The sequence below is a fragment of the Phytohabitans rumicis genome, from assembly GCF_011764445.1.
GTDB lineage: Bacteria > Actinomycetota > Actinomycetes > Mycobacteriales > Micromonosporaceae > Phytohabitans > Phytohabitans rumicis.
The window spans coordinates 454,846-511,588 of sequence record NZ_BLPG01000001.1 but is presented as its reverse complement, the minus strand read 5'-3'; the positions used below and the strand labels follow the sequence as shown (position 1 = coordinate 511,588).

Annotated in this window: 54 protein-coding genes and 2 pseudogenes (2 of these 56 running past the window's edge); 32 read left to right on the top strand and 24 right to left on the bottom strand. The window is 71.4% G+C overall.

Annotated features, from left to right (window positions below; all coding sequences use genetic code 11):
- From Prum_RS02265 to Prum_RS02255, 3 genes are all read left to right on the top strand, one after another.
- Positions 1 to 1,696: the 3' end of a PxKF domain-containing protein gene (locus tag Prum_RS02265; protein WP_173073537.1), read on the top strand. The gene continues 4,820 nt to the left of window position 1, outside the view; the window shows 1,696 of its 6,516 coding nt (coding positions 4,821–6,516); its start codon lies beyond the left edge, outside the window; the stop codon is at positions 1,694 to 1,696.
- Between the two features lie 188 nt (positions 1,697 to 1,884).
- Positions 1,885 to 3,306: a pectate lyase family protein gene (locus Prum_RS02260; RefSeq protein WP_173073535.1), complete on the top strand. Its 1,422-nt coding sequence runs from the start codon at positions 1,885 to 1,887 to the stop codon at positions 3,304 to 3,306.
- A 100-nt stretch (positions 3,307 to 3,406) separates the two neighbouring features.
- Positions 3,407 to 3,895: a hypothetical protein gene (locus tag Prum_RS02255; protein ID WP_173073533.1), complete on the top strand. Its 489-nt coding sequence runs from the start codon at positions 3,407 to 3,409 to the stop codon at positions 3,893 to 3,895.
- A gap of 17 nt (positions 3,896 to 3,912) precedes the next feature.
- Here Prum_RS02255 and Prum_RS02250 read toward each other — a convergent pair whose 3' ends face one another.
- Together Prum_RS02250 and Prum_RS02245 are read right to left on the bottom strand one after the other, a co-directional pair.
- Complete coding sequence (locus tag Prum_RS02250; RefSeq protein WP_178132632.1) at positions 3,913 to 5,595, bottom strand: glycoside hydrolase domain-containing protein; 1,683 nt, start codon at positions 5,593 to 5,595, stop codon at positions 3,913 to 3,915.
- Between the two features lie 122 nt (positions 5,596 to 5,717).
- Positions 5,718 to 5,876 (bottom strand): hypothetical protein, encoded by a 159-nt coding sequence (locus Prum_RS02245; protein WP_173073531.1) that lies wholly within the window; start codon positions 5,874 to 5,876, stop codon positions 5,718 to 5,720.
- Positions 5,877 to 6,481: 605 nt separating this feature from the next.
- Between Prum_RS02245 and Prum_RS02240 the strand changes: the two genes are divergently transcribed.
- Genes Prum_RS02240 through Prum_RS02230 form a run of 3 tightly spaced genes read left to right on the top strand, consistent with a single transcriptional unit; the run spans position 6,482 to position 9,024 of the window.
- Complete coding sequence (locus tag Prum_RS02240; RefSeq protein WP_173073529.1) at positions 6,482 to 7,558, top strand: DNA glycosylase AlkZ-like family protein; 1,077 nt, start codon at positions 6,482 to 6,484, stop codon at positions 7,556 to 7,558.
- A 33-nt stretch (positions 7,559 to 7,591) separates the two neighbouring features.
- Complete coding sequence (locus tag Prum_RS02235) at positions 7,592 to 8,335, top strand: ATP-binding cassette domain-containing protein (protein WP_173073527.1); 744 nt, start codon at positions 7,592 to 7,594, stop codon at positions 8,333 to 8,335.
- The gene (locus Prum_RS02230; RefSeq protein WP_173073525.1) at positions 8,332 to 9,024 is read left to right on the top strand and encodes a hypothetical protein; all 693 of its coding nucleotides are present in this window, start codon (positions 8,332 to 8,334) and stop codon (positions 9,022 to 9,024) included. Before Prum_RS02235 ends, Prum_RS02230 begins: the two co-directional genes overlap by 4 nt.
- A gap of 21 nt (positions 9,025 to 9,045) precedes the next feature.
- On the opposite strand, the gene Prum_RS02225 is transcribed toward Prum_RS02230, so the two are convergent.
- Entirely contained in the window at positions 9,046 to 9,456 is a 411-nt protein-coding gene (locus tag Prum_RS02225; protein ID WP_218576961.1) for an HIT family protein, read from the bottom strand.
- A gap of 54 nt (positions 9,457 to 9,510) precedes the next feature.
- Here Prum_RS02225 and Prum_RS02220 point away from each other — a divergent pair, with 54 nt between their 5' ends.
- On the top strand, positions 9,511 to 11,154 hold the full coding sequence (locus Prum_RS02220; RefSeq protein ID WP_173073521.1) for an Hsp70 family protein: 1,644 nt from the start codon (positions 9,511 to 9,513) through the stop codon (positions 11,152 to 11,154).
- Between the two features lie 2 nt (positions 11,155 to 11,156).
- Here the strand turns inward: Prum_RS02220 and Prum_RS02215 are convergent, their stop codons facing one another.
- Entirely contained in the window at positions 11,157 to 11,831 is a 675-nt protein-coding gene (locus Prum_RS02215; protein WP_246277594.1) for a TOPRIM nucleotidyl transferase/hydrolase domain-containing protein, read from the bottom strand.
- 93 nt (positions 11,832 to 11,924) lie between these two features.
- Here Prum_RS02215 and Prum_RS02210 point away from each other — a divergent pair, with 93 nt between their 5' ends.
- Both Prum_RS02210 and Prum_RS02205 read left to right on the top strand, forming a co-directional pair.
- Positions 11,925 to 13,592: a Na+/H+ antiporter gene (locus tag Prum_RS02210; protein WP_173073519.1), complete on the top strand. Its 1,668-nt coding sequence runs from the start codon at positions 11,925 to 11,927 to the stop codon at positions 13,590 to 13,592.
- Between the two features lie 10 nt (positions 13,593 to 13,602).
- On the top strand, positions 13,603 to 14,439 hold the full coding sequence (locus Prum_RS02205; RefSeq protein WP_218576960.1) for a transglutaminase-like domain-containing protein: 837 nt from the start codon (positions 13,603 to 13,605) through the stop codon (positions 14,437 to 14,439).
- Between the two features lie 4 nt (positions 14,440 to 14,443).
- On the opposite strand, the gene Prum_RS02200 is transcribed toward Prum_RS02205, so the two are convergent.
- From Prum_RS02200 to Prum_RS02190, 5 genes are all read right to left on the bottom strand, one after another.
- A complete protein-coding gene (locus Prum_RS02200; RefSeq protein WP_218576959.1) occupies positions 14,444 to 15,916 on the bottom strand; it encodes a glycoside hydrolase family 130 protein in 1,473 nt (490 codons plus the stop codon).
- A complete protein-coding gene (locus tag Prum_RS49090) occupies positions 15,913 to 16,950 on the bottom strand; it encodes a glycosyltransferase (RefSeq protein WP_218576958.1) in 1,038 nt (345 codons plus the stop codon). Before Prum_RS49090 ends, Prum_RS02200 begins: the two co-directional genes overlap by 4 nt.
- Complete coding sequence (locus Prum_RS02195) at positions 16,947 to 18,110, bottom strand: glycosyltransferase (RefSeq protein WP_173083315.1); 1,164 nt, start codon at positions 18,108 to 18,110, stop codon at positions 16,947 to 16,949. The genes Prum_RS49090 and Prum_RS02195 overlap by 4 nt, the downstream gene beginning before the upstream one ends.
- Before the next feature lie 199 nt (positions 18,111 to 18,309).
- On the bottom strand, positions 18,310 to 18,471 hold the full coding sequence (locus tag Prum_RS54360) for a hypothetical protein (RefSeq protein ID WP_308785325.1): 162 nt from the start codon (positions 18,469 to 18,471) through the stop codon (positions 18,310 to 18,312).
- A complete protein-coding gene (locus Prum_RS02190; protein ID WP_308785324.1) occupies positions 18,468 to 19,319 on the bottom strand; it encodes a glycosyltransferase family 4 protein in 852 nt (283 codons plus the stop codon). Before Prum_RS02190 ends, Prum_RS54360 begins: the two co-directional genes overlap by 4 nt.
- A 168-nt stretch (positions 19,320 to 19,487) precedes the next feature.
- Between Prum_RS02190 and Prum_RS02185 the strand changes: the two genes are divergently transcribed.
- On the top strand, positions 19,488 to 19,679 hold the full coding sequence (locus Prum_RS02185; protein ID WP_173073513.1) for a hypothetical protein: 192 nt from the start codon (positions 19,488 to 19,490) through the stop codon (positions 19,677 to 19,679).
- 623 nt (positions 19,680 to 20,302) lie between these two features.
- On the opposite strand, the gene Prum_RS02180 is transcribed toward Prum_RS02185, so the two are convergent.
- Together Prum_RS02180 and Prum_RS02175 are read right to left on the bottom strand one after the other, a co-directional pair.
- Complete coding sequence (locus Prum_RS02180) at positions 20,303 to 20,626, bottom strand: hypothetical protein (RefSeq protein ID WP_173073511.1); 324 nt, start codon at positions 20,624 to 20,626, stop codon at positions 20,303 to 20,305.
- Between the two features lie 27 nt (positions 20,627 to 20,653).
- A complete protein-coding gene (locus tag Prum_RS02175) occupies positions 20,654 to 21,619 on the bottom strand; it encodes a helix-turn-helix transcriptional regulator (RefSeq protein ID WP_173073509.1) in 966 nt (321 codons plus the stop codon).
- 72 nt (positions 21,620 to 21,691) lie between these two features.
- Between Prum_RS02175 and Prum_RS02170 the strand changes: the two genes are divergently transcribed.
- The 3 genes and pseudogenes from Prum_RS02170 to Prum_RS50720 form a co-directional block, all read left to right on the top strand.
- The gene (locus Prum_RS02170; protein ID WP_173073507.1) at positions 21,692 to 22,381 is read left to right on the top strand and encodes an alpha/beta fold hydrolase; all 690 of its coding nucleotides are present in this window, start codon (positions 21,692 to 21,694) and stop codon (positions 22,379 to 22,381) included.
- Positions 22,382 to 22,452: 71 nt separating this feature from the next.
- On the top strand, positions 22,453 to 23,529 hold the full coding sequence (locus tag Prum_RS02165) for a cellulose binding domain-containing protein (protein WP_178132631.1): 1,077 nt from the start codon (positions 22,453 to 22,455) through the stop codon (positions 23,527 to 23,529).
- 79 nt (positions 23,530 to 23,608) lie between these two features.
- Positions 23,609 to 24,472, top strand: a pseudogene (locus Prum_RS50720) (lysylphosphatidylglycerol synthase transmembrane domain-containing protein); the annotation flags it as partial.
- Positions 24,473 to 24,505: 33 nt separating this feature from the next.
- On the opposite strand, the gene Prum_RS02160 reads toward Prum_RS50720, so the two are convergent.
- Entirely contained in the window at positions 24,506 to 25,150 is a 645-nt protein-coding gene (locus Prum_RS02160) for a response regulator (RefSeq protein WP_173083313.1), read from the bottom strand.
- Position 25,151: 1 nt separating this feature from the next.
- Positions 25,152 to 26,324, bottom strand: coding sequence for a sensor histidine kinase (locus Prum_RS02155; protein WP_173073505.1), 1,173 nt, complete (start codon positions 26,322 to 26,324; stop codon positions 25,152 to 25,154).
- 210 nt (positions 26,325 to 26,534) lie between these two features.
- Here Prum_RS02155 and Prum_RS02150 point away from each other — a divergent pair, with 210 nt between their 5' ends.
- The 4 genes from Prum_RS02150 (at position 26,535) to Prum_RS02135 (ending at position 29,988) form a co-directional block, all read left to right on the top strand.
- Positions 26,535 to 26,975 (top strand): VOC family protein, encoded by a 441-nt coding sequence (locus Prum_RS02150; protein ID WP_246277592.1) that lies wholly within the window; start codon positions 26,535 to 26,537, stop codon positions 26,973 to 26,975.
- Between the two features lie 329 nt (positions 26,976 to 27,304).
- Complete coding sequence (locus Prum_RS02145) at positions 27,305 to 28,393, top strand: helix-turn-helix transcriptional regulator (protein WP_173073501.1); 1,089 nt, start codon at positions 27,305 to 27,307, stop codon at positions 28,391 to 28,393.
- A complete protein-coding gene (locus Prum_RS02140; protein ID WP_173073499.1) occupies positions 28,356 to 28,703 on the top strand; it encodes a hypothetical protein in 348 nt (115 codons plus the stop codon). Before Prum_RS02145 ends, Prum_RS02140 begins: the two co-directional genes overlap by 38 nt.
- Positions 28,704 to 29,217: 514 nt before the next feature.
- Positions 29,218 to 29,988 (top strand): alpha/beta fold hydrolase, encoded by a 771-nt coding sequence (locus Prum_RS02135; protein ID WP_173073497.1) that lies wholly within the window; start codon positions 29,218 to 29,220, stop codon positions 29,986 to 29,988.
- On the opposite strand, the gene Prum_RS02130 is transcribed toward Prum_RS02135, so the two are convergent.
- A complete protein-coding gene (locus Prum_RS02130) occupies positions 29,985 to 30,422 on the bottom strand; it encodes a VOC family protein (RefSeq protein ID WP_173073495.1) in 438 nt (145 codons plus the stop codon). The two genes, Prum_RS02135 and Prum_RS02130, sit on opposite strands and share 4 nt — an antisense overlap.
- Before the next feature lie 22 nt (positions 30,423 to 30,444).
- Positions 30,445 to 30,894, bottom strand: a complete 450-nt coding sequence (locus Prum_RS02125) for a MarR family winged helix-turn-helix transcriptional regulator (protein ID WP_173073492.1) — start codon at positions 30,892 to 30,894, stop codon at positions 30,445 to 30,447.
- 101 nt (positions 30,895 to 30,995) lie between these two features.
- On the opposite strand from Prum_RS02125, the gene Prum_RS02120 reads away from it, so the two are divergent.
- The 4 genes from Prum_RS02120 (at position 30,996) to Prum_RS02105 (ending at position 35,782) form a co-directional block, all read left to right on the top strand.
- Positions 30,996 to 31,859, top strand: coding sequence for an NmrA/HSCARG family protein (locus Prum_RS02120; RefSeq protein ID WP_173073490.1), 864 nt, complete (start codon positions 30,996 to 30,998; stop codon positions 31,857 to 31,859).
- A gap of 229 nt (positions 31,860 to 32,088) precedes the next feature.
- Positions 32,089 to 32,934: a DUF1028 domain-containing protein gene (locus Prum_RS02115; protein WP_173073488.1), complete on the top strand. Its 846-nt coding sequence runs from the start codon at positions 32,089 to 32,091 to the stop codon at positions 32,932 to 32,934.
- A gap of 383 nt (positions 32,935 to 33,317) precedes the next feature.
- The gene (locus tag Prum_RS02110) at positions 33,318 to 34,610 is read left to right on the top strand and encodes a putative acyl-CoA thioester hydrolase (protein ID WP_173073486.1); all 1,293 of its coding nucleotides are present in this window, start codon (positions 33,318 to 33,320) and stop codon (positions 34,608 to 34,610) included.
- On the top strand, positions 34,607 to 35,782 hold the full coding sequence (locus tag Prum_RS02105) for a dienelactone hydrolase family protein (RefSeq protein ID WP_173073484.1): 1,176 nt from the start codon (positions 34,607 to 34,609) through the stop codon (positions 35,780 to 35,782). The genes Prum_RS02110 and Prum_RS02105 overlap by 4 nt, the downstream gene beginning before the upstream one ends.
- Positions 35,783 to 35,903: 121 nt before the next feature.
- Here the strand turns inward: Prum_RS02105 and Prum_RS02100 are convergent, their stop codons facing one another.
- A complete protein-coding gene (locus Prum_RS02100; RefSeq protein WP_246277591.1) occupies positions 35,904 to 36,659 on the bottom strand; it encodes a glycoside hydrolase family 16 protein in 756 nt (251 codons plus the stop codon).
- Between the two features lie 50 nt (positions 36,660 to 36,709).
- Here Prum_RS02100 and Prum_RS02095 point away from each other — a divergent pair, with 50 nt between their 5' ends.
- Complete coding sequence (locus tag Prum_RS02095; protein WP_173073480.1) at positions 36,710 to 37,165, top strand: pyridoxamine 5'-phosphate oxidase family protein; 456 nt, start codon at positions 36,710 to 36,712, stop codon at positions 37,163 to 37,165.
- 8 nt (positions 37,166 to 37,173) lie between these two features.
- Here Prum_RS02095 and Prum_RS02090 read toward each other — a convergent pair whose 3' ends face one another.
- Positions 37,174 to 37,938, bottom strand: a complete 765-nt coding sequence (locus Prum_RS02090) for an IclR family transcriptional regulator (protein ID WP_173073478.1) — start codon at positions 37,936 to 37,938, stop codon at positions 37,174 to 37,176.
- Positions 37,939 to 38,013: 75 nt separating this feature from the next.
- Between Prum_RS02090 and Prum_RS50715 the strand changes: the two genes are divergently transcribed.
- From Prum_RS50715 to Prum_RS02050, 9 genes and pseudogenes are all read left to right on the top strand, one after another.
- Positions 38,014 to 38,961 (top strand): MBL fold metallo-hydrolase, encoded by a 948-nt coding sequence (locus Prum_RS50715; RefSeq protein ID WP_246277590.1) that lies wholly within the window; start codon positions 38,014 to 38,016, stop codon positions 38,959 to 38,961.
- Positions 38,871 to 39,773, top strand: a complete 903-nt coding sequence (locus Prum_RS02080; RefSeq protein ID WP_246278513.1) for a zinc-dependent alcohol dehydrogenase — start codon at positions 38,871 to 38,873, stop codon at positions 39,771 to 39,773. The genes Prum_RS50715 and Prum_RS02080 overlap by 91 nt, the downstream gene beginning before the upstream one ends.
- A 113-nt stretch (positions 39,774 to 39,886) precedes the next feature.
- Positions 39,887 to 40,210: pseudogene (locus Prum_RS50710) on the top strand (hypothetical protein); the annotation flags it as partial.
- 164 nt (positions 40,211 to 40,374) lie between these two features.
- Positions 40,375 to 40,953: an enolase C-terminal domain-like protein gene (locus Prum_RS49085; protein WP_246277589.1), complete on the top strand. Its 579-nt coding sequence runs from the start codon at positions 40,375 to 40,377 to the stop codon at positions 40,951 to 40,953.
- Positions 40,954 to 40,963: 10 nt separating this feature from the next.
- Positions 40,964 to 41,749, top strand: coding sequence for an L-rhamnose 1-dehydrogenase Lra1 (gene lra1, locus Prum_RS02070; RefSeq protein ID WP_281368829.1), 786 nt, complete (start codon positions 40,964 to 40,966; stop codon positions 41,747 to 41,749).
- A 169-nt stretch (positions 41,750 to 41,918) separates the two neighbouring features.
- Entirely contained in the window at positions 41,919 to 43,211 is a 1,293-nt protein-coding gene (locus Prum_RS02065) for an ABC transporter substrate-binding protein (RefSeq protein WP_246277588.1), read from the top strand.
- The gene (locus Prum_RS02060; RefSeq protein WP_173073474.1) at positions 43,208 to 44,092 is read left to right on the top strand and encodes a carbohydrate ABC transporter permease; all 885 of its coding nucleotides are present in this window, start codon (positions 43,208 to 43,210) and stop codon (positions 44,090 to 44,092) included. Before Prum_RS02065 ends, Prum_RS02060 begins: the two co-directional genes overlap by 4 nt.
- A complete protein-coding gene (locus Prum_RS02055) occupies positions 44,089 to 44,913 on the top strand; it encodes a carbohydrate ABC transporter permease (RefSeq protein ID WP_218576955.1) in 825 nt (274 codons plus the stop codon). The genes Prum_RS02060 and Prum_RS02055 overlap by 4 nt, the downstream gene beginning before the upstream one ends.
- Positions 44,910 to 48,062, top strand: a complete 3,153-nt coding sequence (locus tag Prum_RS02050; protein WP_218576954.1) for a glycosyl hydrolase — start codon at positions 44,910 to 44,912, stop codon at positions 48,060 to 48,062. The genes Prum_RS02055 and Prum_RS02050 overlap by 4 nt, the downstream gene beginning before the upstream one ends.
- Before the next feature lie 489 nt (positions 48,063 to 48,551).
- Here the strand turns inward: Prum_RS02050 and Prum_RS49080 are convergent, their stop codons facing one another.
- From Prum_RS49080 to Prum_RS02025, 6 genes are read right to left on the bottom strand one after another with little or no spacing between them, the layout of a single operon-like run.
- Positions 48,552 to 49,193 (bottom strand): NAD(P)-dependent oxidoreductase, encoded by a 642-nt coding sequence (locus Prum_RS49080; RefSeq protein WP_218576953.1) that lies wholly within the window; start codon positions 49,191 to 49,193, stop codon positions 48,552 to 48,554.
- Between the two features lie 11 nt (positions 49,194 to 49,204).
- Complete coding sequence (locus Prum_RS49075) at positions 49,205 to 49,579, bottom strand: Rossmann-fold NAD(P)-binding domain-containing protein (protein WP_218576952.1); 375 nt, start codon at positions 49,577 to 49,579, stop codon at positions 49,205 to 49,207.
- Positions 49,576 to 51,006 carry an FGGY family carbohydrate kinase gene (locus tag Prum_RS02040; RefSeq protein ID WP_173073472.1) on the bottom strand — a complete coding sequence of 477 codons (1,431 nt, stop codon included), beginning with the start codon at positions 51,004 to 51,006 and terminating at the stop codon, positions 49,576 to 49,578. The genes Prum_RS49075 and Prum_RS02040 overlap by 4 nt, the downstream gene beginning before the upstream one ends.
- Positions 51,003 to 51,791, bottom strand: a complete 789-nt coding sequence (locus tag Prum_RS02035; RefSeq protein ID WP_246277587.1) for a DeoR/GlpR family DNA-binding transcription regulator — start codon at positions 51,789 to 51,791, stop codon at positions 51,003 to 51,005. Before Prum_RS02035 ends, Prum_RS02040 begins: the two co-directional genes overlap by 4 nt.
- On the bottom strand, positions 51,788 to 52,411 hold the full coding sequence (locus tag Prum_RS02030; RefSeq protein WP_173073468.1) for a histidine phosphatase family protein: 624 nt from the start codon (positions 52,409 to 52,411) through the stop codon (positions 51,788 to 51,790). Before Prum_RS02030 ends, Prum_RS02035 begins: the two co-directional genes overlap by 4 nt.
- Entirely contained in the window at positions 52,408 to 53,907 is a 1,500-nt protein-coding gene (locus Prum_RS02025; RefSeq protein ID WP_173073466.1) for an FGGY-family carbohydrate kinase, read from the bottom strand. The genes Prum_RS02030 and Prum_RS02025 overlap by 4 nt, the downstream gene beginning before the upstream one ends.
- Positions 53,908 to 54,287: 380 nt before the next feature.
- On the opposite strand from Prum_RS02025, the gene Prum_RS49070 reads away from it, so the two are divergent.
- Positions 54,288 to 54,536 carry a hypothetical protein gene (locus Prum_RS49070; RefSeq protein WP_218576951.1) on the top strand — a complete coding sequence of 83 codons (249 nt, stop codon included), beginning with the start codon at positions 54,288 to 54,290 and terminating at the stop codon, positions 54,534 to 54,536.
- Positions 54,537 to 54,589: 53 nt separating this feature from the next.
- Here Prum_RS49070 and Prum_RS02015 read toward each other — a convergent pair whose 3' ends face one another.
- Positions 54,590 to 56,743, bottom strand: the 3' portion of a protein-coding gene (locus Prum_RS02015) for a S8 family serine peptidase (RefSeq protein ID WP_173073464.1). Its footprint extends 1,518 nt past the window's final position; only the last 2,154 of its 3,672 coding nucleotides appear in the window; its start codon lies beyond the right edge, outside the window; it ends in the stop codon at positions 54,590 to 54,592.

Genomic DNA, 56,743 nt, shown 5'->3' with positions numbered 1-56,743 from the left:
TGTCGGGTTCACCTGGGCGTTCAACGGCGTGACCAACGTGGAGCAGGCATGGTCGGCCATCGCCGAGAAGGTCGTCGGCGGCAAGTACGGCACGGTCGAAAAGCTCCAGAAGATGGCGCTGGAATGCCACGACAGCGCCATGAGCGAGGCGTTCCAGAACTCCGTGCAGAGCCTGATGAACCAGGCCCTGGCGATGGACGCCTTCAACGCCGGGGCCAATCTGGCCGCCGTGCTGGTCGCTCCGGCGAGCGTGGGCATCCTGAGCGTGGCGATCTGGGGGGTGAGCTGGGGAGCCGGAAAGATCTTCGAGTACATGTTCGACAAGCGTGCCGAGGAGTTGCGCCGGCAGATGCTCGCCGAACCGCTCTGCCGGCGGCCCGAGCTGCCGGACACGGTGCCGGACCGGGGCGTCCGCCGCCACGGCATCGACGTCGATGACGCGGTCGATCCGGACGCCCAACCGATCTGGATCTACGACCCCTCGGGCGTGGTCTACGAGGGCACCTTCGACCGCCCGGTCACCGGTGCCACCGCCACGCTCCTGCACGCGCCGACCCCGGACGGTCCCTGGACCGTGTGGGACGCCGAAGAATTCGGCCAGACCAACCCGCTGCGCACCGACGACGCCGGGCGCTACGCCTGGGACGTGCCGGAGGGCTGGTGGAAGGTGGCGTACACAAAGGACGGGTACCTGCCGGCCGAGTCGAGGGTGCTCAAGGTCCTGCCCCCGCACACCGACGTACACGCCAATCTGGTCCGCGCGGGACTTGCCACTGTGGACCGGGTCGAGGCCGACCGGGACGGTCTGACCGTCACGTTCAACCAGCCGATGCGGGCCGACCAGGCGTTGGGTGGACTGCTCGCCGTGACGGCCGGCGACACACCCGTCGGCGGCCGGTGGACGGCGGTGTCACCCATGCCCGCACCGGCCGGACACCCGTACGCGGGTGAGCCGCTGGCGACCGCGTTCCGGTTCACCGGGGAGCGGCACACCGGCCAGGTCAGCGTCGGGGTCGACCCGTCGCTGCAGGACCACGCCGGCCGGGCGGTGGCGCAGGGCGACCAGCGCACCGTTTCCGTCGACTGGTCCGGCCCCGACCGCGTGCCACCGCAGGTGACCGTCACCGGGGTGACCCATGGCGCCACGTACTCGCTGGGCACCGTTCCACATGCTAGTTGCTCCACTGTGGACGACGGCTCCGGGGTGGCGACCGAGGCGGCGCTGTCCGTCACGGGCGGCACGCCGGCCGGGGTGGGGCAGTTCACCGCGACCTGTGCCGGCGCGGTCGACAAGGCGGGTAACCACGCCGCGCCGGTATCGGTGACCTACACGGTCGGGTACGTCTTCACCGGCTTCGCCGCGCCGGTGGACAACGCCGGCGTACTCAACAAGGCCACGGCGGGCCGGGCGATCCCCATCGTCTGGCGGGTCACCACGGGTACCGGCGCCCCGGTCACCGGCCTGACCACGGCCACGCTCACGGCCACCGCGCTGGACTGCCCGACCGGCGGCCGGACCGACACCATCGAGACGTACGCCAACAGCGGCTCGGGGCTGCAGAACCTCGGCAACGGGTACTACCGGATCAACTGGAAGTCCCCGAGGTCGTACGCCGGTAGCTGCAAGACGCTCCGCCTCGACCTGGGCGAGGGCCCGTCCACCGCACACACTGCACTGTTCCGGTTCGTTCGCTGAGCCGGCTCGGTCGATAACCCCGACCGGTGCCCCGCCCGCCGTCGCGGCAGGCGGGGCACTTGAAACAATCGAAGCAGTTCGATAATCTCTGCGACACCTGAGGTAAGCGCTTTCCAGTCATCAACGGCTCCGCCGCGCGGGCGACAGCCGGCAGTCGTCCGCGCCCCATCCCCACGGAAGGTCCGAAAATGACCAGAACCAACAGACGCGGCAGACCCCTACGGGCGGCTCTCATAGCGGTCATCACGCTGGCCGCGGCCGGCGTGGCCGCTGTCGTCGGCGCCACCAACGCGTCGGCCGCGACGATCGACACGAGCGCCTGGTACCAGCTCGTCTCCCGGCACAGCGGCAAGGCCATCGACGTCTGTAGCCAGTCCACCGCCGACCTCGCCTGCATCCAGCAATGGGCGCGCGCCAACCAAACCAACCAGCAGTTCCAGTTCGTCTCCTCCGGCAGCGGCTACTACCGGCTCAAGGCCCGCCACTCGGGCAAGGTCATCGACGTGCTCAACTGGTCGACCGCCGACGGCGCCAGCCTCGTCCAGTGGCCGGACACCAACGGCGCCAACCAGCAGTGGCAGGTGCTGGACACCGACAGCGGCTACGTCAAGCTGATCAACCGGAACAGCGGCAAGGCCCTCGACGTCTGGGAGTGGTCGACCGCGGACGGCGGACGGCTTTCGCAGTACACCGACACCAACGGCTGGAACCAGCACTGGCAGCTCGTCAACGTCGGCGGCGGCACCACCACGCCGCAGACCGGCCTCGCCGGCTGGGGCACCCAGGGCGGCGGCACCACCGGCGGCGGCAGCGCGGCCACCACGACCGTCAGCAGCGCCTCGGCGCTCACCAGCGCGCTGAACGCCAGCGGCGCGTCAGTGATCCGCGTCTCCGGCACCATCTCCTGCTCCGGCATGCTGGCCGTGTCGTCGAACAAGACCATCCTGGGCAACTCCGGTGCCACCATCTCCGGCTGCGGATTCAACATCTCCGAAGACAGCAACGTCATCGTGCGGAACCTGAACTTCACAGGCTGGAACGACGACGCCATCAACGTCCAGTACTCCACCCGGGTCTGGATCGACCACAACAGCTTCTCCAACGGGTACGACGGCGCGGTCGACATCAAGCGCGCCTCCGACTACGTGACGGTGTCCTGGAACCGGGTCTTCAGCCACGACAAGAGCATGCTGCTCGGGCACGACGACGGGAACGGCTCCGAAGACCGCGGCCACCTGCGCGTGACATACCACCACAACTGGTTCGACGGCACCAACCAGCGCCACCCCCGGGTGCGCTTCGGCAACCCGGTGCACGTCTACAACAACTACTACGGCAACGTCGGCTCGTACGGTGTGGCCTCCACCATGGAGGGTTGCGTCATCGTCGAAGGCAACTACTTCGAGAACACCGACGACCCGTACCACCGCGGTGAGGGCGACTCGCCCGCCGGGTCGCTGGTCGCCCGCAACAACCACTTCGTCAACTCCGGCAGCGGGGACGCCGGTGGCAGCTGCGGCAGCATCCCGTACTCGTACACAGTGGACACCGCCAGTGGCGTCAAGGCCAGCGTGACCGGCGGCGCCGGCGCCGGCCGGATCAGCGTGTAGCCCCCAGAAAGCCCAGTGTTCCGGGCGTTCCTCAAGCAGACTCGCTCTCTCTGAGGAACGCCCGGGACGGTACGCTCCGCCCTGTGATCCACATGAGGCCGTGTCTGGTGGCCGCGACGGCGGCCCTGCTCATGCTCGTCACCGGCTGTGGCGACCCGGTCCGGCCGTCCGGTGCGACGCCCTGGAGTCCTCCGGCCACCCGGATCCGGGCGACGCCACGTGGCCGGACCACGTCGCGCTGGACAACGAAACCGGCGCGTTGGCGGCCCCCGGGTTCAACGCCCTGGTCGACACCGCCGCCCCCGGCTGGGCGGAGTCGCCCGAGACCACCGCGGCCGAACTGCTGGACCTGAATACGCCGTTCGACGGCCCGATCGAGATCTACCTGCAGCAGCAGACCGAAGAGAGCGATTCGGTCGTGACCGTGACCCTCACCAGGTTGGGCGACGACTCGGTCGAGGCGAGGCGTTTCCGCGTCGTGCTCACCCGGGGCGACGACGGGCGGTACCGGTTCGTCTCGGGTGAGTGGAGCCAGCGCTGCCACTCCGGGCGGGGACACCGCAGCTTCGCGGCCAGCAACTGCTCCTGAGGACGACCGAGCGGCCGCTAGACGCGGGTGATGCGGATCGCGTCCGCGATGACGTAGCCGGTGCCGGCGGTCCAGCGGCTCACGCCGACCCGGTCGCCGTCCCCGGCGGGGAGCGTGAACACGCCCAGCGACACCCACTGGCCGCCGTTGAGCCTTTGGTTGACCCGGACGCTTTGGTTGCCGTCCGGTGTGACGATGAGGTACGGGGTGGAGTCGTTGTAGCCCGGGTCGGCCGGATACCACACGGACACCTCGTAGCTGGCGGTCGCGGGGATGTTCGCCCGGTACCAGGCGGTGTCGCTGGCGGCGATCGGTTCGGCGAAGCGGTAGTCCGGGCCGGAGCGCTCGGCCGAGTAGCTTGACGTGCCCCAGTTGGTGCTCGCCGTGAACTGGCCGGCGGTGGTGTTGTCCACGATGACGCTGAAGGCGGGCGGCTGTGGCTCGGTGCCGCCGGCCACGTCCAGGTAGTTGCGGTCGATGCTCATCTGCACGCCGTTCCAGGTCTCGGTGACGTCGCCGGCGTACTGGTGCAGGCGCTGGTGGTTGGCGTAGTAGGCGTCCGGGCAGTACTGGCCGGCGTCGGTGTCCGCGGCGCCGTTCCACCAGGCGAACCACAGGTGGTCTACGCGAAGGTACCGGGTGTCGTTGTAGGCGCCGCACACGTCGGCGATCCCGGACGACCCGCTGGAGTACATGCCGGACAGGTAACCCAGCGCGTGCAAGCGTTGCGTCCAGCCGGAAAGGTACGACAGCACGGCCGCCTTGCACGACGCGGTGGACGGATAGTGCTCGATGTCGTTGTAGATCACGCTGCCGGCGGGGATGCCCAGCGCCTGTGCGGCGTTCACCGCGCTGGAGGCGGCCGTGGCGCCTTGGGACAATGCGGTGGCCGTGTCGCTGGACATCTTGGGCGTGCGGGTGCCACACGGCGCCTGCATGCCCAGCTCGATGGGGATCAGGCGCCAGCCGTTGTTGGTTTGGTTCGTCACCCAGGTCGCCGTCAGGTTGGGCTGCGCGCACGAGCGGCTCGCGCCACTGATGTAGATGCCGATCGCGCCATACGGTGAGCCGGTTCGCCAGGCGTTCATGGCCGACTGGGACGGTGCCGCGCAGGTGTCGAAGCCCCGGCCGAGGTAGGTGCCGGGCTGAGGTCCGCCGGCCGCCAGCGCCGCGACGGCGGTGGTTTCCTGGGTACGACGGGACAGCAGGCGCGCCTCGCTGAGCTCCTCGGCGTTCTGGCCGAGCGTCGCGGATGCCAGGATCCGGCGGGCGTCGTCCTCGGTGTCGGGCGTGTGCGCGGCGGTCACGAGTACCCCGGCACTGGGCACCGCGACGTGGATGGTGTCGCTGTGTGACGCCGGTTGGCGCGCGGTCGCCGTACCGCGCGGGGCGATGGCGGTCTGTGCGGTGACGCGGTCGGCGGAGGCGTCGTCGATCGGTTCGATGACGATGCCGATGGTGCGGCCGGCGAGGTCCGCGGGGCAGGCTGCCTGATCCGCCGGACGTCCGAGGTAGACGGTGGGTACGTCGAACCGCACACAGGCATCCGGATCGGCGGCGAGGTCGACCATCCGCCAGGTGTCCGGGACGGCAACCCGGTAGCCGTGGTAGCTGACGGTACGAATGCCGTCCCCGGCCCGCGCGTGGCTAGCGGCGCCGGCGCCGGCTGTCGCGGCGACCAGACACGCCGCGCTTGCCATGATCCGCCTCATCCGCGACCTCCGGAAGAAATCTCCGCGTTGCAATAGATCAATGGAAACTTCTTACCATATATCGACAGATGTTGTCACGGTGTCGCGCTACCCGTTCTCCGCTTCGGTGCTCACGAGCAGGTCACTGCCCTGGTCGGCGCCGACACCGGTGCGGCGCCGCCGAGCAGGCCGCCCGGGTCGACCAAGAACGCGCGCCAGTCCACCTCGCCGCCGTGCGTCGCCGTGGGCCGCGTCCCGCCGCCCGCGTCCCGCCGCCGCGCGGCGATCAAGGACCGCGCCGTCGATCAAGGGCGAACGGTCGTGCTTTGATCTCCGATCCACGACCGTTTGCCCTTGATCGGCGCGGAAATCCTTGATCGGCGCGTGCGCTGTGCGCCGCGCGCCGCCTGCCGCCCGCGCGCCACGCGCTGTGCCGGGGTCGTCGCCGTGTGTCGGCTGCGTCCCGTCGCTGCGCGGCGATCAAGGACCGCGCCGTCGATCAAGGGCGAACGGTCGTGCTTTGATCTCCGATCCACGACCGTTTGCCCTTGATCGGCGCGGAAATCCTTGATCGGCGCGTGCGCCGCGCGCCAAGCGCTGTCCGTGGGCCAAGCGCCGCCCGCGCGCCAAGCGCCGCCCGCGCGCCAAGCGCCGCCCGCGCGCCAAGCGCCGCCCGCGCGCCAAGCGCCGCCCGCGCGCCAAGCGCTGTCCGTGGGCCACGCGCTGTGCCGGGGTCGTCGCCGTGTGTCGGCTGCGTCCCGCCGCTGCGCGGCGATCAAGGATCGCGCCGTCGATCAAGGGCGAATGGCCGTGACTTGATCTCCGATCCGCGGCCGTATGCCCTTGATCGGCGCGGAAGTCCTTGATCGGCGCGGGCTGTGTCTAGTGTCGGGGGGTGATCACGCATCAGGTGAGTCGCGAGCAGGGGCGCCGGATCGCGGTGCGGGCCCAGTGGCTGCACCGGGACCGGCCGGCCGGATTGCTGGAGCTGGTCCGGCAGCTGACCCTCTTGCAGGTGGACCTGACCCCGGCCGTTGCACCGAGCGCGGATCTGGTCGCCTGGAGCCGGCTCGGCTCGGCGTACTGTCCTGCGGATCTGGAGGCGGCGCTGGGCGACCAGGCGTTGATCGAGTTGCAGGGCATGATCCGGCCGGCCGAGGACCTGGCACTGTACCGGGCGGACATGGCCGACTGGGACCAGCGCGATGAGGTGGGCGGTTGGCACAACACCTACCGGGACTGGGTTGCGGCCAACCGGGGCTGCCGGCTGGACATCCTCGACCGGCTGCGCACCGACGGTCCACTGCCGGCCCGGGAGATCCCGGACACGTGCGACGTGCCCTGGAGGTCCACGGGCTGGACCAACAACCGCAACGTGCTGCGCCTGCTGGAGCTCATGGAGGCACGCGGTGAAGTGGCCGTGGTGGGGCGGCAGGCCGGCCGGGACCGCCTTTGGGATCTGGCCGAGCGGGTCTTCCCCGACGACAACGTGGTACCCGCCGTCGAGGCGTCGCGGCTGCGTGCGCTGCGGCGGCTGCGTTCGCTGGGCATCGCGCGCGTGAAGGATGTCAAAGACGTGGGCGAGCCGGCCGTGATCGACGGGGTACGGGGCAACTGGCGGGTCGACCCGGCTCAGCTGGATCAGCCGTTCTCCGGTCGGGCGGCCCTGCTGTCTCCCGTCGACCGCCTTGTCTACGACCGTAAGCGGATGGTGGAGATCTTCGAGTTCGACTACCAGCTGGAGATGTACAAGCCGGCCGCAAAGCGGCGTTGGGGCTACTACGCGTTGCCGATCCTCTACGGCGACCGCCTGGTCGGCAAGCTCGACGCCGCCTCCGACCGGCCGGCCGGAGTGCTGCGGGTCAACGCCATCCACCAGGACGTGCCGTTCAGCAAGGCGATGAGCACGGCGATCCACCAGGAGATCGAGTCGCTGGCGACGTTCCTGAACTTGAAGCTGCAACTGCCATGAACGCCCTCATCCGCTTCGTGTCACTATCGTCCAGTGCAACTGGACGATGTGTGGCTGCGGTACCGGCGCCAGGCACCGTGGGTACTGCGCGGAGTCAGCGTCGGCCTGCGCCCGGGTGAGGCGGCAAGCGTGATCGGCCGCAACGGGGTCGGCAAGTCGACCCTGCTCAGGCTCGCCGCCGGCCTGCTGCGGCCGCAGCGTGGAACGGTCCGGGACCGTCCGGCCCGGGTCGGCTACGTGCCCGAGAGGTTCCCGGCGGATCAGCCGTTCACCGCTCGCCGGTACCTGCTCGGGATGGCCGGGGTTCGCGGCCTGGCGGCGGCCGCCGCCCGCCACGCGGTTGATGGCTGGGCCGAGCGGCTGCACTTCGGGCGGCTGCTGGACACGCCGATGGCTGAACTGTCCAAGGGGTCGGCGCAGAAGGTCGGCCTGATCCAGGCCGTGCTGTGCTCACCGGATCTGCTGATTTTGGACGAGCCCTGGGAAGGGCTGGACGCGGCCACCCGGGCGGAGGTTCCGCTTATCGTCGGCGAGGTGACCGCCGCCGGTGGCCGCGTGCTGATCAGCGACCACCTTGGCAGCGCCGGTGAGCTGCCCGGCGTCCGCCGCTGGGAGCTGGTCGACGGGAGCCTTTCCGAGGCCAGCAGCGACCTGGTCGAGTGTGTGATCGAGGTGGCGGTGGCGACGTCCGACGTCCCGTCGGCCGTCGCTAGCCTGCGTGCCGCGGGGCACCAGGTCGTCGGAGTGCGGGTGTACGAGCAGGAGCCGACGCCATGACCGCGATGATCCGGATGCGGCTGAGCGGGTTTGTCCGTACCGGGCGGGCGCTCGCGCCGCTGCTCACCGCCTTGGTGGTGCTCGGCGTCATCTACGGCGGCGGCCAGGCGCAGGCCGGTGAGGCGTACGGGTTTTCCGCCGCCGTGCTGTTTGCGGTGGTGGCCTGGCAAACACAGATCCTGCTCAATGTCGAGCCTGACGTGCAGCGGCAACTGTCTATTGTGGCCCTCGGTCGGCTCGGCCGGGAGATCGCCGCCGGGCTCCTCGCCGCTCTGGTGCCGGCGCTTGGCTTGGTGGCGCTCGCTCTGGTGCTGCCGTGGCCGATCGGCGGGATCACAGGCCCGGAACGGCCGGGCGACCCGTCGCTGGTCTCGGGTGTGGTCGCGGGCGTATGGGCGCACCTGCTGCTCGTACCGCCGGCCCTGCTGCTCGGCGCGCTGGCCAGCCGGGCGGTCGTGGGCAACGCCGCTCGCGGGCTTGCCGTGCTCGCCGGCGGTACGATCCTCGCGTTCGTCTTCGGCACCAAGGGCTCCCCGGTGCCCTGGCTGGCGCCGCCGCTGTTGCCGACCGCGCGAGCAACCGTCGACGGGCTCGAACCGACCGCGCTGGCGCTCCAGACCGCGGTGGCATCGGGGTGGGCGTTGGTGGCGCTGGCGGGATACTTCGCATTGCGCCGACGCAACACGTAGGCGCCGACCGCGAACACGCTTTTACCGGACCGCTATCACCCGGGCTCGCACACTTTCGAGCTCCTGAGCTGAAGCCGTTGACGCGCTCCACATTGGTCTCAGGTCGTCGCCACGCCAGCGCGGCACCACGTGTGAATGGAAGTGAAAGACTTCCTGGCCGGCGGCCTCGCCTGTGGAGTGGGTGACGTTCACGCCGTCGGGAGCGAGTGCCGCTCGCAGTAGCGCGGCGACGCGGTGCACCATGCGGGCGACGTGCTCGTGGGCCTCCTCGGAGATCTCCCAGACGTTCCGGGCATGCCCACGTGGGACAACCAGGCAGTGCCCCGGGCTGGCTGGAGCGACGTCGAGGAACGCCACGCAGTGCTCGTCCTCAAGGATCCGATATGCGGGTGATCGACCCGCGACGATCTTGCAGAAAATGCACTCGTCCACGTCGCCCATCGTCGCACCAGGCCAACCGGTGGACGCGGTCCGTACGGTGGTGGCATGACGGCGACGGGGTATCGGCTGGCGATCGACTTCGGTACCACCACGACGGTCGCGATGCTGGTCGGGCCGGACGGGCGGGTCATTCCGTTGCTGTTCGACGCGTCGCCGTTGCTGTCCTCCGCGGTATGCGCCGGCGACACCGTGCTGACCGGTGCGGACGCCTTGCGGGCCGCGGTGTCCGCGCCGGCCGGCTTTGAGCCGAACCCGAAGCGGCGCATCGACGAGGGTGTGGTGTGGCTCGGCGAGCGGGAGGTGCCCGTCGCCGAGTTGATCGCGGCGGTGCTGGGCCGGGTGGCGGCGGAGGCGCGTCGGGTGGTCGGCGGCCCGCCGGCTCAGGTGGTGCTGACCCATCCGGCGAGTTGGGGTGGCGGCCGGTGTGGTGTATTGGTCGACGCCGCGCGCCGGGCGGGGCTGGGCGAGGTGGGTCTGGTCGCCGAACCGGTGGCGGCGGCCGCGTATTTCGCCGCCGTGCTGGGCCGGCAGGTCCATTCCGGACAGTGCCTGGTCGTGTACGACCTGGGGGCCGGCACCTTCGACGCCGCCGTGGTGCGGTTGTCGCCGGCCGGGTTCGAGGTCGTTGCCGCGGACGGGCTGGCCGACGTGGGCGGTCTGGACCTGGACGCGGTCGTGGTGAGTCACGCCCACGCGGCGACCGGCGACGCCGGCTGGCCGCGGCTGGACGAGCCGCGGACCGCCGCGGACCGGCACGCCCGCCAGGCGCTGTGGCAGGGCGCCCGCGCTGTCAAGGAGCAGCTGTCCCGCCATCCCGCTGCCAGCCTGCACGTCCCGCTGGTCGACGCCGAGGTCCGGTTGACCCGCGATGAGTTCGAGCGGGCGGTCGGGCCGTACCTGGCGCGCACCGTCGCGCTGACCAGCGCCATGCTGACCCGGGCCGGTGTGCGGGGGGAGTGGGTCGCCGGGGTGCTGCTCGTGGGCGGCGGCAGCCGGATCCCGCTGGCCGGCACGCTGCTGCACCGCGCGATCGGCATCGCGCCGACCGCGATTGACCATCCCGAGCTCGTCGTCGCCGAGGGCGCGCTGCGGGTGGGCTCCCGTACCGGTGCGCCGCCGCCGGCGTACCCGAAAGGCAGTGGTACCGCGGTGCGGCCGGCGGCTCACGACGGCGGCCGGCCGGCGCGGCGCCTGGCTGTTGCCGGTGCGGCGGTGGCCGCGGTCGCTGCCGTCGCCGTCGCCGCGGTCATCCTGTGGCCGGAGGGGACCACCGGCGAGCCCGACGCCACCGGGTCGTCGCCGGCGACGACCCGGTCCGCGGCCGTCCGGCCGACCACCGAGCCGACCGTCGGCGCCGGTTCCGGCGCCCTCACCGAACTGCGGGTCACCACGCTGGTGGAGGGCGACGGCGAGCGTACGCGGGCGGGCCAGACCCTCACGGTGCACTACGTGGGGGTTTTCTACACCACCGGGGAGCAGTTCGACGCCTCGTGGGACTCCGAGCCGTTCACCTTCGCACTTGGTACCGGAGTGGTCATCCGGGGCTGGGATCAGGGCCTGGCCGGCGTGCGGGTCGGCAGCCGGGTGCAACTGGACATCCCCGCCGCTCTGGCCTACGGCGACAACCCCACCCAGGGCCAGCCGGGTGGACCGCTGCGCTTCGTCGTCGACGTGTTGTCCGCGCAGTAGGGTCAAACCGTTGTGAGTAGCGCGTCGAGCGGTCGGGGCAGGGTATCCCGGCCGACCGCCGCCTCGACGAACAGCCGCGCGTAGCGCAGGTTGCGGCGCGAACTGCTGCGCATGAACCGGTACATCTGCGCTTCGAGATTCCGGTCGCGCCAGGCGGGCTGGCTCTGGAACGAGTGGAACGATCGGAGGTCGCCCTCGGAGGCGAAGAGTGCTTCGACCCCGGCGGTGCCCACGGCGCGGATCAGTTCCTCCTCCAGGTCGTTGACGCAGACGTAGAACCCGAGGTGCTCCATGTCGGCGCGCGTGCGGGGTGAGCCGAGATGGGTCGCGGCCAGTCCGCGCCGGAATATCTCCTCCTCACGCAGGTCGCACAGACCGGCAAGTCGCACCCTGGTGCCAAGCGGGCCCAACCTCGTCAGGAAGCGGCCGATCGCGTGCGCCCCGCCGATCGGCACGATCACGACCCGCTCCGCTTCGAGATCCCGGCCGCGGCACACCGCGGCCGTTTCCAGTGCGATCTGGTCGCTGATGCCCTCGACGAGCACCACGGCCGTGGCGGACTCGACCTTCGCCAGGGCGCGGGCCGTCGCCCGGATCGATGCGGCATTGCCACCCAGGCGGCCATCGAGCGCACCACGAGCAAGCTCAATCATGTCGGCGCGCCGGGCCGTGGCCATGACCGCAATCATGGGCGATGCGCAAGGCGGCCGACAAGCGATTAACGATCTCGCCTCCAGCCGGCGACGGGGTGACCATTCGAGGCCGGGAGAATGTGGTGGGTGAGCGTCGAGTCAATTTTGCTTCTTGTCCTCGCCGCCGTCGCGGTGGTCGTGGCGGTGCGCTGGGTCGCCAACCGGACCGGTTTGCCGGCCGCGGCGCTGCTGCCGATCATCGGCATCGCGTACGCGCTGCTGCCGGGGCCCAACGTCACGCTCGATCCGGACATCATCCTGACGTTCGTGCTGCCACCACTGCTGTACAGCGCCGCCTTGGACTCCTCGCTGATGGCGATCCGCCGCAACCTGCGTACCGTGGTGAGTCTTTCGGTGGTCTTGGTTTTTCTCACCGCACTGGTGATCGGGTTCGGCTTCGCCTGGTTCGTCGCTGGCGCGACGCTGGCCGCGGGAATCGCGGTCGGCGCGGCGGTCGCGCCGCCGGATCCCGTGGCCGCGCTGGCGGTCGGGCGAAAGGTCGGTCTGCCGCCCAAACTTCTCACGCTCACTCAGGGCGAGGGGCTGCTCAACGACGCCACCGCCCTCACCATCCTGAGTGTGGCCGTGGCGGCGGCCACGGGGGGCGGCTTCTCGGCGCCCTCCGCGTTTGGTCAGTTCCTGACCGCGGCGGCGGGCGGGGTCGCGGTGGGCGCGTTGGTCGCGTTCGGCATCCGGATGTTGTCGCGGCCGCTGGGCGGCGACCCGCTGATGGTCAACGCGGTCTCGCTGGCGACCCCGTTCGGCGCCTACCTGATCGCGGAACGGATTCACGTCTCTGGCGTGCTGGCGGTCGTCGTCGCCGGGCTGATCGTCGGGCACCACACGCCGCGGTCGGCCTCGGGCGCGAGCCGGCTGCAGACGACCGCGGTCTGGCGGCTGGTCGATTTCCTGCTCGAGGGCTTCGTGTTCCTGCTCATCGGTCAGCAGTTGCCGGAGGTCGTGCGTGGGCTGGCGCAGTACGACACCTCCACGATCGTCATCGCGGTCGCGATCACGGTGGGCGTGGTGCTGCTGCTGCGGCCGCTGTGGCTGCTGCTGACCCAGTCGCTGCCCCGTTCGCTGCACACCTGGTTGGGCGCTGACGGGCCGGACAAGGACAACGCCAGGAGCCGGCAGGCCCAGCGGCTGACGGGCCGGGAGGTGGCCGTGCTGAGCTGGTCGGGCACGCGAGGTGTGATCAGCCTGGCGGCGATCTTCACGCTGCCGCTGGTCACCGACAGCGGCGCCCCGTTCCCCGATCGCGACCTGCTACTGTTCTGCACCTTCGTCGTCGTGATTGTCACCCTGGTGGGACAGGGCCTCACCTTCGCGCCGATCGTCCAGGCGCTCGGGCTGCGGGCGAACGAGACCGACCAGGCCCGGCTGCGCAACGAAGCGCGTTCGGCCTCCGTGGAGGCCGCCCTGGATACGCTCGACGAGTTGGAGGCGCAACAGCATGACAACGTCCACACCGACGTGATCGAGACGATGCGCGGGCAGTTGCGCGTCCGGCTGAACCGCTACCAGGGCCGACTCGACCTGCTTCGCGAGACCGACTCGGCCGACCTGCCGGTGTCGCCGCGATACGAGGCCGCGTTGCACGTTCGCCGCGTGGCGATTGACGCCCAACGGGAGGAGCTGCTGCGCTGGCGCGATGCCGGCCGCCTGCCGGACGAGGGGTTGCGCGTGCTCGAACGCGAGCTGGACCACGAGGAACGACTCCTACCCGACCGACCACGCCGGTAAGGACGGAACAGTGAGCACTTTGGAGACGGAACGCACGACCAGCCATGTTGGCTGCACGCTTGCCCTTGAGGCGTACACACCGGCCACGATCGTGATCCAGATCGCGGCTGCCCGCCGCCCCGGAGGCGCGACGAGTGAACGCCTGGACGTGGTCAACAACACGGTGCCCCTGCCCGTTCAGGAGATCGCCGGACCGGTTGTCGGCCGCCAGAGCCTGGTCCGGGTCCAGCCGGGGCCGTTGACCGTGAGCTATGAGGCGGCGGTCGCGGACCCCGTCACTACGGGGAACGGTGCTCGGGTAACCGATGAGGAGTGGGTCGAGGCGCTGCGCCCGAGCCGGTACTGCCCGGCGGACCGGTTGGCCGGCTTCGCGCACGGTCACTTCGGCGAGCTGCCGACGCCCGTGCAGCGGGTGCGTGCGATCTGCGAGTACGTCTGGCGGCACGTCGCGTACGTCACCGAGACCAGCGGTCCCACTACCGACGCGGTGGACACCTTGTTGACCGGTAAGGGCGTCTGCCGCGACTTCGCACATCTGGTCGCCGCGCTGTGCCGTGCCGTCGACGTTCCGGCCCGGATCGCGTCGGTGTACGCGCCCGGCCTGTCGCCGATGGACTTCCACGCCGTGGTGGAGACCGACATCGATGGCCGCTGGCAGGTGTGGGACGCGACGCGTTCGGCGCCCCGCCAGACGCTGGTGCGCATCGCCACCGGCAGAGACGCCGCCGACATCGCCTTCACGACGGTGATCTCCGGTCGCGTCGACCTGCAGGGCATGACAATCAGCGCGACGGCGGGCGGGGACCTTCCCCTGGACGATCACGACCAGCTGGTCGCCCTCGGCTAACCGGCTACTTCATCGCGTCGAGGAGGGCGGCGACGGCGACGTGGGCGAATTCGACCCGCGCGTCACTGGCCCCGTACGGCAGCCACAGGGTGCCGGCGTGTAGCAGGCCGCCGCAGGAGTAGACGACGTTGGGTACGTATCCGTTGCGTTCGGTGTCGTTGGGTGCCAGCAGCGCACCGGGCAGTTCGGCGATGACGCGCTCGGGGTGGTCCAGGTCGAGCAGGAGGGCGCCGATGGCGTACTGGCGCATCGGGCCGACCCCGTGGGTGAGCACGAGCCAGCCGGCGTCGGTCTCGATGGGTGATCCGCAGTTGCCGACCTGGATCAGTTCCCAGCCGCGGCCGGGCGCGTGCAACGGCACGGGCGGTTGCCACAGGTTCGTGCCGTCGAGTGCGGTCAGGCCGATGGTTTCGCCGTCGGAGCGGCACAGCGCGAGGTGGCGGCCGCCGACGGTACGGGGGAACAGCGCGACGCCCTTGTTGCGGGCGCCCGGTCCGCGCATGGGGGTTATCTGGAAATGGGCGAGGTCTTCGGTGCTGAGCCGGCGCGCCGCGATGCGCCGTCCGTCGTAGGCCGTGTAGGTCGCCTGGTATGCCGCCTCGCCGTCGTCGCCGGTGAATCTGACGAAGCGGGCGTCCTCCATCCCGTTGCTTTCGGCGGGAGTGGCCGGCCACAGGACTCGGCGGTGCAGCGGGGAGTCGGCGGCGAACGTCATGGCGTAGCTGGCGGCGGCGGTGCGGCGCAGTTGCTCAAGGGTGCTCTGGGTGGTGGCGCGGGTGAGCAGGTCGGTCGGGATCCGGCCCAGGGCCCGCTCGAAATCCTCGTCGCCGAACCGCTCAGGCAGGGAGGCCAGAACGTTCGCGGAGACCTCGTTGTCCCACCCGTCCTCGGCGAGTCCGGCGGCGAGCAGGTCGCGTCGATGGCGGGCGCCGGTGCGCTGCCCGGTGACCAGCGGGCCGGACCGGTCGGCGACGGTGAGCCGGCTTCCCGGTCCGATGACCGCGGTGGCGAAGCCGATGGAGGACAGGTGTCCCTCGCCGATCTGGCGCAGGCTGACCGCCACGCGGAGTTGTTCTGTGTCCAGATTGGACTGATCGGGGTGCGGCACCATCGAGGGGTTGCACAGGGCGGCGGCCTCCACGGCGTACTCGTGGCTGAAGTAGGCGCCGACGAGCAGGCGGGCCGTGGGGGATAGGACGCTGGTTCGGGCGACCCGGTGGTGGACGAGCTCGTAGTGGTGCTGGAACGTCGCCGTGAGGTCGTGGTGCCGGTCGCCGAAGCGCGCGAGCGTCTGGTCCAGCAGCTGGCTGGTCTCGTCGTCGTCGAGCTGTGCGATGCGTTCGATGAGGGCGGAGGCGCGGGTCTGCACCAGGGCGGCGTCCTCGCCGGGCACGAAGAGTTTGACGATGACCCGTCCCGGGTCGGGGGTCAGCGTGGGGCCTAGCCGGACCGTCAGATCCGGATGTTCGTCGGTCACGCCAGCCACCTGGCGTGTTGCAGCGTGGAGATGAGCGCGAGGGTCGATTCGGCGCCCTGGTTGAGGTTGGGTCCGTGGGGGGTCAGGCCGTCGTAGGCGCCGCCCGTGGTGGGGTCCCACATCGCGGTGCCGAAGTCGTTGTCGCCGAGGAACCATCCGATGGCCTGCCGTACGCCGGTGTGCCAGGCCGGGTCGCCGGTGACGGCGGCGGCGGTGGCACAGGCGTCGGCGAGCGCCGCGACCTCGATCGGTTGCTGGTCGTACCGGGGCCGTGGCTCGTGGCGCCGCCAGCCGCCGGAGGCGATGACCGAGAGCCGGCCATCGGCGAGCTGGACATCGCGCAGCCAGGCCAGCATCTTCAGGCCGCTGGCGAGCAGCGGCCCGTCGTCGCCCAGCTGGCCGGCGGCGATGACGACCTCGGCGAGGGCGGCGTTCGCGTACGCCAGATGCTGCTCCGGCCACGGCCAGTCCGGGCTGTGTCCGGGGGTACCGATGGCGGTCGCGGCGTCGGCCAGCAGGGCCGCCGCGGCGGCGTTGTCCGGGTCGGCGCGGAGCACCTCGGCGGCGCCGAGCCCGGCGAACGCCATGGCCCGCGGCGCGGGCGACCGCCGGCACGCGCCGAGGGTGAACGCGACGCGGGCCTCCTCGCGGATCCAGCCGGCGGGGCTGCGCGCCGCGGCGGTGCCCAGGCCCCACAGCGCCCGCCCCCACCAGTCCCCGAGGCCGGGCTCGTCCGTCCAGCGCCGGTCGTGGGCCAGCCGGTTGTGGAAGGCGCCGCTGTCGTCCTGGGCGTGGGTGAGGAAGGTCAGGTAGCACTCCGCGAGCCTCAGCACCGATGCGGGCGGATCGGGCTCGCGACTGGTGACGACGAGTCCGCGGGCGACGTCGTCGGTGCAGTAGCCGTGCCGGCGGCGTGCGATGGCGTGTCGCGCGTGCTCGAACAGGCCGGTGTCGTCGGTCAGCCGCGTCAGGTGCGCGAAGCCGGGGGCCGGCACGACGGTGCGGCCGGGTTCGGCGAGGCTGGGAGCGGTCATGCCGGTGCCGCGACGGCGTGTGGGCCGGCGGCGACGACCCGGTCGGCGAGCGCGCCGTAGCGCGCGGCCACCGCGGGCCACATCAGGGCCGGGGCCAGTTCGCGGGTACGGCCGGCGAGGCTCGCGGCCAGGCCGGGCTCGGTCAGGATCCGCCGGATGGCGGTGGCCAGCGCCGCCGGATCCCGGTGTGGGACGAGCAGGCCGGGGCCGTCGGTGAGCAGTTCCACGGCATGGGGGAACGGCGTGGTGACGACGGGGATGCCGGCGGCTACCGCTTCGACGAGGACGCCGGAGGTGACCTGCTCACGCGAGTCGTACGGCAGCACGACGACATCGGCGGAACGGATCAGCCGCCCCAAGGAGGTCTCGTCGCGATAGACCGGCTGGTAGCTGACCGCGTTCGAGATGCCCAGCAGCGCACCGAGCCGGTGCAGGCCCTCGCGGTACGCCTCCCCATGGTGTTCGAGCACCTTGGGATGGGTCTTGCCGGCGATGGTGTAGCTGGGTGCCGGGTTGAGGTCCCGCAGTCGGGCCAGGGCGCGCAGCGCCCATTCGACGCCCTTGCCCGGGCCGAGCAACCCCCAGGTGAGCAGGTGCGGACGCTGGTGTGGTTCGGTGGGTGCCGCGGCGTGGTCCGCCGTGCCGTGGGGGATCACGGAGACCTTGGCGGCATCGACGGCGTAGCCGACGAGCAGCCTGTCGCGGGCCGTGCCGGTCATGGTGACGACCGCGCTGGCGGCGGCCACGATCTGCTCCAGCAACGCCTTCTGCGGGGCGGTGGGCTGGGCGAGCACGGTGTGCAGGACCACGATGCTGGGCACGGTGAGCTGGCGCAGCAGCGGCAGGACATCCGCACCGTCGGGTCCGGGATAGATGCCGTATTCGTGTTGGACGATGGCTACGTCGAAACTGTTGAGCGCCGCGGCCGCGTCCCACCAGCCGCCCTCGCTCCGCGCCGACCAGGTGTGTACGACGTCGAGGCCGCCGGGTTCAAGCCGCCCGGTGGGGGCCGATCGGTCGTCGTCACCGCCGTCCGTGACGCGTACGACGCCGCCGGTCGTGCCGCCCGCCGTGAGGTGAGCCGCCAGGGAGGAGTTGAAAGTGGCCAGTCCACACTGGGTCGGTGGATGGGTACTGAGGAAACCGTAGGTGCCGGCCATGTCGTGCCTTCCGGTCATCGGCCGCCACCATTTGGAGGGCAGCTAGCCTCACGCGTGGAAGGGCGCCCACCGGCCAGCGTGTGTGGCAAGCGGAGCGGGTACGGGGCGGCCGCCGCCTCTGCGGTATCTGGCCCTGCCGCGAACCTACGCCGGATCCTCGGAGGATCCTCGGCTTTTGCGACACTATCAGCCCGGTCCGTCAGCGGATGAGATCGCGGTAGATGCGAAGGTAGTCGGTCACCATCCGGGCGGCGTCGAAGCGCTGGCGGGCCCGGGTCCGGCAACCCGCCCGGTCGATCATGGCGACCCGAGCGACCGCCGCGACCGCCTGCTCGACGGTGTCCACCAGGAAACCGGTCACCCCTCGTCGACGACCTCGGTCATCGACCCGCGCCGGTACGCCACCACCGGCGTGCCGCACGCCATCGACTCGACCACGGACAGGCCGAACGGCTCGTCGAAGGCGATCGGGTGCAGCAGGGCCGCGCTGGCACCGAGAATCTCGCCGCGGCGCCGCGGTCCGACCGAACCGAGGAAGGTGACCCGGTCGCCGTCGATGTGTGGGGCCACCTGTTCGGTGAAATACCGTTCGTCCTGGACGATTCCGCAGATGGTCAGCGGCCGGCCCGCCGCCCGCGCGATGTCGATCGCCGCGTGCGTGCCCTTGTCCGGGTGTATCCGGCCGAAGGCGACGAGCCCCGGCCCTCCATCGGGCGCGAATGGTAGCCCATCGAGGTCAACACCGTGGTACACCGTCGCGACATAGTCCAACCCGTCCGCGCGGTCAGCGTCCGAGATGGACACATAGGCCGAGCCCGCCGAGGCGTACGCGGGCATGATGCCGGCACCGGAGAAACCGTGAACCGTGGTGAGCATCGGGGCGCGGCAAAGCCCGGCGAACGCCAACGGCAGCCAGTCCAGGTGATTGTGCACCAGGTCGAACTCCGCGGACCGGGCCAGCGCGTGGGCGACATGCATCGCCTCCCACACCCGCCCGTCCATGCCGGGTTCATCCGCGTAACCCCGCGGACACACGCCATCCAGGCGGGCCGACGTCACCGAGTCCAGCGTGGCGAACAGGGTCACGTCGACGCCGCTGGCGACCAGGCCCTCGGCGAGCAGGCCCGTCACCTGCTCCCACGGCCCGTAGTGGCGCGGCGGCGTACGCCACGCCACCGGTCCGAGCAGGGCCACCCTCAGTTCGCTCATCCGTCCACCATGGAACTACGTCGTGCTCGCGGCACCCGGTGTGGGCCCTGCCTCAAGCCAGCGGGTACGTCTGCGCGTACGGTTGTCCTCAGGGTACGCGGCGACGCCTCAGTCGCCGGCTCGCGTTCGCGAGCGGGCAGCCCTCCTTCGCCTGCATTGGAGCTTTAAGTGACCCATGAGACAACAACCGACTCGGACGCCTCGGCGGCCGTGTCGTACGGAGGGCTCTTTCTGCCGGTGCCGGACGTCGAGAAGTCCGAGCAGGGGCGGGCCGTGCCCGACGACAGCGAGGCCGCGATGACGCGACTCCGGGCGCCTTTTGAGATCCATCCGGTCGATGCGGCCGAACCCCGTGGATGAGGCTGGGCGGCCGTTGCGTCGCTTGTCCCGCCGAACGGGTGTACGATGAGGCCATCCCGGGACCGACGACATCCACCTTGAGGTGCCCGCCACACCGGCCCACCCCCCGTGAGGGGATGTCATGGCCAACGACCTACGCCGCGTTCGAAACGCGACCGGCGAGCCGACCGCCACAGCGGCGCCGCCGGTACGGGGCGACCCACCTGCCAGGTCAGCCGGCCACCGGGTGCCACGCACCCGCTCCGGGACCGCCTGGTTCGGGATCTGTGTCGCCGCCCTGCGTCGGCTGTCCCGCCGCCAGCCCCACTGACCGGCGCCCCAAAGGACCTCCGCACCCCAACAGGCCCGCCGCCGGTTCCGACTGGTGATACCGGCGACGGGCGGAAGGATCCGCCATCACACGCACCACCGCACAGGCGTTCCTGCGACGAAGGCGGTAACCACAGCAATGCACATCGAAAAGGCTCAGATTATCGCGGTGCTGCGGTCCAGAGGGCTGCACGAGCGGGCCGACTGGGTCGATCGGGAACTTCCCCCGGTCGTCGATACGCACCGGAACGGTTCCCTGCTCAGAATGCTCCACATCGACCCGGCCGCGTTCGAAACGGCCAGGACCTAGCCGCTTAGATCTGGCCTTGATCTGCCTCTCGCTCCAGGGCGTCGAAGTCGCTTTCGGCCACGGTCGCCTCCTCGGGGCTGAGTGTCCCGCGCCGCAGGCCGGCAATCCATCGCCGCAGCCGTGTCACTGATATGCCCTGATTGCGCTGTAGGTTTGCGATGACCCGACTGGCGTCCGCCGCCTGGAGCCGGACGTCCAGTTCGTCAAGGTGGTCACGCTCATCCGGAGCGGGCTGCTGGCCCTGACGGTAGCGGACGACCGCGGCCACACCTGCCGCCGCCAGCGCGGCAACGGCGACGCCGGCCAGGATCCTCGTTGCCTTCGCCATAGCCGCTCCTCTCGGGCCAATCTCATGCTATGCGCGCGGGGCGGCCGTCGCGGCGGCGAAGCGTGAGGCGACCGCCGCGACGGCCGCGTGGAGTTCGGGTCCGCCCTCGACGCGGAACGCGAGCGGCATTCTCGCCAGCCACTCCTGCGCGTACATCGCTGGATTGCTCGTGCTCCCGACGAGCACGCACCCATGTCCCGATGCCTCGAGCCGTCCCATGGGTGGGCGGACCCACGGCGCCACCTCGGCCATGGGAGCGTCGAACACCACGCGGGTGGGGTACTCCCACCCGGTGCCCAGGTTCTCCTCCAGCGCCGCCACCGGGTCGAGGTCGCGGGGCGGCTCGAACTCCTGCGCGGTCCGCTGGACCGCGCCAATCCGGTCGATCCGGTAGGTGCGGATCCCGTCCACCCGATGAGAGTGGCACAGCAGATACCAGCGTCCGTGGCGGACGACGACCGCCCACGGGTCCACCTCCGCCTCCCATACCCTTCCGGCGGCGCTCTGGTACGTGACCAGCACACGACGCCTTGCCGCGATGGCAGCTACGAGCGCGCTCGCGGTGGTGGGATCCGGACGGGCCGAGTCCCGGTCGGGGGCGGCCGACGCGTACGCGCGCAGCGCCGCGGCCTGCCGGCCGACGCTGTCGGGCAGCGCCCGGATGACCTTGCTGAGGGCGGAGCCGACGAGGTCGTCGGCGTCGGTGGCCGCCGGGTGGCCGTCGAGGACCGCCATGACGAGGCCGAGCGCCTCGGGCTCGGTGAAGACGACCGGCGGGAGCCGCGTCCCGCGCCCCAGCCGGTACCCGCCGTAGGGGCCGCGGGCCGACTCGACGGGGATGCCCGCCTCCCGGAGGATCCCGATGTACCTGCGCGCGGCCCGTTCCGTGATGCCCAACCCCGCGGCGAGCTCGCCGGCCGTCGCGCCCGGACGGGTCTGGAGGATCTCCAAGGCGCGCAGGGCCCGCGCGGTGGGGCTGAGATCGGTCGGCATACGAGAACACTAGGTCGCGCCGAGAAGGAACCGGAAGTAGATCGTCCGGAATAGGGCCTAGCGTGATGCCCCATGGACATCTTGCTTGTCGCCGGCCTGTGGCTCGACGGATCCGCGTGGGACGACGTCGTGCCCGCGCTGGAGGCGCCCGGCCACCGCCCGGTGCCGCTCACCCTCCCGGGCCAGGGCGACGGATCCGCGTCCGCCACGCTCGACGACCAAGTGGCGGCGGTGCTCGCCGCCGTCGACTCGGCACCGGACAAGGTCATCGTGGTGGGGCACTCCGCCGCCTGCACCCTGGCCTGGCTGGCCGCCGACGCCCGACCGGAGAAGGTGGCCAAGGTCGTCCTCATCGGCGGCTTCCCGTCCGCCGACGGCCAGCCCTACGCCGACTTCTTCGAGTACAAAGACGGCGCCATGCCTTTCCCCGGCTGGGGCCCGTTCGAAGGGCCGGACTCCGCGGACCTTGACGAGGACGCCAAGAGCCGCTTCGCGTCCGCCGCGATCCCCGTCCCCGAAAGCGTCACCAAAGCAGTGGTACGCCTTGGCGACGAGCGCCGATTCGACGTCCCGGTCCTGCTCGTGTGCCCGGAGTTCACCACCGCCCAGGCCCAGGAGTGGATCGGCGCCGGTGACGTGCCCGAGCTGGCCAAGGCCAAGCACGTCGAGTTCGTCGACATCGACTCGGGACACTGGCCCATGTTCACCAAGCCGGTCGAACTGGCCCGGCTCCTCGCCGCCGCGAGCTCGCCTGGATATTGATGGTTGTCGTGATCTCGTCCGACTGGCACGATGGGAGTTCGTATAGACGACAAACTATTGAGGAGGTCGGCATGAGACCACGCACCGGCATCGTGCTGGCGGCCATGCTGACGTTGGGCAGCGGCTTTGCGGTCGTGGCGGCGACCCAGGCGAGCGCGGCCGCCGGCTGCCGGGTGACGTACACGGTCAACCAGTGGCCGGGCGGGTTCACCGGCAACGCCGCCGTGACCAACCTGGGCGATCCGCTCAACGGCTGGCGGCTGGAGTGGAACTTCGCCAACGGACAGACCGTCACCCAAGGGTGGAACGGCGTGTTCAGCCAGAGCGGCGCCCACGTCACGGTGACCAACCAGACCTACAACGCCGGCCTGGCCACCAACGCCACGGTCACCCCCGGCTTCAACGGCACCTGGACCGGCACCAACGCGGCCCCCACGTCGTTCAGCCTCAACGGCGTGACCTGCACCGGCTCGACCACCCCCGGCCCCGGCCCGACCACCGGCCCACCGGCGCCGACGCCGACGTCCACCGGCGGCGTCGCCTGGACCTCGTCCGAGCAGTGGGGCACCTGGACCAACGGCGGCTACACGCTCTACAACAACATCTGGGGCAGTGGCGCCGGCACGCAGACGATCTGGGCCAGGTCGTTCAGCAACTGGGGCGTGACCGCGAACCACCCGAACACCGGCGGCGTCAAGTCGTACCCGAACGCCACCCGGGCGGTCAACCGGACGCTCAGCTCGCTGGGCACGCTCACCAGCAGCTTCAACGTCACGGTGCCCAGCAGCGGCGCGTACGCCACGGCGTACGACATCTGGGCCAACAACCACGCGTACGAGATCATGTTGTGGCTGAACAAGACCGGCCCGGTAGGCCCGCTCGGGTCGCTGCAGGCCACCGCCACCGTCGGCGGCCACACCTGGCAGGTCTACTCCGGCTCGAACGGTTCGAACGCGGTGTTCTCGTTCATCCGTACCAGCAACACCAACTCGGGAACGGTGAACGTCCTGGCGGTGATGAACTGGATCCGCGCACAGGGCTGGTTCGGTGACGTCACGGTCGGCGACGTCCAGTTGGGCTACGAGATCACCTCGTCCGCCGGTGGCCTGAACTTCACCACCAACAGCTACTCGGTGTCGTTCAGCTGACGTGTCCATCGACCGGTGGACATGAGGTTCGATCAGTCGATCCTGTCGGTGCTGACAGCGCGGCGACCAGCATTTATGCATGACAAGCCGAGCTCTTCTGGCCCTGTTGCCACCCGCCGCGGTCGCCGGCTACGCCACGTGGAAGTGGCCGTCGCTGGTGACCGCGGGCCGCGCGCTCGTCGACGCCGACCCGACCTGGCTCGCGGTCGGCGTCTGCGCGGTCGCGCTGACCTACGTCGCGGGAGCGGTGAGCCAGCAGGGGGCCGTGCCGCGTGCCCTGCCCCGTCGCCGGCTGTACGTCGCCCAACTCGCGGGTGTCTGCGCCAACGCGCTGGTGCCGGCCGGACTCGGCGCGGCCGCCGTCTCACACAGGTTCCTGCGCCGGTGTGGCGTCTCCAACGTTGACGCGGTCACCGCTCTGGCACTCAACAGCCTCGCGGGTGCGGCCATCCAGGCCACGATCCTGGTGGGCCTGTGCCTGGCCGCGCCCGACCGGGTGCCGGTAGGCCGACTGGAACGGGGACCGGTGCAGGTGCTGGTGCTGTCGGTCGCGGTCCTGGCCGTGGCGGGCGCGGTGGCCTGGATCCTGACAAGCAGCCGGCGCAGGGTGCTCCTGAAGCGCGTGCGCGAGCAGTTGGCCGTCGTACGGGCGACGCTGGCGAACCCGCGGCGGGCGCTGCTGCTGTTCGGCGGCTCGGCGGCCGGCCCGCTGTTGCAGGCGATCACCATCATGGCCGTCCTGCACGCGATCGGCCGGCCGCTGCCCGCGCTGGACGTGTTCGTCGCCTACCTCGCGGCCAGCGCCGCCGCCGCGCTGGTGCCGTCACCAGGCAGCGTGGGCAGCCTCGACATCATGCTCGGCATCACACTCGCCGGCGTCGGCGCGGACCCGCAGACCGCCGTGACCGCGGTGCTCGGATACCGGTTGCTGGGCACCTGGCTGCCGCTGCTGCCATCTGCGCTGGCCCTGGCCTACCTACCGGGACGGGCGAGTGATCAGGCCACGGTCAAGAGCGACGACCACCGCATGGGTACGGTCGCTGACGTCCAGCTTGGCGAAGATGCGCAGCAGATGCGTCTTCACCGTGGCCTCGGCGATCACCAGCCGCTTGCCGATGTCGACATTGGACAGTCCATCAGCGACGGCATTGAGCACATCCACCTCCCGCGCGGTCAGCGCCGCCTGCGTCGGCTGCCGCATCCGTGCGACCAGTCGCTGCGCGACCCGCGGCGCGAGCACGGTCTCGCCCCGGGCAGCGGCGCGAATCGCGTCGGCGAGCTGCTCGCGGGTGGTGTCCTTGAGCAGGTACCCGATCGCGCCGGCTTCGACCGCGCGTTCGATGTCGGCGTCCGTCTCGTACGTGGTGAGGATCAGCACCCGGGTACGGGCGCCGCGCGCGACGATCTCGGCGGTGGCCCCGACGCCGTCGAGCCTCGGCATCCGCAGGTCGATCAGTGCCACATCGGGCGCCAGCCGCTCGACGAGGTCGACGGCTTGCCGGCCGTCGGCCGCTTCGGCGACGACCTCGATGCCCGGTTCGGAGGCGAGCAGCGCGACCACCCCGGCCCGCATGACCGCGTGGTCGTCGACCACGACGATGCGCAGCTTCTCGTCCGTCATGTCACCCCTGACCGTTCGTGGGAAGCGTGGCGAGCACCCGGGTGCCCTCGCCGGGAGAGCTGGTGACGACGAGTTCGCCACCGAGTCCGGCCAGGCGCTTGCGCATGCCCTCGAGGCCGAAGCCGCGCGAGGTCGCCACGACGAAGCCACGCCCGTCGTCGGTGATCTCCAGGTCGATGCCGTCGGCCCCGCGTGCCAGCACCACGGCCACGGTGCTGGCGCCGGCGTGCTTGCGGACATTGGCCAGCGACTCCTGGGTGCAGCGCAGGAGCGCGACGCGGGTCGGTTGGTCGCAGGCGAGGTCGGGCAGGTCCGCGTCGATCCTCAGCCCGGTCTCGTCGGCGAACCGATCGAGGGTACGGCGTAGGGTCTGGGCGATCGAGCCGGCGGCGACGCCGCTCTGCGGAGCGGAGCCGACGAGCACGCGGGCCTCGGCGAGGTTTTCCCGCGCGGTCTGCTCGATCGACAGCAACTGGCGGACGGCGCGATCCGGGACGGTCGCCACGCTCGTGCGGGCCGCTTCGGCCAGGACAACGATCGAGGCGAAGCCCTGCGCGAGCGTGTCGTGAATCTCCCGAGCCAGGCGTTCCCGCTCGTCGGCGGCGCCCTGGCGCTGGTACGCCTCGGCCAGCGACTGCCGGGCGGCCGCCAGTTCGGCGCGCAGAAGCGCGGTGCGCGCGGTGCTCTCTTCGACGACCCGGTGCACCAGCAACCCGACGCCGACACCGACGACGTAGCCAAGCGCCGTGAACAGCACGTTGCCGATCCACAGGCCCTGCCGGACGGCGCCGCCGGCCACGGTGAGCGCGGCGGCGGCGGTGCTGAAGGCGACCGCCTGCCGCGGGCTTCGCGAGACGATCCAGAACTGGGGGAGCGTCGCGATGAACAGCGCCGCGCCGCCGCCGAGCAGGTACGACATCCCGCCGAGGCCGAGGGCGACCAGGCCGAGGTAGGCGGGCGGGCGCAGCACCGGGTTACCCGGGACCGTCCGGACAATCCCGTAGCCCACGCCGAGCGTGGCCAGCAGCCCGAGCGACCAGTACTTCGTGGCGGAGGGTTGGTCCAACACCGCGAGCGCCGGAGGGCAGAGCCCAAGGAGCACCCAGATGGCGGCGTACCCCCGGTGCAACGCCCGCAACCAGGACCGATCGTCGGACGGCGGGCGTTGATCCATTCCAGCTAGGCTACCGCCGCCGGCAGCCGCCCCTCGGCAACGGCCGGCCTGGAGGAAACTGTCGGTGCCGGCTGGCACCATCCCGGCATGACTGAGAGCAGTCGACCTGGGAGCCAGCCATCGACCACGGTGTGCGGCAGGGACTGCGTCGCGACTGGCTGGACTTCCCGACCGACGACTCGGCCGGCGACCTGGCCGAGGTCGGGTAGCGTGACCGACGTGGTCGACACGGGTGGCGTGCCCCGTCTGCGGCAGGTGGTGCTCGACTGCACCGACGCCCGAGCCTTGGCGGAGTTCTACCGACGGCTGCTGGGACTGGTCTACCGGCCGGGTGACGAGCCGCCAGAGACCGGGGGAGTCGACGAGCGCGGCCGCGACTGGCTGGTGCTCAGGACCCCGGACGGCGTCCCGCAGTTGGCCTTCCAGCAGGTCGATCATCTGCCGGAAGCCACCTGGCCGGACGGCCCGGTGCCCCAGCAACTGCATCTGGACCTGACCGTCGCGTCCGTCGAGGACCTGGAGGTCCAGCACCAACGCGTCCTACGCCTCGGTGGGCGGCTGCTGCACGATCGCGCCGACGACCCCGAGGAGCCGCTCCGCGTGTACGCCGACCTGGCCGGCCACCCGTTCTGCATCTTCGTCGCACCCTAGCGACGTCTCGCGGTGAGGGTGAGGAACGACGTCGGCCCACTGTCAGGGCGTTGCGTGATCTAGCAACGGATCCGGTCAGTGATCTTGCTGAACGCAGACAGCGCCGGGGACCTATGTTTGTATCGCCGGAGAGCAGAGTCCGGCGCCGCGGGGGAAGGGCTGATGTGGCAGGCCGCAACACGGATGTGCTGGTCGTCGGAATGGCCGTACCGTCGCTGGTCCGTTGGGGTGTCTCGGCGGACGCCGACCTGGTGTACCGGTGTCTGGTGAGTTTTGGCCCTCGGCGGGCCGGTGAGGTAGCCGCGGACCTCGGCCTGGGGGTGCGGAGGGTGCGTGTCGCCCTGGATGAGTTGGCGGACCTCGGCTTGGCGCAGGGCATACGCCAGTCGCTGGTGTACGGGGCTGACGCCGCCGTCTGGCGGGCGGCGCGGGCGGACGCGGCGGTGGCGACCCTGCGGCGGCGTGCGCTTCGACGCGCGGGTGCGGCGTCCGCGGCCGAGGGCGGGCCGGCCGAGGCGATCCCGTATCCGGCGATGCGCCTGCCGGACCGCCAGACCAGCCGGCGCCGGATTATCGAGCTGGCGGCGATAGAGCGGGCCGAGCACCTGTCGATGAACCCGACGCAGGTGCTCACCGTGGAAGACCTGGCGGTCGGCGCGCCCATGGACATCGCGGCGTTGCGACGCGGGGTGCGGATGCGTTCGCTGGGCCGCCCGCCGGCCGACGGGGACCGCTCCGCGGGCCACGCGATCGAGTTCGGGCGGCATGGCGGCGAGTACCGGGAGACGCCGCGCCTGCCGCACAAGCTGATGATCTTTGACCGGCGGGTTGCGCTGCTGTCCGTCGACGCCCTTGACCCGGACCGCGGGGTGTGGGAGATCGTCGACCGCGCCGCGGTCGAGTCTCTCGTCACGCTGTTCGTCCGTCACTGGAGCGACGCGACGGATCCACGCCGGAACGGAGTACCCGGGATCGTGCTGACATCACGAGAGAAGGCGGTTGTCGCGCTGCTCGCCGAGGGGCATACGGATGCCACCGCCGCACAGCACCTCGGCATGTCCATCCGCTCGGTCACGTACACGTTGCGCGGGTTGATGGACCGCCTCGGCGTGCAGAACCGCTTCCAGCTCGGTCTCGCGCTCGGCGCGCTGCACGCGGCGACGCCGCCTGGACTGTCCACAAGTGAGGAAACGGGGAAGGAGAGGAATGAGGGGTATGAAACGGGCCATGGTCGGGTTGGCCGTGGCCGTCGTCATGGTGCTCGACGGGGGCCCGGCGTGGGCGGACAAGGGCGGGGACGAAGGCGGGGAGCAGGGCTGGGTGACCATCCCATGCTCCTCCGGCGCGATCGACCAGGTCGCGGTGACCGAGGCCGGCGTCATGACGCTCGAGGGTCACCTCGACTGCGCCGGACCTGAGGCCGCCTTCGGGTACGCCCGCTACGACGGATACGGGGACGGCACGATCCGGGTGGCGGACCTGCGTTCGTACGGCTCGTCGGCGCCGACGCTCTTCGCGGAGGTGTGGCAGGTGGGCCTGTCGCACGAGCCGTTCGCGGTCTGCGTGGTGACCGACTACGAGGTCCGTGCCGTGTGCTTCACGGTGGCCTGGGACGGTCCCGGCACGCCCGTCGTCGTAGCGTCTTTGGCGACCGACGATCCGTTGGTCGCGCGGAGCATCATGTTCGTCTCGGACCGGGATGGCAGTCCGGTCTGTGGCTTCTGCTGAGGTCTGGCGTCTTCGATCAAGAGAGGAAATGATCTAGCCGCGGTCGCCAGGCTGCGGTACGGGGGAAGGGGTGGACCATGTCCTGCGGAAGGTTCGCCCCGCTCTCGCGGTGGATCCTGGCTCGGACCTCGGCGCGCTCTCCGACGGTACGATCTTGTTGATCTACGGTCGGGACGGCACGTCGCGTGGTTTCCGGACCGCATCTCGGTGGGCCCGGTTCGACCTGGAGTGGTTGACGAACGGACGGGACAGCCTCGCGACCGGGCCCGGCTCCGCACGAGCATCGACGGGATCGACCTGCCGGACGGACGTGTCGACCCGACGGCGGCCGCGGGCGAGGGGTACCAGCTCTATCCATTGGGGACGGTCTCGCTGGCGGCGGGCACGCGTGGGGTGCGGTTCACCGTCGTGGGCACCGGCCGTGGTGGCTCGCGGGTGATCGCTCCCGACCAGCTCAGAGCACCGTGCGGGCGTTTGCGATGCTGGCGCCGGCCTAGTCGGGCACGATATGACCATGGCGAGCTCATCGGACGCGGCACGGGTACGCGACTACGTCGACGCCGGCGGGGTCCGGACCTACTACGAGGCGGTTGGCTCCGGGAGTCCGCTGGTGCTGCTGCACGGCGGGCTATGCACCATCGAGACCCTCGGTGGTTTGACATCCAGACTGGACGAGGCGTACCGCGTCCATCTTCCCGAACGGCGCGGGCACGGCCGTACCCCGGACGTCAACGGACCCATCACGTACGACCTGATGGCCCGGGATACCACCGCGTTCCTGGAGGCCGTGGACGTGTCCTCGGCGCATCTCGTGGGATGGAGCGACGGTGCCGTCGTCGCGTTGCTCGTCGCCTTGCACCGTCCCGATCTCGTGCGGTCGCTCGTGCTGATCGGCCAGTACGTCAACATGGACGGGGCGGTGCCGGAGGCGGCTGAGATGATGCGCCTCGACGTGATGCCCGATGTGCTTCCTCCGATGCTGCGTGAGCTGTACGCCGGCGTTTCTCCCGACGGTCCCGAACATTGGCAGGTGGTCGTCGACAAGATGTGGCAGATGATCAGGATCGAGCCCGACATCGCCCTCGACCGGTTGGCGACGGTGACGGCACCCACGTTGATCATCATGGCCGAGCACGACATGGCGACCGTCGAGCACGCCGAGGCCATGCGGCAGGCGCTGCCCGACGCGCGACTCGCGGTCGTGCCGAACGCCACCCACGCACTGCCGATGGAACACCCCGACGTGGTGGCTGACCTCGTGCTGGACTTCTTGACGAACGCCTAGCCCCAGGAGAGTAGGGCGCCGCGCTCATCGAAGGTCGCCTCGGGTCCCCAGGTGATCTCCCAGCGGTTGCCCTCTGGATCGGCGACGAACGCGGAGCGCCCGCCCCACGGCCGGTCGGTCGCGGCGGCTATCGGGGTCGCGCCGGCGGTGACGGCAGCCGTGAACGCCCGGTCGACCGCGTCGCGGGTGTCGACGGCGCAGGCGAGGGTGACCCCCGACCATCCGGTCGGGTTTGCGCTGCCGGGCGCGGCCTCGGCGGTGAGGTCGTCCAGGGGAAACAGTGCCAGCAGGACGCCGCCCAGGAGGAAGCCGGTCCACGTGTTGTCGCCGCTGGGCAGTTCCGGCCAGCCCAGCGCCCGGTAGAACGGGCGGAGAACGCCCATGTCCCGTGCGCCCAGCGTGACGATGGACAGTCGAACGGGAATTCCGGTCATGCTTTGGATCCTGCCAGAGCCTTTATTCCACGACGTCGAGGCGGCGGAGCAGCTTGCCCAGTATCCGGCGCAGGTCGTCCGCGTCGGTGTCGGTGAGCCGGTCGTCGAACAGCGCCGGCCGGACAGCCAGGATGAGCCGGTAGCTACGGCGGACCGCCACGACACCATCGGGGGTCAGCACGGCGTAGGTGAGCCGCCGGTTCTGCTCGTCGACCTCGCGGGTGACCCAGCCGCGCTGGACCAGCCGGTCGACCAGGCGTGTCGCACCGCCGCGGGTCATCAGCATCCGGTCGGCGAGGGCAGACATGATCAGCCGCCGGTCCGGGGTGTTGGCGAGGTACCAGAGCACGTCGTGCTCGGCGGCGGTCATGCCGGCCTCGGCCTCCAGGCGGCTGCTCAGTGCCTGGCGCAGGAGCCCGGACGCCTGGTGGAGCTCGAGCCAGGCCAGCTCCCTGGTGCCTCCTAGTTTCACCGGACGAGATTATCAGGGTTGATCGGAATACAGTTGCTTCGGCAACCGTTGTGCAGTTAACTGTTGTCCAGTAAACCCCCATCTCGGAAGGCGACCACCCCATGGCTAACCTCGATCCCGTCCTCGTCACCGGTGCGACCGGCAACCAGGGCAGCGCCGTCGCGCGCGCACTGCTCACGCAGGGACAGCCCGTACGTGCGCTGACCCGCGATCCGCACAAGCCCGCCGCGGCACGGCTGGCCGAGCTTGGCGCCGAACTCGTCACCGGCGACTTCGACGACCCGGCTGCCCTGCGACGTGCCGCCGCCGGCACGTCGGCGGTCTTCGTGATGAGCACGCCGATGCAGAGCCCGGACGCTGAGGCCCGGCAGGGCATCGCGGCCGTCGACGCCGCGGATCAGGCCGGCACCGGCCACATCGTGTACACCTCGGTGGCCAGCGCGCTGGACGGCACCGGCATCCCGCACTTCGACAGCAAGGCCGCGGTCGAGCGGCACCTGGCCACACTCGCCACACCGTCCACCGTGATAGCACCGGTCGCGTTCCTGGAAAACATCGTGTCCCCCTGGAGCGCACCCGCCCTGGCCGAAGGCCGGTACGCGTTCCCGCTGCCCGGCGACGTCCCGTTGCAGCAGGTGGCAGTCGCGGACATCGCGGCGTTCGCCGCGCTCGTCCTGGGCGATCCGAAAGCCTTCGCGGGCCAGCGCGTCGAGCTGGCCTCGGTCGAGGTCGCCGGCGAGCAGTTGGCCGCCGCGCTGAGCCGCTGGCTCGGCCGCGAGGTCACCTACGTCGAGCTGCCCGCCGACTCGGGCGACGACGACACCGACGCGATGATGCGGTTCTTCCGCGAACGTGGATACCGCGTCGACATCCCGGCGCTGCACGCGGCGTACCCACAGATCGGCTGGCATGACCTGGACTCCTGGGCCGCCAAGCGGGACTGGCAACAGCTGATCCCGGCCTGAGGCGGCGGTCCGCATGAGCTTCACCACCCGAACGCCCTGGTACTGACCACCGTCGGCGCCAAGAGCGGGGTCGAGCGCCAGAGCCCGGTCGGCTGGTTTCCCGGCGCGGACGGCAGCTGGCTGATCGTCGCCGCCGCGGCCCGCTTCGCCGAGTACCAGGACAAGACCGACCGCGAACTACCCGTCATTCGCCTGGTACCCCAACCCCGCTCTCGCTAGCCTCGCCGGCGTGACCTTTTCGATCGTCGCCCGCTCCACCGACGGCCGGCTGCATGGCGTCGCGGTGGCAAGTAAGTTCCTGGCGGCCGGCGCCATCGTGCCGGCCGCCGAGGCCGAGGTCGGCGCGCTCGCCACCCAGGCGCACGCCAACCTCGCGTACCGCTCGCAGGGCCTTGCCCTGCTGCGTACCGGGGTGGCGGCCGCCGACGTGGTCGCCGGGCTCGTCGCCGCCGATCCGGGGCGGGCGCAGCGGCAGCTCGGGGTGGTCGGCGTTGACGGTGACGGGGCCACCTTCACCGGCGCCGGCTGCCACGACTGGGCGGGCGGTGCGTCCGGGCCGGGATGGGCGGTGCAGGGCAACATCCTCGCCGGCCCACAGGTGATCGAAGCGATGCGGGACGCCTGGCTCGGCGCGGCCGCCGAGGAGCCCTTCGCCCCCCGGCTCGCCGCCGCGCTCCACGCCGGAGATCGGGCCGGCGGCGACCGGCGCGGGCGGCAGAGCGCCGCGTTGCTCGTGGTCGCCAAGGGCGGTGGGTACGGTGGCGGCAGCGACGTCCTGGTCGACCTGCGGGTGGACGACCATCCGGACCCGGTCGCGGAGGTGGCTCGGCTGCTCGACATCCACACGTTGCTGTTCGGGCGGCCGGATCCCAAGGATCTGCTCGATCTTCAGGGCGATATCGCGGAGGAGGTCGCGGCCTTGCTGACCGCCGCCGGCTACCCGCCCGGCGGCGGTGGCCTGGATGCTGCGCTCGCCGCGTGGTCCGGCGTGGAAAACCTTGAGGAGCGCATGGTGCCGAGCCGGATCGACGCGGTCGTCCTCGCCCACCTGCGCGCGCAAGAGGTGACTCGATGACCAAAGGCAATTGAGGGGTTCCTGGGGTGCTGTCAAGCAGCGCCGCTTGGTCGCTTGCTGGCAGTCGAGCGACGTCAGCCTGCGGTGATCATGGGGTTAGCGTGGGGGAGAGCGCTTGCCCTGACGCTAACCCCATGATCACCGCAGCATTGGGGCCTTGGGCCGGACAGGATCGGCGCAGAGTGCGCGGCCCTCACCCAGTTCTGGGCCGACGCGTTCATCACCCTGGATGAGGAGCTCGCAGACGTGCGGGGCCGGGTGACGGCGGCGTCCATCGAAGCACTGTCTTGATCTCAAGCGCCGCCAACGATAGCCATCTATCCCGGTCGCGTCTATGATCGGCATTGCCTTTGGTAAGCGCTTTCCTGGGAGATAGGTCGACCATGAATCCTTTCCCGGCCATCCTTCGCCGTCTGGCGGCCGCGGCGGCGGCGACCACGGTGGCCCTGTTGCTGCCCGCACCCGCACCCGCGCACGCCCACGCGGTGCAGACCGCGCCGGGTACGCCCATCCGGCCGATCCTGTCCCGGGCCGAGGCCGCGCCGTACGCCGCGGCCAGCTACCTGGGCTGGTCCGGGCCGTACGCGGCGCCGACCAAGGATCCCTGGCATCCCGGCCCGATTCTCGTCACCGGCCGGCCCGACTTCGTCGTGGGCGCCTCGGTCGGCGTGCACGGGGCGACGCACACCACCGTGCAGGCCGCGGTGAACGCGGTGTTCGCCGCGGGCGGGACGGGCCGCCGATACGTCAAGATCCTGCCCGGCACGTACACCGGAACGGTCTTCATCCCCGCCGGTACGCCGCCGCTGACGCTGTACGGGGCCGGCCGCCCGGCGGACGTGCGGCTGGAGTTCACGGTGGACGCGACGATCACGCCGGCGGCATGGGCCGCCCTGGTCAATCCAGCCGGACAGTTGGCCGAAGGCGACCCGGCGTGGCCGATGTTCCAGTCGTGCGCGACGAGGACCAGCGCGACGGCCGGCCTGTGCGCCACCGTGGTCTGGGCGCAGAGCACCGACCTGCGACTGCGCGGGCTGACCATCACCAACACCCTGCTGGACACGGTGGACCGCGGCACCCACCAGGCACTCGCGCTGCGCACAGACGCCGACCGCACGCAGGTCGAGCAGGTCCGGCTGATCGGCCGCCAGGACACCTTCTACGCCAACGCGAACGACCCGGACCGGATCGCTCGGGTGCTCGTCCGCGACAGCTACATCGAGGGCGATACGGACTTCGTCTTCGGCCGGGCCAGCGCGCTGTTCGAGCGCAGCAGGTTCCACCTGGTGTCGACGCGCAAGCCGTCCGGTGGCGTCATTTTCGCCCCGAGCACCGCGCCCGGCTACCCGTACGGCTTCCTGGTCCGGCACTGCTGGATCACCGCCGACGAGGGCTACCTGGCAGCGGCCGCACCGACCGGGCACCTGGGCCGAGCCTGGGACCAGGGCGCGGGCGCGACCGGGTACCTGCCGGGCGTCAGCCCCAACGGGCAGCTCGTCATCCGGGACAGCTACCTCGGCGCGGGCTTCGATCCGGTGGCGCCGTGGGCCCCGGCGGCCACCACCGCCCGCCCGTTCGCCGCCCGCACCGACCCGGGCCGCGACCTCGACGACCCCGCGTACAACCGCCTCTTCGAGTACGGCAACGCCGGCCCGAGCGCCGGGAGCCCGGCATGAAGCGGCGATCGCTCGTGTCCCTCCCCGCGCTCTCCCTGCTCGGCGCGGCCGGTGCGGCGACGGTCGCGACGGCGGCAGTGGCGACACCTCCCGGAGTCGTCGAGTCTCCCGCGGTCGTCGGGGGCAACCTTCCGGTCTTCTACGAGGCGCTCAAGCGGGAGCTGACCTTCCCGCTGGCCTGGGGCAGCTCGCCGATCCATGACTTCCGTACCTGGCGGCGCACGGCCCGGCAGAGGTTCGAGGAGCTGCTCTTCCAGCCGGCCGATCGCACACCGTTCGATGTGGAGATCGTCGACGAGCGGCCGGCGGACGGGTACACGCAACGGATGCTGCTGTTCAACGTCACCCGGCACAGCCGGGTACGGGCGACGATGCTGGTGCCGGACGGCCCGGGGCCGTTCCCGGGCGTGCTCCTGCTGCACGACCACGGCGCGAGGTTCGACATCGGCAAGGAAAAACTGATCCAGCCCTGGTACGACGAGACGCGCCTCGCCTCGGCACGGTCCTGGGCCGACAGGTACTTCAGCGGTCGCTTCGTCGGCAACCAGCTCGCCGCCCGCGGCTACGCGGTGCTGGCCGTGGACGCGCTCGGCTGGGGCGACCGGTCCGGACTCGCGTACGACGGCCAGCAGGCCCTGGCCAGCAACCTGTTCAATCTTGGCGGGTCGCTCGGTGGGCTGATGGCCCGCGAGGACGTCCGCGCCGCCGCCCTGCTCGCCAAACTGCCCGAAGTGGACAGACGGCGGATCGCCGCGCTGGGCTTCTCGATGGGCGGATACCGCGCCTGGCAGGTGGCCGCGTTGTCGGACCACGTCCGTGCCGCGCTGTCCGTCTGCTGGATGACCACGCTCAAGGAGATGATGGTCCCGGGCAACAACACCCTGCGCGGCCAGTCCGCGTTCTTCATGCTCCACCCCGGCCTGTACCAGCACCTGGACATTCCCGACGTGGCGAGCATCGCCGCGCCTCGGCCGATGCTGTTCTTCGGCGGCGAGAACGACCCGCTGTTCACCACCGCGGGCATGACCGACGCCTACACGAAGATGCGCGCGGTGTGGCGGTCGCGGGCCGCGGACGACCAGCTGACCACCAAGATCTGGCCCGGATTCGGGCACGTCTTCGTCGACCAAATGCAGGAGGAAGCCTTCGCCTGGCTGAGCCGCTGGGTGTAGCTGTAGCCACACGGTCCGCGCCCCTTCCCGCCGATCAAGGGCATATGGTCGTGCTGGGATCTCCAATCCGCGACCGTTCGCCCTTGATCGACGCGAAAGTCCTTGATCGGCGGGACGTGGGCTAACGGTCGAGCTGGTGCACGTGGTCCAGGACGAACAGCGGCACATGGTCAGCGTGCGCGGCCGCTCCTGGCCTCGCGGGAAAGTCGAAGACGCCGATCATCATTTGCATGGGGTAGTCCGGTGCCTGTTCCACGGTGCGGACGTGGTCTTCGTCGACGAAGAAGTCCACCCGGCCCGGCCGCCAATCGGCGGTGTAGGCGTGGAAGTCGGTCACGTCGATCGGTAGCCGCGGCGCGGCGAAGTCGTCGCGCAGGGCGGGGTCGCGGAACGGGTGAACGCCCATGCCGACCGCTGCCCCGGCGCGGTCGATCGCGTCGCCGAAGACCTCGAAGAGGCAGATCTCGCCGCAGCGTTGGGGTTCGTCCTCGATGCCGACCATCCAGACCGACGCCATCGAGCGCGCGGTCAGCTCCATGCGCGCACGGACCTGCAGGACGCCGTGGTGCGGGGTCCAGCCCCACCGCGTGGGCTGCGCCTCTCGGACGCGGAGCCCGTCGCGGAACGGCTGCTGGCCAACCGTGCTGCCCACGTCGCCGGAGAACACGCCGGACTGGACGGCCGAGACCCGTAGCGGGCCCTCGTGCTCGGCGGGGCACCACAGGCCCTGCCCGGACGGGATCGACAGTCGTAGTTCTGAGTCGGCGACGGCGTACGTCGCCGCACTCTCGGCGCGCGAGCTCCACTGCGGCAGGTAATGCGGAATCCACACCGACAGGTCGAGGTCGTCGCCGTCGAAGTCGTCGCGGAAGCGCACCGCGTGAGCATAGCGAGTGGCGCGGGACAACCCGGTGAGATCATGGGCGTATGACGGCATGGCAGGATGTCGAACGGGCAGTTCCGGAGTTCGCGCAGCGGGTGCGGGCGTTGTTCGAGGCCCACAGACACAAGACAGTCGCCACCTTGCGGGCCGACGGTTCGCCGCGGATCTCCGGGATCGAGGCGGTCTTCGAGGACGGCGAATTGGTCTTCGGCTCGATGTCCAACGCGCGCAAGGGTGCGGATCTGCGCCGGGACCCACGGTTCGCCCTGCACAGTGCCACGGTCGACCCGGTCGAGGGCGCCGAGGCACAGTGGCCGGGGGAGGCGAAGATCTCCGGTCGGGCGATCGCCGCCGGACCGATCACCGAAGGGCCGGACGGCGACCGCTTCCACGCCGACATCGCCGAGGTCGTGCACACCCACCTCAACGACGCGGCGACGCTGCTCGTCGTCGAATGGTGGACGCCCACGCGCGGGCTGCGAAGGGTCGAGCGCGAGTAGCGGCCAGATTAAGGCCAGCCGAGCGCGGCGGACAGCCCGGCCGAGGCGGTGGTGAGCAGCGCGAGTGCCTGGTCGGCTCGGGCCTGGTCGAAGCGGATCGTCGGCACCGACACGCTCAGGCCGGCGACGACCCGGCCGCTGTGGTCGCGTACGGGCACGGCGACGCAGCGGACGCCGAGGGTGTACTCCTCGTTGTCCATGCTGTGCCCGCGCTGGCGGATGAGGGCGAGCTCCTTTTCCAGCCGGTCGAGGTCGGTGAGGGTGTTGCCGGTGTAGCGCTCCAGCGGTTGTGCCGACAGCAGGGCGCGGCGTTCGGCCTCGGGTAGGTCGGCGAGCAGCACCTTGCCGACGCCGGTCGCGTGTGCGGCCAGGCGCCGGCCGACTGCGGAGGCGAGTACCAGCAGTTGGCTTCCGTCGGCCTTCGCGACGTACACGTTGTGCCGTCCGTCGCGGACGGCGAGTTGGACGGTCTCGTCGAGCGCGTCGCGGACCTGTTCCATGTACGGCTGGGCCCGGTCGGCCAGCTCGACGGCGCGCAGGTACGCGTTGCCGGCCTGCCAGGCGCGGATGCCCAGCGCGTACCGCCGGGTGACCGGGTCGAGCTCGGCCCAGCCGGACTGGACGAGCGTCGCCAGCAGGCTGTGCAGGCTGGACCGGGGATAGCCGAGCGCACCGGCGATCTCGGTGAACGTCAGCTGCGCCGCCCGCGCCGTCAGCAGCTCCAGGATGGCCAGCACGCGCTGGGCCGACTTGACCGTCTCGACCGCCGTCACGGCGCCAAGACTAGCCGGAGTTCGCATATCTGAACAGAGGTTCGCATCCTTGACAGAGCGGGTAGAGTGCGGATCATGACGTTCGCGGTACAGGCGTTGCCGGTCGGGCGCACGGAGATCCCCGGGCCGGAGCTGTTCTGGATGGGGGAGTGGGACCGGTGGTTCCCGCTGACGTTCCAGGTCCTGCTGGTCCGCGGCCCGGGGGTGACCGCGCTGGTCAACACCGGCGCGCCGGCCGACCTCGGGCCCCTCAACGAGATCTGGACCTCGATCCTCGGGCCGCGCGCGCTCTACGCGCGCGACGACACCGAGACCATCCAGGCGCAGCTGGCCCGCGTGGGCGTACGCCCCGACGAGGTGACCCACGTATTCGCCACGCCGTTCCAGCTCTACACGACGGCCGGCATCCCGCTGTTTCCCCACGCGCAGGTGTGCCTGTCGAAGACCGGCTGGATCCACTTCCACACCACCCACCAGCACCCGCACGACAACCGGTGGACCTCGATCTCCCCGGAGGTGCTGGTGCACCTGGTCACCGACGGGTGGGACCGGGTGCGGCTGCTGGAGGACGAGGACGAGGTGGTGCCGGGGCTGCGGACGTGGTGGGCCGGCACGCACCACCGGGCCTCGATCGCCGTCGAGGTCGACTCGACCGCCGGCACCGTGGTCGCGTCGGACGCCTTCTTCTACTACGAGAACGTCGAGGAGGGCCGGATGCTCGGCATCAACGAGAACATGTACGAAGGGCTCGCCTGCTACGAGCGCACCCGCCGGGTCGCCGACCACATCGTGCCGCTCTACGACCCCAAGGTCTTCGACCGGTACGCCGACGGCGTCATCGCGGGGAGTGACCGATGCGCGCGCTCGTCTTCCACGGCCCCAACGACATCCGGGTCGAGCAGCTGCCGGATCCCGAGCCCGGACCGGGCGAGGTGCTCGTCCGGGTCGCCGCCACCGGCATCTGCGGCTCCGACCTGCATGGCTACACCGGCGAGAACGGGCGGCGCCACCCCGGGCAGGTGATGGGCCACGAGACGGTCGGCCGGATCGAAGGCTCGGGCGCGCTGGTCACGGTCAACCCGGTGATCGGCTGCGGGATCTGCGCGCAGTGCGCCGCCGGCACCGAGCAGCTGTGCGCGGGCCGCCGGATCATCGGCGTCGACCCCACCTACCGGTCGGCGTTCGCCGAGCTCATGGCCGTGCCGGCCGGCAACGTGGTCGTCCTCCCGGTCGACACCCCCATCGAGTACGGCGCTCTGGTCGAGCCGTTGTCGGTGGGTTACCACGCGGCGGTGCGCGGCGGGGTGAGCCCGGACGACCGGGTGCTCGTGATCGGCGGCGGGCCGATCGGGCAGGCATGCGCCCTGGCGGCGCGCCGGCTCGGCGCCGCCGTCGTGGTGGTGAGCGAGCCGACCGCGAGCCGGCGGGCGCTGGTGTCCCGGCTGGGCTTCGAGGCCGTCGAGCCGGCGGACCTGGCCGACCTGGGCGACATGGCCACGGTGGTGCTGGACGCGGTCGGCAGCAGCGCCAGCCTCGCGGCGGCCTTCGCCGGCTCCGCGCTGGGCGCCCGCGTCGTGCTGGTCGGGATGAACGCCCCCGAGGTGAGCGTCGCCGCGTACGCGGTCAGCACCTACGAGCGCAGCGTCATCGGCAGCTTCTGCTACCCGGCGCGGGAGTTCCGCGAGACGGCGGCCTGGGTGGCGACCCGGCCGCCGGGGTTGGAGCACCTCGTCGACGGGCGGGCCGGCCTCGGCGGCGCGCCGGACGCGTTCGCCGGGCTCGCCTCCGGGGCGCTGGACGCCAGCAAGATCCTGGTCTACTGCGGGGAGGCGTAAGGGTGGGCGTGCCGCGGATCCGGCAAGTGCGCGCGTACACGGTGCGCGGCGGGGGCGGGGACTACCACGACCAGGCGTCCGGGCATTGGATCGACGACCACATCGCCACGCCGATGGCCCGCTATCCGCAGTACCGGGGCAGCCGCCAGTCGTTCGGGATCAACGTGCTCGGCACGCTGGTCGTCCAGGTGGAGGCCGACGACGGCGCCGTCGGGTTCGGCGTCACGGTCGGCGGTGAGATCGGCGCCTGGATCGTCGAGCGGCACCTGGCCCGGTTGCTGGAGGGGCAGCCGGTCACCGACGTCGAGAAGCTCTGGGACCAGATGTATCGCGCCACCATCCACTATGGACGCAAGGGCGTGGTGCTCAACGCGATCAGCGGCGTGGATCTGGCGCTGTGGGACCTGCTGGGCCAGATCCGCCAGGAGCCGGTATACGCGATGCTCGGCGGCGCGGTCCGCGACGAGCTGGTCTGCTACGCCACCGGCCCACGCCCGGATCTGGCCCAGAAGATGGGCTTCATCGGCGGCAAGCTGCCGCTCAAGCACGGCCCGCCGAGGGCGAGGAGGGGCTGCGCGCCAACCTGGCCGCCCTCGCCGAAATGCGCCAGCGGGTCGGTGAGGACTTCTGGCTCATGTGGGACTGCTGGATGTCGCTCGACCTGGACTACGCCACCCGCCTCGCCCACGCCGCCGACGGGTTGGGCCTGCGCTGGATCGAGGAACCACTGTTGCCCGACGACTACTGGGGCCACGGCGAGCTGCGCCGCCGGATGCCGCCGCGGATGCTGCTGACCGCCGGCGAGCACGAGGCCACCCGGTGGGGCTTCCGGCTGCTGCTGGAGCTGGGCCAGGTGGACATCGTGCAGCCGGACGTCGGCTGGTGCGGCGGCATCACCGAGCTGTTGCGGATCGCCGCGCTGGCCGACAGCCACGGCAAGGCGGTCGTGCCGCACGCGTCCAGTGTGTACTCGTACCACTTCGTGCTCACCCGGCCGAACAGCCCGTTCACCGAGTTCCTGATGATGCACCCGGACGGCAGCGAGGTGGTGCCCATGATGCACCCGCTCCTGCTCGACGAGCCGATCCCGATCGGTGGCCGGATCCGGGTGCCCGACCGGCCCGGCTTCGGCGTGCGGCTCAACCCCGAGCTGGCGCTGAGCCGGCCGTACGACCACTGAGGAGGCATCCGTGCTGGATGGACGGATCGCCCTGGTGACCGGGGCGTCGCGGGGCATCGGGCGGGGCATCGCGCTGGGCCTGGCCGCCGCCGGCGCCGACGTCGCGGTCAACTACCACATCCCGGGTACGCCGGAGTTCGGCCACGACAACGCGCAGGACGCCGCGGCGGTCGCCGCCGAGATCGAGGCCCTGGGGCGCAAGGCCGTGACCGTCGAGGCGGACGTCTGCGACGGCGCCGCCGTCACCCGGATGGTCGAGGACGTGACGGCCGCGCTCGGCGGGCTCGACATCCTGGTCAACGGCGCCGGCATCTGCCCGTTCCACGACTTCCTCACCATGCCCGAGCAGCTCTGGGACCGGGTCCACGACGTCAACCTCAAGGGCGCGTTCCTGTGCTCGCAGGCCGCCGCCCGGGTGATGGTCGCCCAGGGGCGCGGCGGCCGGATCATCGCGGTCAGCTCGATCAGCGCCCTCGTCGGCGGCGGCATGCAGACCCACTACACGCCCACCAAGGCCGGCATGCACTCGCTGATGCAGTCCATGGCCGTTTCGCTCGGCCCGCACGGCATCACCTGCAACTCGATCCTGCCCGGCGCGATCGCCACCGACATCAACAAGGACGACTGGAGCGACCCGGACAAGCGGGCCTACCTCAACGGGCGGATCCCCCTGGGCCGCTTCGGCGAGCCGGAGGACCTCGCCGGACCGGTCGTCTTCCTCGCCTCCGACGCCGCCCGGTACGTCACCGGCGCGAGCCTGCTCGTCGACGGCGGGCTCTTCGTCAACCTCCAGTGATTTAACAGCGCATAGCGCGGTTATCACGGCCGGTCATCACGCCCTCATGTGTGCTCTGACCTGGTAATACGTCAGCCTTGACATGCTGATCACGTCATCTTAGGCTCCACGTAACAAGATTTCTCGTACTTTTAACACTCACTCTCACAGTCCATGGGATGAGGAACGAATGACAGCGACAGATAACGGTCTGAACCGGGCCCAGTTCCTGCGGTTGGTCGGCGGGTTGGCGCTCGGCGCCGGCGTACCCGGCCTGCTCACCGCCTGCGGCGACGACGACGCCTCCGGCGGCGGCTCCACCACGCTGAGCCTGATCGGCGTCGCGGACGAGAAGGGCCCGCTCGACGTGCTGACCAAGGCGTACACGGACGGCGGCGCCGGCGTCACGTTCAAGACCTCGTACGCGCCCACCGACCAGGTGACGACGTCCGTGCGCGCCCAACTCGGCGGCGGAAACGCTCCCGACATCCACGTGCTGTACCCGGGCGCCGGCAACACGATGTCCACCGTCGACCTGGGCAAGGCGGGGCTGCTCGCCGACCTGAGCGGCCAGCCGTGGACGGCCAGCATCCCGGCGAACCTCAAGGCGTCCTTCTCGTACGACGGCAAGGTCTACCTCTTCTCCTCCGGCCTGACCGTCATCGGCGCGATCTACAACAAGAGCGTGTTCTCCGCGGCCGGGGTGCAGATCCCCAAGACCTGGCCGGAGTTGCTCACCGCGTGCGAGACGTTCAAGAAGGCCGGCAAGGTGCCGATCGCCCTCGGCGCGCAGACCCAGTGGGTGACGCAGTTGATCACCTACGCGCTGGTGGCCGGGTACGTCTACCGCGACACCCCCGACTTCGACGACCAGATGCTGGCCGGCAAGGCGACGTTCCTGAACTCCGGCTGGAAGCAGTCGATGGAGCTCTACATGAGCCTGCGCGACCGCGGCTTCTTCAACGACAACCCCAACGGCACCACGCTGGAGCAGCAGACGGCGATGGTCGGCACCGGGCAGGCGGCCATGGCCGTACAGGTCGCCCCGCTGCTGCCGGCGTTCCGCGACGCGGCGACCAACAAGGACGACATCGACATGTTCCCGTTCCCGAACGCGGACAGCGCCGACCAGGTCTACACCTGGGGCGCGGCCAACGTGGGCGTCGGCGTGCACGCCAAGAGCAAGAACAAGGACGCCTCGCTCAAGTTCATCGAGTACCTCGGCCAGCAGGAGAACATGAACAAATGGTGCGAGGTCGTCGCCGCGATCCCGCTCAAGCGCGACGCCAGCTCCAAAGTGGACCCGGCGCTTCAGTCGTTCCTGCCGTTGCTGGACGCCGGCCGGGTCGCGCCGGTCGGCTCCCGCTGGCCGAACGCGGAGGTGCAGCCCACCCACTTCTCGGTGATCCAGGAGCTGCTGGCCAAGAAGATCACCGTCGACCAGGCCCTGACCAAGATGGACGAGGCGTACAAGAAGCAGTGAGCAAGAAGAGAAGCCGCCTCGGCCCACCGTGGCTGTTCGTGGCGCCCGCGCTGCTGGTCTATGCCGCGATCGTGATCTACCCGAGCGTGGCCGGTGTCGTGTACGCGTTCACCGACTGGACCGGCATCGGCGACTGGTCGTTCGTGGGGCTGCGCAACTTCGACACCCTGCTGCACGACGACCAGTCGCTCGGGGCGCTGAAGAACACGCTGCTGCTGACCGTCGCCATCGTGGTCGTCCAGAATGGAATCGGCCTGCTGCTCGCGCTCGGCGTGCACGCCCGCATCAAGAGCAGAATGGTGCTGCGGGCCGTCTTCTTCGCCCCGGTCGTGGTCAGCCCGGTCATGATCGCGTTCCTGTGGAAGTACGTCTACAACCCGGCGCCCGACGCGGGCCTCAACGGCCTGCTCGGTGCCGTCGGGTTGGGCTCGCTGCGCCAGGACTGGCTCGGCGACCCGTCGCTGGCGCTGTGGTCGGTCGCCGCGATGGTGGTCTGGCAGAACGCCGGCTACTCGATGGTGATCTTCCTGGCCGGGCTGGAGGGCATCGGCAAGGACGTCCGCGAGGCGGCCACCATCGACGGCGCCGGCCCGGTGGCCCGCTTCCGGTACGTGACCTGGCCGCTTCTGGCGCCGGCCACGACGATCAACGTGATGCTCTCCACGATCGGCGGGCTCAAGCTCTTCGACCAGGTGTTCGCGGCGACCGGCGGCGGTCCCGGGTACGCGACCGAGACACTGTCCACAGTGCTCTACAAGCAGGCGTTCGTGTTCGGCCGGTACGGCTACAGCACGGCCGTGGCCCTCGTGCTCGCCCTGTTCGTGGCGGCCGTGTCGCTGGTGCAGATCCGCTACCTGCGCGCCCGGGAGGACAACGCGTGAACCGTTACCGTCCGCGGACGTTTGTGCTTGAGTTGCTGATGGTGGCGGCCGGCGTCCTTTTCCTTTTCCCGGTGTACGCGCTCGTCACGCTTTCGCTGAAAGACCCGGCGCAGACCGCCAAGAGCCCACTAGCTTTACCGAAGCCGCCCACCTTGGATAACTACACGCAGGCGTGGTCGTCCGCGTCGCTGGGCGGCGCGCTGCTGAGCAGCACGCTGATTACTGTGGTGAGTCTGGTGTTGTTGATCGTGATCGGGTCGTGTGCTGCGTACTGGGTGGCGCGCACCGGCACCCGCCTCGGGTACGGGCTGTACATCCTGTTCCTGCTCGGCATCGTGCTGCCGTTCCAGCTCGGGATGATCCCGCTGTACAACCTCTTCTCCCGCCTCGACCTGATCGGCGGCTACCAGTCCATCATCCTGTTCTACACGGGCATCCAGCTGCCGTTCACGGTCTTCCTCTACACCGGCTTCATCCGGGCGCTCCCGCAGGAGTACGCCGCCGCGGCGCTCGTCGACGGCGCCTCGCACCTGCAGGCGTACACCCGGATCGTGTTCCCGCTGCTGCGCCCGATCACCGGGACCGTGCTGATCCTCAACGCGGTGTTCATCTGGAACGACTTCTTCACGCCGCTGCTCTACCTGGCCGGCTCGGACAAGGAGACGGTCCCGGTGCGCATCTTCGCGTTCGTCGGCCAGTACGTGTCCGACTACGGCCTCGTCTTCGCCGGGCTGGTCCTCGGCGCCATCCCGATTCTGGTGGTGTTCCTGGTGTTGCAGCGGTACGTCATCAAGGGCTTCGCGAGCGGGCTCAAGGGATGAGCCTGCCCGAGTCGCTGGCGGCGGTGCTGGCCGACCCGCCGCGCGCGTTCTCGCCCACGGCCATCTGGTGGTGGAGCGGCGAGCCGCTGGACCGGCGCCGGCTGCGCTGGCAGCTGGAGCGGTACGCCGCGGGTGGCATCCACAACCTGGTGCTCACCAACCTGGCCGCCACCGGGCCGCTGTTCGGCAGCGACCCGGACCAGCCGGCGTTCTTCTCCGACGGCTGGTGGGCGACGCTGGAGCAGGTCTGCGCCGACGCCGCCGAGCTGGGCGTGTCGCTGTGGTTCTACGACCAGATCGGCTTCTCCGGGGCCGACATCCCGGCCCGGATCGTCGAGGCCGAGCCGTCGTACGCGGGACAGTGGCTGCGCCCGGACGGCACGGTCGAGACCGGCGGCTTCGACTACCTGTCGCCGCAAGCCTGTGCCGCCCTGCTGGACCGGGTCCACGGCGAGTTCGAGCGGCGGCTCGGGCACCACCTCGGCACCGTCATCGTCGGCTCGTTCCAGGACGAGCTGCCGGCGATGCCGACGTGGTCGCCGACGTTCGCGGCGGAGTTCGAGCGGCGCCGCGGATACGACCTCGTGCCGCTGCTGCCGGCACTGTGGAATGTGGACTCCATCGATGGCCGCCACGTGCGCCGCGACTACCACCTGACCCGGGCCGAGCTGGCCGAGGAGGCGTTCTTCAAGCCGCACGCCGAGTGGCACGCCCGGCACGGCCTGCTGTCCGCCTGCGACCAGCAGGACCCGGCCCGCGCCGGCCACCCGATCGAGGGCGTCCAGCTGTACGCCGACTACGCCCGCACCCACCGCTGGTTCAGCGCCCCCGGCTCGGACCACCACGGCGACGCCCGCCTGCACGCGTCGCTGGCCCACCTGTACGGGCACCCGCGCACCTGGCTGGAGGCGTTCCACTCCAGTGGGTGGGGCGGCACGCTGGAGGAGACCTTCGACTGGCTGCTGCCGTGGCTGCGGGCCGGCGCCACCCTGTACGACCCGCACGCCACGTACTACTCCACCAAGGGCGGCTGGTGGGAGTGGGCGCCCCCGTCGACCGACTGGCGCCAGCCGTACTGGAAGCACTATCCGGTCTTCGCCGGCGCGGTGGCCCGGCTGTGCGCGGCGCTCTCGCAGGGCCGGCACGTGTGCGACGTGGCGGTGCTGCTGCCCACCACGACGGTGCAGGCCGGCACCGGCGTGCCGGGCGCCGCCACGACGGAGGTCGCCACGAACGCGGCGGCCCGGCTGGCCCACGCGACGTACCTGGACCTGGTGGGGGACATGACGTGGTTCCGCACCGTGCCAGGTGTGTTGGACCGGCTGCGCCGCGAGGCCGACGTGATCGACGACGACTCGCTGGCGCGCGCCGACGTCACGGGCGGCCGGGTGCGGGTCGCCGACGAGGCGTACCGCGTGATCGTGCTGCCCGCCTGCACGGTGCTGGACGGGCGGGTCGCCGAGCGGCTCGACGCGTTCGTGGCCGGCGGCGGCCTGCTGGTCGCGGTCGGCGCGCTGCCCGATCACGGCGCTCTGCTCGCTCACTTCGAGGCGGGCCGGGCACACTTCGTGCGCGACGTCGATGATCTCGGCGCCGTACTCGCGGCCGTGCCGCCGCCGGTCGACGCGCCGGTGCCCACCTTGGTCCGCGAGGTGGACGGCGTCCGCGTCGTCTTCGTGCCGGCGGTGGCGCCGAGGGCCAGCGAGGTCTCCGTCGGTAACCCGGACGCGCGCGGCATCTCGCTCGGCTGGCTGGACGCCGAGTACGACTTCGACCCCGGCCGCTACCACGACAGCGTCCCGGTACGGGTGCGCGGCGTCCCGCCGCACGCCACGCTGGTCGACCCGTTCACCGGCCGGACGCGTTCCCTGGAATGCACGCCGGTGGGCGACGCCGTGGACGTGCGGGTCCCGTTCGACGGCGGCCCGGCCGCCCTGCTGGTGTTCGCTCCCTCGGTGCCCTCTCCGCCTCCGGCGGCCTTGCCTCGCGCGCTCGACCTCGGTACACAGTGGACGATGGACCTGGTGCCGACGATGGACAACGCGTGGGGTGACTTCGCCCGCCCCGCCGGTGCCGCCGTGCCGGTGCAGCGGTGGGAGATGCGCGCCTCGACCGGCGCGGCGTACGCCACCTTCGGCCCGCACGCCGTGTCCTCGTCCGGCCCGCTGGTGTACTCCACGTCGCGGGGCATCCGCAAGGACCCGATCCACCGTGAGACGCTCGGGCCCAAGGGTCACGTGCCGGAGGAGTTCCTCGCGCTCGGCCCGGCGAACGCCGGTGAGCCCGTGCGCGTGCGCACCGACCTGGTCGTGCGCGACGCCGTCGACGGGTGGCTCGCCGTCGGTGCCGCCGCCGCCAAGTCCGGCACGGTCGACGGCGTCCCGCTGGCCTTCGACGACGAGGGCTACCTGGCGATGGCGCCGGTGCGCTTGGCCCCGGGCCGGCACCCGCTGGAGCTGACGCTGACCCCGGACGAAGACGTCGACCTGCGGGCGTACATCACCGTGGTCGGCGACCCGGCCCGCTTCGCGCGTCCGGAGTGGATGGTGGCTGGCTCTTTTGTCGCCGGCTCACAGGTCGTCCTGCGCACCACGCTCGCGGCGTCCTCCGCCGTCGTGCAGCTCGCCGCCCGGGAGAAGTGCGTGGTGCGGGTCAACGGCGTGGAGGTCGGCCGGCAGGGCGGGTTCGAGCCGTACGCCGAACAGGAGACGCCCCGGGTACGCCGGTACGACCTCACCGCGTACCTGAACCCCGGCGACAACGAACTGTCGGTCGAGTACACCGAGGGGTCGGTGGCCGGCGCGGTGCTGGTCGACGGCGCGGTCCGCTCCGGCCGGCACTGGACCGCCGCCCGCGACGGCCACCCCGTGCCCACCCTGGTACGCCGCCGCCAGTACGGCGACCCCGCCGCCCTGCACTTCCCCGCCGCCCCCACCCGCTGCCCGACACGAACTGGCTCTCCGGGATGCCGGACGACGGCACGGTGCTGCCCGTGGTGCTCGCCGCGCCCGAGCAGGAGGCGGTGCAGTGGCTGTCCTTCGTGGTGCCGCCCGGGGCCACCTCGATGCGCCTGTCCGCGTACGGCGAAGTGGCGATCTCGGTGGAGGGCAACGAGCTGGCGAAGGATGCCGGCGACCCGGTCGCGCTGACGGTCGACCTGGGCTCGGCTTCCGCCGGTGCGAGGGAGTGCACGCTGCGCGTCGTGACCCGGCCCGGCCACTCGCACGGCGCGATCCTGGCCGGCCCGGTGACGTTCGAGGTCGGCACCGGCACGATCGCGCTGGGGGACTGGGAGCAGGTGGGCCTGCCCGAGTACAGCGGCGGCGTCCGCTACCGGACCAGCTTCACCGCCTCCGGCGGTCCGGCCATCGTGGACCTGGGCCGGGTGCGGGGCACGGCCGAGGTCACCCTCAACGGCCAGCCGCTCGGCGCCCGGGTGTGCTCCCCGTACACCTTCGAGACAGGCGACTCCTTGCGAGCGGGCGACAACGAAGTGGAGGTGGTCGTGTACGGCACCCTGGCGCCGTACCTGGACGCCGTCAGCCCCACCCACTTCGTCTTCCCCGGCCAACGCGTGACCGGCCTCCTCGGCCCCGTCACCCTCCGCTGGTAGACCCTCTCCGTGATCAAGGCGTCCCTCAAGTCGCTATCACCACTTGAAGGACGCCTTGATCACGAAGCGTCGACGAGACCTGGGAGGGGGCGCCGGCGCGGTAGGCGGCGACGGCGGCTGCGGCCAAAGATGCCGCCCGCTCTGCGGTCTGGACGGTGGCGCCGGCGAGGTGCGGGGTGAGCACCACGTTGGGGGCGCTCAGCAGCCTCGCGCCGGGTGGGATGGGCTCCGGGTCGTACACGTCGAACGCCGCCGCACCGAGCTGGCCGGACTCCAGCGCGTCCACGACCGCGTCGTAGTCGACCAGGCCGCCCCGGGCGGTGTTCACCAGCACCGCACCGTGCGGCATGCGCGCCACGGCGGCCGCGTCGATCAGGTGCCGGGTCTCGGGGGTCAGCCGGGCGTGCAGGCTCACCACGAACGAGCGGGACAGCAGCTCGTCCAGAGTGGACACGAAGGAGGCGTCAGCGGTGGCGTACGGGTCGTACACCACGACGGAGGCGTCGAAGGCGCGTAGGATCCGGGCGACGCGGGCGCCGATGGCGCCGTACCCGATGAGGCCGACCGTGGTGCCGGCGAGCTCGTGGCCGGCGGCGCTCAGCGCGTAGAGGTCGCTGCGCCATTCCCCGCCGCGGACGGTGGCGTCGACGGAAGGGATGCGGCGCAACGCGGCCAGCGTCAGGGCGATGGCGTGTTCGGCGGCGGCCGGGGCGTTGCGGCCGGGGGTGGCGCAGACCGCGATGCCCGCTTGGCGGCCGCCGCGACGTTGACGTTGACCGGCCCGCCCCGGGTGCACACGATCAGGCGCAGCGCGTCGGCGGCCTCGATGACGCGTTCCGTGAACGGCGCCATCTGGGTCACCGCGACCTCCACGCCGGCCAACGCCGCGATGAGTGAGGATTCGTCGCCGGACGCCTCGTCGACCTCCGCGACCGGCCCGAACGGCTCGTACGGCCAAGGCAGCAGCAGCGTCGCGATGTCCACATCGGACCCGAGCGCCGAGGCCACGAGCGAAGGGGTCACGAAGTGGTCGCCGGCGACCAGGATCCTCACGGCTGCGTCCTCCACCATTCTCGTGCGTGCTCGACCGCCCGCAGGTAGCGGGCGTATCCGTCGGCGTAGACCGCCGCGGAAGCGGACGACGGCTCGACGACCACCCCGGACGGCGCGGCCCAGCCGGGCAGCCCGATGGCCTGGCGGGCGGCCAGGGCGGCGCCGCGGGCGCCGACCTCGTCGCCGGCGAGGGCGCGCAGCGGCCGGTCCAGCACGTCGGCGAAGATCTGCAGCCACGGACGGCTGGACGCGCCGCCGCCGCAGACGACGAGTTCGCCGGTGAGGCCGGCGGCGGTGAGGCAGTGGCGGGCGGCGTACGCGATGGCCTCCGCGGCGGCGCGGACGAGGTCGGCGCGGCCGGTGCCGACGTGCAGGCCGTCGACGCGGGCGCGGGCGCGCGGCTCGACGAACGGCGCCCGCTCGCCCGCCTCGGCGAAGAACGGCAGCACGGTGACGCCGTTGGCGCCGGTCGGACTGGACTCGAGCAGGCCGGGCAGGTCGTCCACTGTGGAGCCTGTGGTGGCCAGCACCCAGTCCAGGGCGGCGGCGCCGACCATCGCCGGCATCGCGCGCAGCCAGCGCCCCTCGGTCCAGGTGGCGAGCGTGAGGCCGCACGGCTCGCCGGCCGTGTCGACGGTGTCGGTCAGCACCTGGCAGGCGAGCGTGGTGCCGATGATGAGCAGCCCGTCGCCGACCTGCGTGACACCGCCGCCCCAGGCGCAGGCGGGCAGGTCGTACGGTGCCGCGACGACCGGGGTGCCGGCGGGCAGGCCGGTGCGGGCGCCGGCCACTGTGGATAGCGGGGCGGTGGGCAGGCGCGTCACGGGGGCGAGCAGCCGCCGGTACGGCGTGAGGCCGCACAGCTCTACCAGGTCGTCGGCGTAGTCGCCGGTGTGTGGGTCGAGGAACGGCACCGAGGCGTCCGAGGGGTCGGTGGCGCGCAGGCCGGTGAGCCGCTGCAGGACCAGGTCCTTGCAGTAGCCGGCGGTGGTGGCCGCGTCCAGGGCCGCCGGCTCCTCGCGGGCGAGGGCGGCCAGGATCGGCGCGGCCGCACCGGGGAAGAGCAGCGATCCGGTACGCCGGAACAGCGCTTCGAGGGTGCCGTCGGCCTGCCAGCGGTCGAGGATGTCGGTGGCGCGGGCGTCCAGCCACGAGACGGCCGGCCGCACCGGCTCGCCGTCGGCGGAGGCCAGCCACACGCCGTCGCCCTGCCCGGTGATGCCGACCGCGTCGACCGATCCACGGACCGCCAGCTCGCTGAGCACCGACTCAGCCGCGGCGAAGACCTCGGTGACGTCCTGCTCGTACCGGCCGGGGCCGGGCCGGTCCAGCCGGGTGCGCTGGGCGGCGCGGGCCAGCGGCGTGCCGTCGTCGGCGAACGCGACGGCCTTGATGAGCGTGGTGCCCAGGTCGAGCCCGATGATCACGCGACCACCTCGTACCGCACGCCGTGCTCGCGCATCTCCGCCAGCGACTGCCGGTCCGCCTGCCCGTCGGTCAGCACCAGCTCGAACTCGCGCAGCGGCGCCAGCCGGTGCAGGGCGACCCGGCCCAGCTTGGTGTGGTCGACCATCAGCACCGAACGCTGGGCCGCCCGCATCATCGCCCGCTTCACCAGCACGATCTCCTGCTCCTGGTGGTACGCGTAGCCGCCGGAGATGGCGGACGTCGAGGCGAAGAGCACGTCGACCCGCAGCGCCTCGACGGCCTCGATGCACGGCACGCCCAGGAACGAGTCGTGCGTCGGGTGGTACTCCCCGCCGAGCGTGAGCAGCCGGATCCCGGGCCGGCCGGCGAGGAGCTTGACGGTCTCCAGGAAGTTCGTCACCACGGTCAGCGGGGTGATCCCGTCGAGCAGCCGTGCGAGCTCCAATGTGGACGTCGAGTCGTCGAGCATGACGGCCATGCCGGGCTCGATGAGCGTGCGGGCCTGCCGGGCCAGCGCCCGCTTCTCCGGCAGCGTCGCCTGTAGACGGTACGACACGTTGCTCTCGAACACGCTCGACGGCTGGGCGCTGACGCCGCCGCGGTGCTTGCGCACGACGCCCTGCCGCTCCAGCTCGTCCAGGTCGCGGTGGATCGTCATCAGGCTGACGCCGAACTGATCGGCGAGGTCGGTGGCGGAGACGGAGCCGTGGCTGACGACGTACTCGGCGATCTCGGCCTGGCGTTGGGCGGGCCGGCTGCGCTCGGCCGACGGGGTGGCGGTCATGCCGCACATCCTGCGTCGAGACCCACGTTGTAGGCCAGCAGCGCGACCGCGCCGCCGGCGCCGAATTCCAGCTCCGTGCGCGACGCCGGCGCCAGCCGGGGGAGCTTGCGGCGGTACTCCCGCAGCGGAACGCCCAGCACCGCGCACACGACGAGCCGGATCAGCGTGCTGTGCGCGATCACCAGCACGCTTCCTTCCGGGTACGCCGTGGCGAGCTCGCCCAGCGCGGCGATCCCTCGGGACACGGCGTCGGCGGGCGCCTCGCCGCCCGGGAAGTGCCGCCCATCCGGGTCGGCCACGAACCGCTCGACCACCTCGGGATGCTCCGCGCGTACCTCGGCCAGTGTCCGCCCCTCCGCCAGCCCGAAGTCCAGCTCCCGCAGGCGCTTGTCGACCAGCGGCGCCAGGCCGGTCCGGGCCGCCACCGGCGCGGCCGTCTGCCCGGCGCGGCGCAGGTCGGAACAGGCCAGCGCGGTCAGTCCGGCGCTCTGCGCCCACCGCGCCAGGGCGTCCGCCTGCCGCACGCCGACCTCGTCGAGGTCGACGTCCGAGCTGCCGGTGTACCGGTTGGGCCGGTGCCACGGCGTCTGCCCGTGCCGGGTCAGGTGGATCAGCGTCATGTGGCCCCTTGCGCGCGCTTGGCCAGGCCGGCGTCGATGTAGCCGCGCCGGACCAGCTCCTCCACGAACAGCCCGAACGACTCGGCGAACCGCGCCGCCGCGCCGGCCCGGGGCTCGGTGACGCCGACCAGGCGCACCATGTGCCGGGCGGTGACGGACAGCGAGCCGTTGCCCGCCGCCGCCAGCACGGCCATCCCGAACGCCGGCTCCGGCTGGGCCGGATGGTGCAGCGGCCGGCCGAGCACATCCGCCCGCAACTGGGTCCAGTATGCGCTGCGGCTGCCGCCCCCGGTCACCATCGTGCGGCCGTCCACCCGCGCGCCCAGCGTTTGCAGGTACGCGTAGCAGAGCCGCTCGACGTACGCGACGCCCTGCAGGATGGCGGCGTACCGGTCGGGCTCGGAGCGCGGGCTGCCGAGCCGGAACCCCTCGGCGTCCGGCCGGACGAACGGGAACCGCTCGCCCGGCGAGACCAGCGGGTACGCCACGGCGCTGGACGGCTCGAAGAGCGCCGCGCCCTCGTCCCAGCCGGCCGGGTCGCGGCGGAACTCCGGCGGTATCGACCCGGCGCCCACGTTCGACGCCCCGCCGGGCAGCCAGCCGCCGTCCGGGTGCCGGTGGGAGTACACGGCGCCGCCGGGGTCGGCGAGCCGCTCGGCGGTGACGCCCTTGAGCACGAGCGTGGTGCCGAGTACCGAGTTCCACTCGCCGGGGGACAGGGCGCCCGCCGCGATCTGGGCGGCGCAGCCGTCGGTCATCCCGGCGAGCACCGGCGTGCCGGCCGGCAGCCCGGTGTGCTCGGCGGCCGCCTGGTCGACCGTGCCGAGCCGGCTGCCCGGGCGGACCACGTCCGGCAGGATCGCCAGCGGCACGCCGAGCTGGTCGAGCACCTCCGTCGGCCAGCGGTGGGCGGCCAGGTCGTACCCAGTCTTGAGCGCGTGGCTGAAGTCGGTGGCGACCGGCGCACCGGCCAGCCGGCCGGCGAGGTAGTCGGCGGAGTGCGCGAGCCGGATCCCGCCGCGCTCGGCCGCCCGCCGGGTGGCCGCGTCCGCCTGGCCGAGCAGCCAGAGCGCCTTGGGCAGCGCCCAGGACCGCTGCATGGGGTAGCCGAGGGACACCCACAACTCGCCGCCGGCCTCGGCGGCGCGGCGCTCCTCGGCGGCCGCCCGCGCGTCGTCGTACATGAGCGCGGGGCCGAGCGCGGCGCCGGTCCGGTCGGTGAACAGGACGGTCCCGGACGTGCTGCCCAGCGCGATGCCGCGGGCCCGCTCGGGAGCGACGCCGGCAAGCGCCACGCGGCTGGCCTCGCCGAGGGCGCGCCACCACGCCGACGGGTCCTGCTCGTGGATGCGGCCGGGCGCGCGATGGCTCGACAGCACGCGGGAGCCCTGGCCGATCAGCGTGCCGCTGCCATCGACGACCGCGACGCGCAGGCTCTGCGTGCCCACGTCGACCCCGACCCACACCGGGTCGGTGGCCGCTGACGTGTGAACCATGCGTGGAATATAACAAGCCCCGGTGTTAAGTCAACAAAGTGGTGTCCCATCGCGCACACCCGGGTCGGTCTGGCCCGACTCGTCGGACGCTGGCCATTCGATGCTCACCTGGCTGCCAATGACCGCCACCGTCGGCGGGCTATGGGACGCCGTGCTGTCGGAGGGCCGCCTCTTCTCGGTCACCACCAACTCCGACAACCACCGCACGGTGTACGACACCTGGCGCAACGGCGACTGGCTGCCCGGCCAGAACTTCGACAACACCGGCCGGCTGCCCGACCCGGTCAACACCGACACCCCGCAGCCGGGCAGCGACTTTCTGGCCCGGCCAGTTCAGCCGTACCCATGTCGGCGTCACCGCGTACGGCTACCGGCACCTGATGGCCGGCCTGCGTGCCGGCCGGGTCTGGGTCGACCACGGCCAGCTCGTCGACGGCATCGACGTACGACTCACCGCGGCCACCGGGCACCGCGGCGCGACCCTCGGCGGCCGGCTGCGGGTACGGCGAGGGCAGCGACTCACCCTGCAGGTGACCGTCACCACGTCCGCACGCCCGAACTACCACGGCGAACTGCCTGCTCGGGTCCCACGTCGACCCGCACGGGCCGCTGCCGCACGTGCCTGGTGACGGGGACCCGTGGCTGGACACGTGGCTCTACACCAATCCCATCTTCATCGACGTCATGCGCTGAGTTGGTAGGCCCGGATGATGCTCTGTTGCAGGGTGTTGCCGTCGGCGTCGGCGGACTTGACCCGCAGCGAGACGAAGCCGGACGGCGGGTGGTGGATGAGTGCGCGGGAGCCTGCCATCTTGGCGGGGCTCCAGGTCGCGCCGTCGTCGTAGGACACGTCGACGGTCAGTGCCGTGATGTTGGCCGGGCCATCCTGGCGTTCGATGCGCAGCGGTATCGCGAACGCCTGAGCGCCGGGCGCGGTGTTGTTCAGGTCCACGGCCGGGTCGAACCGCACGGTGAGCAGCGGAAGCGCCTTGCCGTCGTCGGCCGCCGAGGACCGGAAGGTCCATTCGGCGTGCACCTTTGTGGACAGTGGCCACCAGGTCGCGGTACGGGTGGCGTCGGCCACCAGCCGGTACGACGCGCCGGCCGCCGGCACCTCGAACCGGCCCGCGCCCGGGGTGGGGTGGGTGGCCACCAGGTGGCCGTCGCGGAAGAGGCTGGTGCTACCGGTGTCCACATCGGAGCCGGACCGCGGACCGGGGTGGCGCGGATGTCCGGCCGCGTCCCCGTACAGCGGGAGCTGCGCCACGAGCGCGTTGCCGGCCCGCGATACGCACGGGACGGCGGCGCCGAAGCGGCTCTGCACGCAGCCGCGCAGGGTCGGCCCGGCCACGGCCTTGTTCCATTCGACGCGGGCCGGCTTGCCGGTGCGCAACCGGACGCCACGCGCGACCAACTCGTCCGTCTGCCAGCCTTCCGATCCGATTGATTCCAGGTCCCAGGTACCGGGGGTGAAGTACTCGACGCGTTCGGCCCCGGTGCGCATCGGGAACCCGAGGCCCTGCGCGCCGATACCGGCGACCTGCGCCCAGGCGGCGACCGCGCGGTACGGGCCGGTGCCCGGTGTGCGGTGGTAGGCGGCGTGGACCGCGACCAGGTCGCTGGTGCGGACGGTCCGCTCCGGCCGCTCGGGCACCCTCCCTTCGGTGCCGAACGCCAGTTCGTAGCGGTGCTCGGCGACACGGTGGCTGGCCATCCTGACCGGCACGGCACCGCCGCGGGTGGCGGCGGCGAGCCGGGCCGCGGTCGGCCCGTACCCGATAAGCGTCGGCAGGGTGGACGGCGCCGCCGTCGTCCGCGCGGCGGCCATGGGCTCGCTCTGGACCATCAGCATGGCCAACTTCGCGCCGGACGCCGCGACGTTGCGGACGCGCTGGTCCACCTCCTCGTCCGTCAGCGTGGCGGGGAGTTCCAACAGGACCAGCCGGCCCGTGGCGTCCAGCCCGGTCAGATCCTCCGGCCGGCCCTGTCCACCGTGGACAGCCGTAAGCTCCTCCCGCAGATCGGACGCCGGCGCGGTGCCGAACCAGCCGGCGTTCACCTCGAACCGGTCGGTGCCCTCGGCGTGCAGCTCCACCGCCGGCTCGTGGCGCACCTCGCGCCGCACGAACGCGAACCTGTCGGAGGTGATCCCGTCCACCGTCGCGGCGTACAGCTCATCTAGCCGGGGGTCGGCGGCGGTGATGATCTGGTACGGCGGGCCACCGTCGGCCACCCTCGTCACGCCGATCGCGAAGCTGACGCCACCGCGCGCCGCCGGCTCGTCGAGCGTGATGTCCGTTCGCCGCCCGAGGCGGGCGTCGAGGATGATCTCGGTGTCGTCGCGCAGGGACAGCTCGGGGTGTACGACGGTGGTACGGCTCGGCTCCTGGCCGGCGCGCGGCGTCTCCACATAACCGTGCACGGCGTACGAGCCGGCCGGCAGCCGCAGCCGGTCGCCGTCGAGCGCGATGTGGAAGTCCGCGTTCTCGATGCCGATGACGTACGCGGACGCCCGTCCGCCGGCGCTGTCGCCGTTGCGGTCGAGCAGACGCACGGTGAGGTCGTGCATCGCCGGTTCCTGCCGCACTCCCACGGGTGTGCGGACGGCGATCCCGTTGGGTCCGGTGGCGGTGAGGACGCCGCCGAAGGCGCCGGCACCGCCGTCGCGCGCCGTGACGGTCAGCTCGACCTTCGCCTGGCCGCCCGCCGGCACGGTGACCGTGGTCGCCGAGAGCGTCGCCGGGACGTCGGGTGAGAGGTCGAGATCGAGGGTCACCGGCTCGGAGCCGGTGTTGTCGTAGGTGACGGCGTGCCGCTGGGTGACCCCGGCGTTGGG

Bases quoted from the DNA above. Each gene is read 5' to 3' on its own strand.
- Prum_RS02120 (WP_173073490.1), top strand. From the start codon at position 30,996: ATGGCTAACCTCGATCCCGTCCTCGTCACCGGTGCGACCGGCAACCAG.
- Prum_RS02220 (WP_173073521.1), top strand. From the start codon at position 9,511: ATGACGGCGACGGGGTATCGGCTGGCGATCGACTTCGGTACCACCACG.
- Prum_RS02230 (WP_173073525.1), top strand. From the start codon at position 8,332: ATGACCGCGATGATCCGGATGCGGCTGAGCGGGTTTGTCCGTACCGGG.
- Prum_RS49085 (WP_246277589.1), top strand. From the start codon at position 40,375: ATGCGCCAGCGGGTCGGTGAGGACTTCTGGCTCATGTGGGACTGCTGG.
- Prum_RS02030 (WP_173073468.1), bottom strand. From the start codon at position 52,411: ATGACGCTGATCCACCTGACCCGGCACGGGCAGACGCCGTGGCACCGG.
- Prum_RS02140 (WP_173073499.1), top strand. From the start codon at position 28,356: ATGACGCTCGAGGGTCACCTCGACTGCGCCGGACCTGAGGCCGCCTTC.
- Prum_RS49090 (WP_218576958.1), bottom strand. From the start codon at position 16,950: ATGACCGCTCCCAGCCTCGCCGAACCCGGCCGCACCGTCGTGCCGGCC.
- Prum_RS02190 (WP_308785324.1), bottom strand. From the start codon at position 19,319: ATGAGCGAACTGAGGGTGGCCCTGCTCGGACCGGTGGCGTGGCGTACG.
- Prum_RS50715 (WP_246277590.1), top strand. From the start codon at position 38,014: ATGACGTTCGCGGTACAGGCGTTGCCGGTCGGGCGCACGGAGATCCCC.
- Prum_RS02250 (WP_178132632.1), bottom strand. From the start codon at position 5,595: ATGGCAAGCGCGGCGTGTCTGGTCGCCGCGACAGCCGGCGCCGGCGCC.
- Prum_RS02260 (WP_173073535.1), top strand. From the start codon at position 1,885: ATGACCAGAACCAACAGACGCGGCAGACCCCTACGGGCGGCTCTCATA.
- Prum_RS02215 (WP_246277594.1), bottom strand. From the start codon at position 11,831: ATGGCCACGGCCCGGCGCGCCGACATGATTGAGCTTGCTCGTGGTGCG.
- Prum_RS02210 (WP_173073519.1), top strand. From the start codon at position 11,925: ATGTGGTGGGTGAGCGTCGAGTCAATTTTGCTTCTTGTCCTCGCCGCC.
- Prum_RS02025 (WP_173073466.1), bottom strand. From the start codon at position 53,907: ATGGTTCACACGTCAGCGGCCACCGACCCGGTGTGGGTCGGGGTCGAC.
- Prum_RS02095 (WP_173073480.1), top strand. From the start codon at position 36,710: ATGACGGCATGGCAGGATGTCGAACGGGCAGTTCCGGAGTTCGCGCAG.
- Prum_RS02135 (WP_173073497.1), top strand. From the start codon at position 29,218: ATGGCGAGCTCATCGGACGCGGCACGGGTACGCGACTACGTCGACGCC.
- Prum_RS02170 (WP_173073507.1), top strand. From the start codon at position 21,692: ATGGACATCTTGCTTGTCGCCGGCCTGTGGCTCGACGGATCCGCGTGG.
- Prum_RS02110 (WP_173073486.1), top strand. From the start codon at position 33,318: ATGAATCCTTTCCCGGCCATCCTTCGCCGTCTGGCGGCCGCGGCGGCG.
- Prum_RS49070 (WP_218576951.1), top strand. From the start codon at position 54,288: ATGGCCGGCCTGCGTGCCGGCCGGGTCTGGGTCGACCACGGCCAGCTC.
- Prum_RS02130 (WP_173073495.1), bottom strand. From the start codon at position 30,422: ATGACCGGAATTCCCGTTCGACTGTCCATCGTCACGCTGGGCGCACGG.
- Prum_RS02035 (WP_246277587.1), bottom strand. From the start codon at position 51,791: ATGACCGCCACCCCGTCGGCCGAGCGCAGCCGGCCCGCCCAACGCCAG.
- Prum_RS02180 (WP_173073511.1), bottom strand. From the start codon at position 20,626: ATGGCGAAGGCAACGAGGATCCTGGCCGGCGTCGCCGTTGCCGCGCTG.
- Prum_RS02105 (WP_173073484.1), top strand. From the start codon at position 34,607: ATGAAGCGGCGATCGCTCGTGTCCCTCCCCGCGCTCTCCCTGCTCGGC.
- Prum_RS02165 (WP_178132631.1), top strand. From the start codon at position 22,453: ATGAGACCACGCACCGGCATCGTGCTGGCGGCCATGCTGACGTTGGGC.
- Prum_RS02160 (WP_173083313.1), bottom strand. From the start codon at position 25,150: ATGACGGACGAGAAGCTGCGCATCGTCGTGGTCGACGACCACGCGGTC.
- Prum_RS02065 (WP_246277588.1), top strand. From the start codon at position 41,919: ATGACAGCGACAGATAACGGTCTGAACCGGGCCCAGTTCCTGCGGTTG.
- Prum_RS02050 (WP_218576954.1), top strand. From the start codon at position 44,910: ATGAGCCTGCCCGAGTCGCTGGCGGCGGTGCTGGCCGACCCGCCGCGC.
- Prum_RS02195 (WP_173083315.1), bottom strand. From the start codon at position 18,110: ATGGCCGGCACCTACGGTTTCCTCAGTACCCATCCACCGACCCAGTGT.
- Prum_RS02155 (WP_173073505.1), bottom strand. From the start codon at position 26,324: ATGGATCAACGCCCGCCGTCCGACGATCGGTCCTGGTTGCGGGCGTTG.
- Prum_RS02175 (WP_173073509.1), bottom strand. From the start codon at position 21,619: ATGCCGACCGATCTCAGCCCCACCGCGCGGGCCCTGCGCGCCTTGGAG.